Genomic DNA, 50,215 nt, shown 5'->3' with positions numbered 1-50,215 from the left:
TTTCAAGCTGTCCGGATCAACTGGAAATTCTTCTAAATGTGAGCTCTAAAGATATTATACGAGGAGGTTTATGATGAAAAAGTATATGTCTTTCCGTTGGTTCACTAGTTTTATATTAGTCTTAGGGTTGAGTTTAGTGATTGTAGGATGTGGATCAAATGGCAGTGAAAATGCGGAAAAAAAATCTGGGAATAATGGTAAAGTTGCAAATGGCGATCCCATTGATCTTAAGTTAGCAACAAATAATACACAAACTTCTTGGTATCAGTTTTCCAGTGCACTCGCGGAAGTTTTGAAAAAGACTTCGCCACCAATTAATCTAGAGGTATTACCTATCGCAGGTGGTACAGGGAATGTAGAACTGATTGATCAAGGTGAAGCAGATTTTGCATTAGTGCATAATGTTGCAAGTAAATGGGCTTATGAAGGTACTGTTGCTTTTGACAAAAAGTATGAGAATCTTCGGGGTCTAGTAGGTGGGATAAATGACTACTATGTCGGCATTATAGCGAGAACCGATTTTTTGAAAAAAAATAATATTGATTCTCTTGCAGATATTAAAGAAAAGAAAATTCCTGTTCGTGTAATTACGAATCCTGTAGGAACATTAGCAGAATACAGCACTAGGCTTACACTAGAAGCTTATGGATTAGATTACGATATGATAAAAGACTTTGGTGGTTCTGTTGAACTTACTTCAAATGATGTCATTAAGTCTTCTTTTCAAAATGGACAAGCAGATATTCACATTTTAGTCATGACTAAAGCACATCCCGTAATTACTGAATTGGCTTTGTCAACAGATATCACTGTTATGGCAATGGAAGACGATATTATGACATCGCTGCAAGAATATGGCTTTGAAAATGATACTTATCCATCAGGTCAATTTAAAGGACAAGATTATGACGTTAATACTGTCGGATTTGTTGCTTCTTATATAACAGATAAAGATATGGATGAAGAAGTAGCTTACACGATTACGAAAGCAATTAATGAAAATAAAGAAGCTTTGGTTCAGGGCCACAGCTCTGTAAAAGATTTTGACCCAAGCAAGGCTGCCGATGAGAATTTAACAGGTGTTCCGCTTCATCCAGGTGCACAACGTTATTATGAGGAAGTTGGTGTTCTTAAAAAATAACCAAGAAATATGGCATTAGGTCCTAGGAAAGTTTTAATATCGTTTAATCTAGGTACCTATTTTGGCTTAATGGCTCTGGAAGGCTGATATGAAGAAGGAGGCCCTGTATGAAAAAATATTTGAAATTAGTTTCTGTCATTGCAATTGTTTGGTCACTGTTTCAGTTATATCAAGCTGGCGTAGCTCCTATGGCAGCCCAGATTCAAAGAGCGCTTCATGTAGCTTTTGCTCTTGGGTTAACCTTTGCACTTGTTAGAGTTGGTAAAAACTCAAAAAATCTATTTTTAAGAAACTTTGACTATCTTTTAGTCATCCTATCTTTGGCTACTGGGGCTTATGTTTATTTTCAAGCAGAACGGTTAGTCTCTAGAATTCAATTTGTCAGTGAACTTACTGTTTTAGATTATACGGTATGTATTTTAGTCGTTCTTTTGCTTTTGGAAGCTTCTCGTCGAACAATCGGTAAAACGATGACAATCTTAGCAGTTTTTTTCATGATTTATGCATTTGCGGGTCCATATTTTCCAGGACTTCTAGGTCATGATGGGTTAAGTGTAAAACGAATGGTAGAAGCAATGTACTTTTCATTAGACGGTATACTAGGAGTTCCTATTGGTGTATCAACGGATTATGTGTTTTATTTTGTTTTATTTTCTGCATTCTTAGAACTTTCCGGAGGTGGACAACTCTTTATTGATCTTGCTTTAAAAGCAACTAAGAGATCAAAAGGAGGGCCTGCAAAAGCAGCTATTCTTGCTAGTGGTGGAATGGGAACAATTAGTGGCAGCGCTGTAGCAAATGTTGCTAGTACTGGTATCTTTACTATTCCATTAATGAAAAAAGCAGGGTTCACCCCCAAATTCGCCGCTTCTGTTGAAGCATTAGCATCGACTGGAGGACAAATTCTTCCACCTATTATGGGGGCTGCTGCCTTTTTGATGGCAGATACATTAGGTATCCCATATACGGAAGTTGCATTAGCGGCCCTGATTCCAGCTGTTATTTATTACATTATGTTATATGTAACAGTTCATCTTAGAGCAGGAAAAATTGGTATGAAGGCAGCAAGTAAGAACTCTTCTTCAAACGATGAGAAGGTTTCTAACGAGAAAGAGAAAATCTTAGATAAAATACATCTGCTTTTGCCGCTGCTACTTTTAATTACACTTATTTTTATGGGTAAAACATTGAGTTTAGCAGCATTCTGGTCGATTGTTGCTGTCGTTGTAATTAGCTATTTTCGAAAATCCACAAGAATGGGGATTACTAAAGTTTTAGACGCCTTAATTAGTGGAGCAAAGCAAGCAATTCAAGTTGCTATTCCATGTGCGGTAGCAGGTATTATAGTAGGTGTGATTACTCATTCAAGTTTAGGTCTTAAGTTTAGTAGCTTAATTATTCAGTGGTCTTTCGGTGTAACGATTTTATCGGTGGCATTAGTAAGTATTGGATGTATTATACTAGGCATGGGAATGCCGACAACTTCTGCTTATATTATGGCAGCGGTATTATTAGCACCATCATTACAACAATTAGGCTTTGAACCTCTTGCTAGTCATATGTTTATTCTTTATTTTGCATGTTTTTCAATGATTACACCTCCTGTTGCATTGGCATCTTATAGTGCTGCAAGTATTGCTCAAAGTGATACGAATCAAACAGGGTATTACGCTTTCTATTTATCAATACCAGCATTTTTGGTCGCATTTTCATTTGTTTTTAATCCGCCTCTTCTACTAGTTGGCAATACGCTTCAAATTGTAATCTCATCGGTTACTACTTTATTAGGAGTTATTGCATTATCTAGTGCCCTTATTGGCTATTTATTGTATTCCGTTAATTGGCTTCTTCGAGTTGCGTTAGGAATAGCAGCTATATGTTTAATTGTACCGAATGTTTTTGTTAGCCTTATCGGTTTAGTAATCTTTGTAACAATTCTTGTCATCCAAGCTGCCCGAAAGAAAAACGAATCAAAAAATATTCCGGATAAAGAATCATTAGAGTACTCTAGTTAAGAGGTGTTTATTTTTGAAAATTACAGGTGCACAAGCTGTAATAAAATGTTTAGAAATTGAAGGAGTTAATCAAATATTTGGTGTGCCAGGTGAACAAATTTTAGATTTAGTAGATGCAATCTACGATTCTTCAAAGTTAAACTTTATTTCGGCAAGGCATGAAGGGGGAGCCTCTTTTATGGCTGAAGCTTACGGTAAGACAGTCGGTAAACCGGCTGTCTGCATTGGCACTGCAGGAGTTGGCGCTTCTCAATTAACGATTGGTGTTCATACAGCTCAGCAAGATTCTACTCCCATGCTTGTCATTATCGGACAAGTAAATAGTAAATTCAAAGGGAGAGAGGCTTGGCAAGAAGTAGACATAGCTGCTTTCTTTTCCCACATTGCAAAATATTCTGTGGAAGTTAATGAAGTTTCTCGCATCCCAGAAATCATTCATTTGGCAGTAACCATAGCAAAAACAGGAAGACCAGGTCCGGTAGTAGTATCGATACCTGAGAATTTATTAGGTGAAAAAGCAAAATTTCATTATTCCACACCAGTGAGTGTACGGAGACCAGGATTGGTTGAAAACGATGCTTCTAACATCATTCAAAATTTAAATCTGTGTAAAAAACCTGTCATTTTAGCCGGGGGAGGAATAACCTTATCAGATAGTAAGGAGGAGCTTATAAAGTTTTCTGAGTTAACTGGCATTCCGGTTATGTCGGCGTTTAGGAGACACGACGTTTTTCCCAATGACCATCCGAATTATTTAGGAAATACTGGCTTAGGGACTTTCCCTGAAATTCTTGAAACCCTTAGAGAGTCAGATCTCATTTTGGCAATCGGGACAAGGCTCTCTGATATAACGACACAGAAATACTCTTTCCCTACGAAAGAGCAAAAAGTAATTCATATTGATATTGATAATAATAGTTTAATGAACCAGCCGTTTTCCGCAAATCTATCCATTCAAGCGGATGCAAAGAAAGCATTGCAACTTTTAACGAGCGTGTTGACTGATTTGAATCATCAAACGGAAATTTCTGAATGGGTAAATCATTGTAAACGAAGGTATAAAACCGCGTTATTAGAAAGAAAAAAACAACGTAGTAAACAGATAAGTGGTATTTTTTCAATGGAAGAATTAATTGATGATATGCATACTATTTTACCGGATAATGCGATATTAACATCTGATGCAGGAACCTTTTATACATGGTTTTCAAATTACTTTATATTTAAAGAAAACCAAAAGTATTTGGGTCCTACATCGGGAACGATGGGATATGGGTTGCCATCTGGAATCGCTGCTAAAATGATTTATCCTGATCGCCCCGTGGTTACGTTATCAGGGGACGGTGGCTTTATGATGACCCTTCAGGAATTTGAAACAGCTGTGCGCTATAATATTCCTGTTATATCGTTTATTTTCAATAATAACTCTTATGGTGCAATTCGTTTGCATCAGGAGAAAAAATTCCCGAAACGGGTAATTGGATCTGATTTGGGTAATCCAGATTTTGATAAATTAGGAATAATATTTGGTGGGCACGGTTATAAAGTCAAAGATAACCAAGATTTCAGAGACATTCTAAAAAAGTCATTAGCGAATAAAAAACCTACCATTATAGAAATTCCATTAGATCTTCAAACCATTTCAGCATCTAAAACATTGCAAGAATTCGAATAAAAAATGGAGGCCTGAGGGAGAAATGAGTATAAAATCATTACGATCCTGGTTACGACTGTTAAATGAGAATAAGGAATTGGCAGTGGTTGATAAAGAGGTATCAACTAAATTCGAAATGGCAGGATATACTAAATTATACGATGGAGAAAAGCCTGTTTTCTTTCCAAAAATTGAAGGTTATGACGGCTGTGCAGTTGCTGGAATTGCAAGCACTCGGGAACAATTTGCGAAAGCCATTGGATGTGATAAACACGAAATGACGGATCGATTTCTTGACGCAATGGATCATCCATTACCACCTAAACAACTGTCTAGTGAAGAGGCGCCAGTACATCAAAACGTCATTAAGAATGACATTGATCTGTTGAAAATGTTCCCAATTCCTATCCATCAGGAGAAAGATTCAGGTCACTATATTTCGGCAGGTTTGGCAATCGTACGCGATCCGGAAACTGGAAGTCAAAATGTTTCTATTCATCGATTGCAAGTGTCAGGTAAAAACAAGTTAGGCGCATTAATTTTACCAAGACACACCTATAATTTTTTTAAAAAAATGGAAGAGATAGGAAAACCGTTAGAAATCGCGATCGTTATCGGTGTCGATCCGATTCTAATGTTGTCTTCTCAAGCGATTGCTCCACTTGGGCAAGATGAAATAGAAATTGCTGGTGCACTAAAAAAATCTCCAATTCCAGTAGTCCCTTGTAAAACGGTAGACATTGATGTGCCCGCTTTTGCAGAAATTGTGTTGGAAGGTCGTATCCTACCGAAGGTTAGGGAACCAGAGGGACCATTTGGTGAGTTTCCAGCTTACTATGGACCAAAAAGCGATAAGGAAGTCATTGAAATCCATTGTGTTACCCACCGTGACAATCCGATCTATCAAACATGCTTAGCTGGATCAGATGAAAATTTACTTTTGGGTGCGATTCCGCGAGAAGCTAGCCTATTGCGATCATTGAAAAACACAAGCCCAGGTGTAAGCAAAGTTTATTTAACAAATGGTGGGAAAGGACGCTTTCACTTGGTTGTCTCGATGAAAAAGAGAAATGAAGGCGAAGCAAAAAATGTAATATTGGCTGCATTTGCTGGTCATTATGATATAAAACAAGTGATTGTCGTTGATGAAGAAATTGATATTTTTGATATGGATCAAGTAGAATGGTGTGTTGCTACGCGTTTTCAAGCTGAACGTGATTTAGTTGTTATAAATCATGCATTAGGTTCCAAACTTGATCCATCAACCGATAATGGTGTAAGTTCTAAACTTGGATTTGATTGTACTATACCTCTAAAAGCTGATCCATTCGAATATGAAGTAACACGCATTCCTGGAATAGAAAATTATTCAAAAGATAGGATAGAAAATACACTTCCAAAAAAATTAAGTGAAGCTTATTTAAATAATGATTAGATCAAACATAAGTTCTTGGAGGGATTAGTTTGAAAATTGTAGTAGGGATATCAGGGGCAACGGGATCAATTTATGGGATTCGTTTATTGGAAGCACTTAAGGAATGTGGGGTTGAGACCCATTTAATTATAAGTTCATGGGCCGAAAAAACAATCAAGATCGAGACTTCTTATACTGTTGACTCTGTGAAGTCCCTTGCTACACATGTTTACTCATCGAATAACCAAGCTGCAATTATTTCAAGTGGCTCGTTTCGTACAGATGGGATGATTATTGCCCCATGCAGTATGAAATCCTTAGCTTCAATTAGTTATGGCTTGGCAGATAACTTGTTGTCTAGAGCAGCCGACGTCATTATAAAAGAAAAGCGAAAATTGGTTCTAGTCCCTCGGGAAGCCCCTTTAAGTGAAATACATCTTGAAAATATGCTTCGCTTAGCTAGAATGGGGTGTACTATACTACCCCCAATGCCAGCATTCTATAATAACCCAAAAACAATTAGGGATATCGTAGATCATACAATTGCACGGGTGATGGACCAATTTTCTATCGAAAATAATTTAACGAATCGATGGTTGCAAAAACCAAAATCATTAAAAAATTAAAGGGAAAAATGGCAGTTGATACAAAATTCTTAACTTAGTATAATGTATACAGAGCTCATTATTTTTTATTGTTAATTAATATAGTAATGATTTTATATGGAGGTTCTAAATGGAAAAGCCAGAATTGGAATTTATAGATTTTTTAAAGTTTGAGAAGGAAGAATTAAGTCCAAAAGGATTATCACAAAGAGTAATCGCTCAAATACCTGGATCAAGTGTTGCGACTAGAATTCTTGAATTTGAACCTGGAACAGATACATCACCGAATGGGGTGCAAATTCATGATTTTTGGGAAGAGCTTTTTATCATTGAGGGTTCAATTATTGATTTGGAATTAAATGAGGAGTTTACAGCTGGAATGGTTGCGTGCCGTCCACCGGGAATGAAGCATGGTCCTTGGAAATCTCCTAATGGATGCAAAATTTTTGAAGTCCGCTATTATTCCAAATAACATTTTATGCTTTATTACAAAAATATAGCAAAAGCCGAAAGGAGTTTTAAATATGAATTTTGATTCAAGAGAATTTAGAAATGCGATGGGACGTTTTTCGACGGGGGTTACTGTTATTACAGTAAAAGGAGAAGAAGATGTTCATGCAATGACAGCTAATGCATTTTCCTCAGTATCTCTAGAACCGCCAATTATTTTAATATGTATCGATCATCGAGCAAAGTGCTTGGATTTGATCACAAAAACTGGATATTTTGGTGTAAATTTCTTAAAAGCTGAGCAAATTAATATATCGAAACTTTTTGCTAATCAAAAAGTTAACGAAAAACCGGAATTTTCTTTTGAAATAACGGAAGAAGGGGTTCCTCTTCTAGATGACGCACTTGCCAATTTAAAGTGTAAAGTTGTAAAAGAACTTGAAATGGGGGACCATACAGTATTTTTCGGTGAAGTATTGGGTCTAAAGAATAATGAAGGTTCTCCACTTTGCTTTTTTCAAGGAAAGTATCGACAACTAGCTGAGAATGAAGCAATCGTTTGATCGTAACAACAAAAATCTCAGGAAGGTTTTAAAAAAGTAATATTTAAGAATTTATGCACAACTTAGTTTATGATATAATGAAACTAGTGAATTCTTTTAACACAGATGCATTTCCTTTGTGGTGGTGTTAGATCATCATTTAACACCATTGCAAAGTTTTTTTGTGACAAACATTTACTTGGCAGTATGAAGCCTATTTTACTATATCATTGATGGAATTAGGGTGAAAATCATGGCGAATCTTGATCTTAAACCAATTGAAAAAGAACAGACAACACAGGAAAAAGTTTATGAGCAAATTAAAGAATCAATTTTAAATGGGAAAATTGCTGACGATACGATTTTTACTGAAGTCCAGTTAGCTAAGTCGCTTCAAACATCTAGAACGCCAATCCGAGCTGCTCTTCAAGATTTGTTAAATGAAGGGTTGATTATTTCCGTTCCTAGAAAAGGATTAACGGTTAGGAAAATTACACCCGAGGAACAGGACGAAATTTTTTTATTAAGAATTTCAATCGAGACGAAAGTAATTAAAAAAGTTGCTGATATTATTTCAGAAACACAATTGAAAGCATTAAGAGAGATCTATAATGAACAAGAGAAAGCAATGTTGAGTGAAGACGTGATTAAATTTATTGATCTTGATCAAGAATTCCATATAAGCTTGGTGAAAATTGCTGGTTATAAATTGATTGAACAGATTTTGCTTAATTTGCATAATCTTACAAAACTTATCGGATTAAAAGCATTAAGCCACCAAGGTAGAATGAAAAACGTATTGTTAGAACATGGAGAAATTATTGCTTCGTTAGAAAGCAAAGATTCGGAGCTTGCTGCACAGCGGATGAAGCAACATTTAATGACAACAAATGATACACTTAATATTATTGATCAACCAAAAGAGTAAAAGAGTTCAAATATTTTAGTGTAAAGCCGTTTGGCAAACTTACGAATTGAATCAACAAAATGATTGCTGTTTTATTTGAATTTTTTCCTACGCGAAATTAAACAAGGGGAAACAATAATGGAGAGCAAAGCTGTTAAAGATTTTATGACTTTATATAATGTTAAAGAGGAAGATTTAATAACTCCTACACGATTTTCCGGAGAAAAAGAATTTATTGATTCTGTAGAGAAGGATTATAACACTGATAAACATTGGGCGTTTGAAATAAAAAAAGAAGAATGTGCTTTACTTGTAATTGATATGGAAGAAGACTTTGTGAATCCAGAAGGTAAGTTATTTATACCGCAGGCTAAACGCATGGTACCTCGATTGAAAAAAGTGATAGAAGCTTGTCGTGAACTGGGTGTTCCGGTTATATACCCTACGCATACTATAGCTGAAGACGTTAGTGCCGATTTTTATGAATATTGGGAACCGATTAAGGATGGAGCAATTAAGGAAGGAACACCGGGCACAAAAGTATATAGTGAATTAGCTCCATTAGCTAATGAACGAATTATAGATGCTAAGCATGCCTATTGTTCTTTTGCTGGTACTGATTTAGACTATGTTTTACGGAATTTAGGTGTTAAAACAATCATTATCAGTGGAACACTAACAAATTTCTGTTGCGAATCTACTGCGAGGTCTGGTTATTTTCTTAATTATCATGTTGTATTTGGAAGTGATATTAATGCAACAGATAGTGCACTTGCTCATGAAGCAACATTAAGGACAATGAGAAGAGGATTTGCAAGAGTCATGTCTGGAGAGGAAATCATTGATTCATTAAAGAACGGCGATACATTATACAATGAAGCTATTGAAACGAGAAATCGTCTAACAGTATAGAATCCAACTGAAAGAAGGGTGCCTCAAATGTGATTTTGGGGTATCCTTCTTTCGTCTTCTCTTTATGTTAGATCGTTTGAGCTGCTTTTCAATCATAAGAGAGTATTAAGGTTGGAAATCATTATGGTTTATGTGGGATAAATCTGTAATGAAAATGGAAAATAGATCCGAAATCTCTGAGGTATGAATTGTTTGCTTGACAATGAAGAATAGTATTCGTAATATAATATCAAATTCATAATTCGAATCAACGAGGGAGAAAAGTAATTTAGCAAGCTATGCCAAGAGAGGAAATGCCTTAGGCTGGAAGCATTTCTGCATAAAGCGCTGAATGAAAGACACTCCTTAGATTTCTTGCCGAACATTTGGCAGTGAGTGTGTCAAAAGGGAGTTAAATTGGCAATTCGCCAATTTAATCAAGTCCCACCTCTCACCTCTAATTAGTAGGCGAAGAACGTGACAGGCGTTAACTGTATAGTGGAAGCTTACAACTTCAATTAGGGTGGCACCGCGGGTATAACTCTCGTCCCTGGGAACTTTTCTCAGGCGGGGGTTTTTTTTAGTTGCAATCTTTGTAACAGCACAATATCTGCGGGGTCGATTTGCCTTTTCGAGAAGCGGGTTTTTCTTACGAAAAAAAGGTTCTCTTCAGGAAAATCGCCCCGCCAGTATGTTTTCCTATTTAAATGAAAATGGAGGATAGAAACATGCGAATTCAAATTCCAAGAGGGACGCAAGATATATTACCTGGCGAAGTTGAAAAATGGCAGTATATCGAACAAAAGGCACGAGATTTATGCAAACGGTATGGCTATGAAGAAATTCGCACGCCAATGTTCGAATCAACGGAACTTTTTATTCGAGGAGTCGGCGATACGACCGATATTGTCCAAAAAGAAATGTACACATTCGAGGACAGGGGGGAGAGAAGCCTAACGCTAAGACCGGAAGGAACTGCACCAACCGTCAGGGCATTTGTTGAAAAGAAGCTTTTCGGAAATCCAGACCAGCCGACAAAGCTATATTACATAGGCCCAATGTTCCGTTATGAGCGCCCGCAGGCCGGCCGGATGCGGCAATTTTACCAATTTGGCATTGAAGCGTTGGGAAGCAATGATCCTTCGCTTGATGCTGAAGTGATTGCGCTTGCGATGGAACTTTACCGTTCGCTTGGATTGAAAAAATTAAGGCTCGTTATGAACAGCTTGGGAGATACTGAGAGCAGAAAAAAACATAAGGAAGCTTTAATCAATCATTTCAAGCCGCATATTCATGAGTTTTGTGGGGATTGCCAGGCAAGGCTTGAAACAAATCCGCTTCGCATCCTAGATTGCAAAAAAGACCGCGACCATGAATTAATGAAGACCGCTCCGGCCGTTCTTGATTATTTGAATGATGATTCGCGTCACTATTTTGAGCAAGTGCAATCTTACTTAAGAATGATGGGAATTGATTTTGTTGTCGATGCAACGTTAGTAAGAGGGCTTGATTATTACAACCACACCGCTTTTGAAATTATGAGTGAAGCGGAAGGATTTGGCGCGATTACAACTTTATCCGGCGGCGGGCGATACAATGGGCTCGTGCAGGAAATTGGAGGCCCAGAAACGCCCGGGATTGGGTTTGCTCTTAGTATCGAGAGATTGCTGCTCGCTCTTGAGGCGGAAGGAATTACACTCCCAATTGATAAGCATGTCGACTGTTATTTTGTCGCACACGGCGAGAAGGCACAGGCTGAGGCGACTGTGTTGCTTTATAAGCTGCGCCAAGCAGGATTTTCAGCCGAAAAAGACTATCTTCATAAAAAAATGAAAGCCCAGTTTAAAGCAGCTGACCGAAAACATGCGAAATTCACTGCCATTCTCGGAGAAGATGAAATCGAGCAAGGAAAAATTTCGGTGAAAGAGATGGAAACTGGGGTTCAAGAAACGGTTCCTCTCGACGAATTCATTTCTTATTTAACAAAAAGACTATCTTAAGACGAAGGAGTAGAGAAATTGATGATTGGACGTACGCATCATTGTGGAAAATTAGGTGAAAGCAATCGTGGAGAACAAGTCGTATTAAAAGGGTGGGTGCAAAGACGCCGCGATCTCGGTGGATTAATTTTCATTGATCTTAGAGATCGTTCCGGCATCGTACAAGTCGTCGTAAACCCTGAAGTATCAAAGGAAGCGCTTGAAACAGCAGAACAAATTCGAAACGAATTTGTTGTTGGTGTAACAGGGAACGTTGTCAAAAGGGATCCAGCAACTGTCAACGAAAACATTGAAACGGGAACAATCGAAGTCATCGCTGAAGAAGTGACAATCCTTAACGCTGCTAAAAATCCCCCGTTTCAAATTGAAGACAAGACAGATGTCGGTGAAGATATTCGTTTGAAGTATCGCTACTTGGATCTGCGCCGCCCTATTATGCAGAAAACATTTAAGCTGCGCCATCAAATTACGAAACAGATTCGAAACTTTCTAGACGAGAACGAATTTTTAGAGATTGAAACGCCAATTTTAACGAAAAGCACGCCAGAAGGGGCGCGGGATTATTTAGTTCCGAGCCGTGTGCATCACGGTGAATTTTATGCGTTGCCGCAATCTCCGCAGCTTTTTAAACAGCTGCTTATGGTATCGGGATTTGAGCGCTATTACCAAATTGCCCGCTGTTTTCGGGACGAAGATTTAAGAGCTGACAGGCAGCCTGAATTTACACAAGTGGATATTGAAACATCCTTCCTTGAAAAAGAAGACTTGTTGGCCATGATGGAAAAAATGATGGTTTCCATCGTGAAAGAAACAAAAGGCATTGAGATTACATCACCATTCCCGCGCTTAACGTATAAAGACGCGATGGATCGATACGGTTCGGACAAGCCTGACACACGCTTTGGCATGGAGCTAAAGGATGTTTCCGATGTCGTGAAACAAGCTGGTTTCAAAGTGTTTTCGGAGGCTGTCCGAAACGGGGGAAGCGTGAGAGCAATTAATGTAAAAGGACAAGCAGATGCTTATTCGCGAAAAGATATTGATGTACTAACGGAATTTGTTAAAGTATACGGTGCGAAAGGCCTTGCATGGTTAAAAGTCGAATCTGAAGGTGTAGCTGGCCCCATTGCCAAATTTTTTACGGAAGAAGAAGTTAATGGAATGTTGCAGCAACTTGATGCCGGCGAAGGCGATCTTCTCCTCTTTGTAGCTGATAAAAACAAAGTCGTATTTGATAGCCTTGGAGCCCTTCGTTTAAAACTTGGAAAAGATCTTCATTTAATTGATGAGAGCAAGTTGCATTTCTTATGGGTAATCGAGTTTCCCCTGCTCACATATGATGAAGATGAAAAAAGGTATGTTGCCGAACACCACCCGTTTACAAGCCCGGTAGCTGAAGATCTGGAATTGTTGGCGAAAGATCCTGCAAAGGTCCGTGCAGATGCTTATGACCTCGTTTTAAATGGCTATGAACTCGGAGGAGGTTCCCAAAGAATTTACAAACGCGACATCCAGGAAAAGATGTTCGAGGCGCTTGGTTTCTCAGAGGAAGAAGGGAAAGCCCAATTTGGCTTTTTGCTTGATGCCTTTGAATACGGTACACCGCCGCATGGCGGCATCGCACTCGGGCTTGACCGCCTAGTCATGATTCTGGCTGGAAGAAATAATCTTCGTGATACGATTGCTTTTCCAAAAACAACAAGTGCAAGCGATCTCATGACAGAGGCACCGAGCGAAGTGAGCCCGTCACAGCTTGAAGAATTAAACCTAAAAATTCGGTACGAAAAAAAGATGTAACCGTTTTCAGAAAAAGAGTTGCATTTTAAAAAAAAATTTGTTACTATGAACTTACAACAAGAGAGTCCTAGGGTGTTCGTTAGAACCCTATATGTTTTGAGCCAACACTAATAAGTAAGGGAGCCTGATTCAAAGTTTTCATTTGGCGTGCAAGCCTCCATCGTGAAGAGGACGTACAAAGAATGAAACAGGGCACCCACCTGCGAGAGCAGGTTCAAAACAAAGGAGAAACGACGGCACAGTTGGGACTCTTCTAATTCAAAAGCAAAAAAACAGCAGATAATATCTGCTGTTTTATTTTGCCACTTTTTCTAAATTACCGTTCTTATCCATTTTAAATGCAGTGCCAGGATCGACGTCCTCTTGCAAAACAACCATTTTGCGGGCGCGTTCCATAATTTGAATAAGCGATTGATAATCATCTTGCACAACGGAATATTTTTGTTCGAGAGTCCGCAGTTCTTTTTCCAATCGATCATTTTCTTTCTTTAATTGCTCATTTTCCGTCTGAAGTGTTTCTGTTAAATCTTTAAATTTATGCGAACTAGAGTAGTCTTGTTTTAATTCTTTTAAATAATTGATCACATCTTGCAAATCAAGTGGCTTGTCTGCTTTAGCCTGGCTAAACGTATTGGAGACCGTTCGAACAGGTTTTATCGCTTGTGCCCGCTTTCGCTCTTTCCGCTGTTTTTTCGCCAGTTGAATGGCTTGTTCGTATTTGTTGCGGACGATGGCGTTCCAACGGAAACCGACAGCTGCTGACGTACGATTCAGCTTATCTCCCACTTCATCGAAAGCTACAAGTTGTGTGCTCCCTTCTCTAATATGCCTAAGTACAGTTTCTGCCAATAACAAATCGTCTTCATGTGACCAAGCATCTTGTCTAACTTTCAATTTATAATCCTCCTTAAAACTCTTTAACTTTTTAATATTCTTTCCAGGAGTAAGAGAATTATACCTTGAATACTAGATTTATTTTAAACAAAAATAGATTTAGGGAAGCAGCTTATTTATGCTCCCCGTTTCTGTTTCTATTTAGGTTTTTATGGATTTGTGCAAGTGCTTGCTCGAATTTTCCTGTTTGTTTTGGTTGATAATACGTGCTTGTCCGAAGGGCATCAGGTAAATATTGTTGGTTTACCCAGCCTTTCTCATAGTTGTGTGGGTATAAGTAATCGTTTCCGCGGCCAAGCTGTTTCGCGCCTTTATAATGGGAATCTTTCAGATGAAGCGGCACTTCACCGATGGGCCGGTTTTGGATGTCATGTAATGCGGCGTCAATTGCCTTATAGGCGGTGTTGGATTTTGGAGATAAGCAAAGTTCAATCACAGCGTTCGCAAGAGGGATGCGAGCCTCTGGAAAGCCGACGCGCTCCGCGGCTTCAATAGCATGAAGTGTCCTGACGCCAGCTTGCGGGCTGGCTAAGCCAATATCTTCGTAAGCGGTAACGAGCAGCCTTCTTGCGATACTCGGTAAGTCACCTGCCTCGATCAGCCGGGCCAAATAATGGAGAGCGGCATCTACGTCACTTCCCCGGATTGATTTTTGAAAAGCGGAAAGCACGTCATAATGGGCATCGCCGTTTTTATCATGGGAAAAATTTTTCTTTTGGATGGATTGTTCGGCAGTTTCAAGATCGATATACACGATGCCGTCGCTGTCTGGTTCGCTTGATAAAACAGCAAGCTCTAATGCATTTAGTGCAGACCGAGCATCACCGCCTGACATTTCCGCTAAATGCCATATCGCTTCATCGGCAATCACAACGTTAGATTGGCCGAGTCCGTTTTCTTTGTCTATAAGCGAGCGTTCCAATGCAACTTTTATATCTTCTGGCATTAAAGGCTGTAATTCGAAAATTTGGCAACGGCTTCGAATCGCTGGGTTAATCGCATGAAAAGGATTGCTTGTCGTAGCACCTATTAATATAATGAGCCCATTTTCAAGGAAGGGAAGCAGAAAGTCTTGTTTTCCTTTGTCAAGCCTATGAACTTCATCAAGAATAAGAATGAGCTGGCCTGACATTTTTGCTTCTTCCACGGCAATTTCCATGTCCTTTTTATTGTTGACGACGGCATTAAGCATGCGATAAGGCATGTTCATGCTGCCAGCTATGGCCATTGCAATCGAAGTTTTGCCAGTGCCGGGCGGGCCGTACATAATCATAGAAGACAGTTGCTTCGCTTTCACCATCCGCCAGATGATCATTCCTTCGCTAACGAGGTGTTGTTGGCCAATTACTTCGCTAAGGTTTTTTGGGCGCATGCGAAAGGCCAATGGTTTTTTTGGCATTTGTTCTCTCTCCTGTATAATGGTAAGTCTTCACTTTACTATTACTATACCATCCCAGTGAATGGGGTGGTCAATTCAATGGCTTTTAAGTCCATAAATCAGATAGAAATGCAAGCCATTATAATTCATGCTATAATTACATAGATTTAAGTACTTTTTCCCGTTTTTATTCAGTTGCGATTGGCCCAATTGCCGGTGCAGCACTTCCATTTTGATAAAGTTAAACGAATGATTGCAAGAGGTGAAAAAGGTGAAAATTTCAACAAAAGGTCGGTACGGCCTCACAATTATGATGGCCTTGGCTAAAAATTATGGAGAAGGGCCGACATCTTTAAAATTGATTGCGAAAGAAAATAATTTGTCGGAACATTATTTGGAACAGCTCGTGTCTCCTTTACGAAACGCTGGTTTGGTTAAAAGCATACGTGGCGCTTACGGGGGGTATATTCTTGCACGTAAACCAAGTGAAATCACGGCGGGGGATGTCATTCGGGTATTGGAAGGCCCGATAAGCCCAGTTGAAGTGATTGAAGATGAAGAGCCAGCGAAAAGAGATCTATGGATAAAAATTCGCGACGCCGTTAAAGAGGTTCTGGATAATACAACGATTGAGGATTTGGCAAACTATGAAGATGAAGGTGATCAGGAGCCATATATGTTTTATATTTAAGAAAAACACATTGGTATCAGCTATTCAAATGTAAAAAACCGCTCCTTAACATTCTTTTGTTCCTTTCGTATAAATACATTTTAAGTTGGAATTATGGATGTTATCAATTCTTAGAAGAAAGAAGGGATTGAATGGAGGCGATATACGTCGATCATGCAGCGACTTCGCCTATGTATCCTGAAGTGATCGATACAATGTTGCAAGTTTTTCAACAAAATATTGGGAATCCATCAAGCATTCACCGTTTTGGCCGAGAAGCACGCCGTATCATCGATGAAGCAAGAAACGAATTTGCCAAAAGCATTAACGCAAAAGAAAATGAAATCATTTTAACAAGCGGAGGCACTGAATCGGATAATTTGGCGATCTTGGGTACAGCTTTAAGTGAAAAAGGAAATGGCCGCCATATTATTACCTCGGCCATTGAACATCACGCGGTTCTTCACCCTTGTGAATATCTAGGGAAACAAGGCTTTGAAGTGACGTATCTTCCCGTTGATGAACATGGAAAAGTAAGGGCAGAAGATGTTAAGAGCGCTGTTCGGGATGACACTGTTCTTGTGACGATTATGTATGGAAATAATGAAGTAGGAACTGTGCAGCCAATTAAAGAAATTGGGGCATTTTTAAAAAACACAAGTGCTTATTTTCACACTGATGCGGTACAAGCCTACGGTTTGTATGATCTTGATGTACAATCGCTCGGTGTTGACTTGCTTTCTGTTTCTGCCCACAAAATGAATGGGCCAAAAGGAGCTGGCTTTCTTTATGCAAGAGAGGGTGTACAGCTAGCGCCATTAATTCTCGGTGGGGAGCAGGAGCGAAAAAGAAGAGCAGGAACTGAAAATGTCGCTGCCATCGCAGGGTTTCATACTGCAGTCCAGTTAATGAATGAAACAATGGAAGAAAAACAACATCGTTACCGAAGTTTTCAAAACAGAATGCTCGCTATTTTTGAAGAGAGCGGCATTGAGTATGTGATGAATGGCTCGAAAGATGAACGGCTGCCACATATTTTGAATGTAAGTTTTCCTGGAACAACTGCCGAAGCATTGCTTGTAAATCTAGATTTGTCTGGCGTTGCAGCATCAAGCGGTTCTGCCTGTACAGCCGGTTCGCTTGAACCGTCTCACGTTCTTGGCGCCATGTTCAATGACCAGGAAAGAATTAACTCAGCGATTCGCTTCAGCTTCGGTTTAGGAAATAAAATGGAACATATTGAAAAAGCGGCTTTGGAAACAGTTCGGGCCGTGAAGCAAATCTCGGGGAGGTGAATGATTTGACGGACAAAGCAAGAGTCGTTGTAGGAATGTCAGGTGGCGTTGATTCCTCTGTAGCGGCTCTGCGTCTAAAAGAAATGGGCTATGATGTTGTTGGCATCTTTATGAAAAATTGGGATGATACGGACGAAAATGGCGTTTGTACAGCGACAGAAGATTATAATGATGTCATCCGGGTGTGCAATCAGATCGGCATCCCGTATTTTGCGGTCAATTTTGAGAAGCTTTATTGGGATAAAGTGTTCACTTATTTTTTAGAAGAGTATAAGGCAGGGAGAACACCGAATCCTGATGTGATGTGCAATAAAGAAATTAAATTTAAAGCATTTTTGGAGCATGCGCTAAATGTAGGCGCGGATTATGTCGCCACAGGACACTATGCCCGGCTCGAACGAGTAAACAATCAAGTGAAGCTTCTACGCGGTGTCGATGAAAATAAAGATCAAACGTATTTTTTAAATCAACTCACAAGCGAGCAATTGCAAAAGGTAATGTTTCCGATTGGTGACTTGCCAAAACCGGAAGTCCGCAAGTTAGCTGCTGAAGCAGGGCTTGCAACTGCAACGAAAAAAGACAGCACAGGAATTTGCTTTATTGGGGAAAGAGATTTCAAGGAATTTTTAAGCAACTATTTGCCTGCCCAACCAGGTGAAATGCAAACACTCGATGGTGAAGTAAAAGGGAAGCATGACGGGTTAATGTATTATACGATTGGCCAGCGTCATGGCCTTGGTGTTGGCGGCGCCGGGGAACCGTGGTTTGTTTGCGGAAAAAATCTTAAGGACAATGTTTTATACATTTGCCAAGGGTTCCATAATGAAGCACTGTATACGGATTCTTTGAAAGCTGTAAATGTTAACTTTATAAATCAGCCGGAACAAAAATCTTTCACATGCACAGCAAAATTTCGCTACCGCCAGCCTGATCGTGAAGTGACCGTCGAAATAATAAATGACAATGTATGCAACGTTGTATTTAAGGAAAGTGAGCGTGCGGTTACACCTGGCCAGTCTGTTGTATTTTACGATGGAGAAGTATGCCTTGGTGGCGGTACGATTGATAAGGTGTATAAAAACGGCGAACAGGTTTCTTATCTATAGGTAGTTTCTATGGAGGACAGAATGGACAAAAATCAACAAGGTGTTCAATTTCTTCAAGAAGGAAAATATGAAGAAGCAGCGAAATTGTTTCAAGAAGCGATTGACGAAAATCCGAAAGAGCCAATCTCATATATTCATTTTGGTAATTTATTAGCTGCAATTGGAGACGCTGAAAAAGCAATCAATTTCTATCATCGCGCGCTTGAATTGGATGCGTCGCTAGCGACTGCCTATTACGGCGCTGCAAATGCCTTTTATATGTTAGGAAAGCATGAAGAAGCAAAAAAAATGTTCCTGGACGCTTTGAAAAACGGGATTGAACATGCGGATGCTTACTTTATGCTAGGGATGGCTCATTATCAGCTTGGCGAAGTATTGTATGCCCTCCCTTATTTTCAGCGTGCGGTCGAGTTAAAAGAAGACGACGCGGAAGCCGCGTTTCAATATGGGCTATGTCTTGCTCACCTCGAACAAGTTGACGCGGCGATCGCTCAATTTGAAAAAGCGCTTAAATTAGACAAAGGAAAAAATACAGCTGATATTTACTATAATCTAGGTGTCTCCCATGTCTACAAGGAAAAATTGGAAGACGGGCTAGCGGCGTTCGAAAGAGCGCTCGAGTTACGGCCTGATCACCTTTTGGCTGCGAATGGGAAGAAACAAATAGAAGAGAGGCTTTCTAAACATTGAATCGTTTGGGAGCGGGTGCTAGTGGAAAATAATAGGGCTGAACCAACGTATATTAAAGGCTCATTGATTCATTATCTTTTTCATAACGAAGAAAATTTGTATACAGTAGCAAGAATTCGGGTACGGGAAACGACGGAAGATCTTAGTGAGAAAGACATCGTCGTAACTGGGTATATGCCGCAAATGTATGAGCAAGAGACGTATTTTTTTTATGGCCATTTCGTTCAGCATCCAAAATACGGAAAACAGTATCAGGTTACAATGCATAAGCGTGAGCTTCCCGAAACCAAGTCTGGCGTTATTCAATATTTGTCCGGCGATTTGTTTGAAGGGATAGGAAAGAGAACCGCCGAAGCTATTGTCGATGCATTGGGAGAACGAGCCATTTCGAAAATATTGAATGGCCGAAGTGTCCTTGAGCAGGTACCTAACCTAAACAAGGAAAAAGCACAAAAACTATATGATACGTTAAAGGAAAATGAGGGGCTTGAGCGAATCATGATTGCCTTATCGGATTTCGGTTTTGGCCCGCAGCTTTCCATGAAAATTTACCAAGCGTATAAAGATGAAACGCTTGATATCATCCGTGAAAACCCGTATCAACTTGTATACGATGTGGAAGGAATTGGATTTAAGCGTGCCGATGAATTAGGGAAAACGTTTGGCATAAAAGGCAGCCATCCTGAAAGAATTCGTGCTGGCGCTCTTTATATGTTAAATGAACTTTCCCTTCAGGAAGGGCACGTTTTTTTGGATTATGAGACATTTGTACAAAAAGTAAAAAACTTGCTCGATGGAGACGTTAAGATTGAAGAACGTGCGATCTCCCTTGAAATGATTCACTTGGACGAGGAAGAAAAGCTTGTTTTGGATAAAGAAAGGGTGTATCTTCCCACCCTTTATTATGCAGAAAAAGGCCTTGTAACAAGCATTAAACGGCTGATGGATAGTAGAGACGCGATTAGCGAATTTGCGGAATCAGATTTTATGGCTGCCCTTGGAAAACAGGAGCAAAAGCATTCGATCCAATATGCCGATTTGCAATGCGAAGCAATTAGAACTGCATTGTCTTCACCGTTAATGATTTTAACAGGAGGCCCGGGCACTGGAAAAACGACGATCATTCAAGGAATTGTTGAAGTTTATTCAGAGCTGCACGATCTTTCGCTTAGGCCTGAAGATTATAAAAAAGACGAACCTTTTCCATTCATCCTCGCGGCTCCAACCGGAAGGGCTGCTAAGCGAATGAGTGAAGCGACAGGTCTTCCGGCTTGCACGATCCACCGCCTGCTTGGTTGGAAAGGTGAAACATTTGAACATGATGATGAAAACCCGATTCAAGGGAGTTTATTAATTATAGATGAAGTATCAATGGTTGATTTGTGGCTTGCGAATCAATTGTTTAAGTCACTTCCTGAAGGCATCCAAGTTGTTCTTGTCGGAGATGAAGATCAATTGCCTTCAGTACAGCCAGGACAAGTTTTGAAAGATTTACTTGAATCCGGGCTCATACCAACAGTCAAATTATCCAATATTTATAGACAGGCGGAAGGTTCTTCAATTATTGAACTGGCCCACCATATCAAAAAAGGCGAATTGCCTGAAAATCTTGAGAAAGCGACAGAAGATCGGCGTTTTTTTTCGTGCCGGACGGATGGAGTTGGCGAAGTGGTGGAGCAAATTTGCCAACTTTCGCTTCGCAAAGGCTTTTCCGTCCATGACATTCAAGTGTTGGCTCCGATGTATAAAGGGAAAGCGGGTGTCGATCAACTAAACATTCGTTTGCAGCATTTATTTAATCCAAAAAGCAAACAAAAGCGTGAACTTCATTACCGCGATACGATTTTTCGGACGGGCGATAAAGTGCTTCAACTCGTAAATGATTCTGAAAATCAAGTGTTTAATGGAGATACTGGCATCATTTCAGCAATTTTTTTTGCGAAAGAAAATACCGAAAAGGAAGATCAGCTCATTGTATCTTTTGATGGAAAAGAGGTTGTTTATACGAGAAATACACTTCATTCCTTAACGCTAGCCTATTGTTGTTCGATCCATAAAGCGCAAGGCAGTGAATTTCCTATCGTTATCCTTCCAGTTGTAAAAAGCTATTACCGTATGTTAAGGAGAAACTTAATCTATACAGCAATCACAAGAAGCAAACGCTTTTTACTTTTATGCGGCGAGATTGAAGCGTTCAACATTGCTGTCGAAAACCGCAACCAGGATAGTAGAAATTCATTACTCCAGCAAAAATTGAAAGAAGCGATGCAAGGAATATCGTAACGTTCCCTTTGTGAATGGCAACATGTGAAATGAGAATAATATAAGCGAACTCCAATGAAAGGGGATGGGCGCTTTAAAACCTTTTAGCGAATTAAAAAACATGGCAGTCTATCACTTTGACGGAAGACTCATTGGAACGTTGGAAAATATTCTTATTGATGATGAAGGGAAAGTTATTGGTTTTCGCATCGATAAAAAGGGTTTATTCCTCCGGGACTGTTTTTTTCCAATTTCAACAACGTTTTTTATTAAAGGAAACAAGCTGTTCATTTCCAAGGATCATTTACAGCCCCTTGCTGGCTATAAAGAAAATTGCCGCGAAATTGACGGGCAGGAAGGCTTTATCGGAAGGCTGCTTGTCAACGCGGACGATGAATTAAAAGGGATTGTAGAGGATGTTTATTTTCAATTCGATTTGGAAAAAATAGTAACAATTGAGATATCGGAAGGCTGGTTCACCGATTTGAAGGAAGGCAGAAAACATATTTATTATGATGATGTTTCGCTTTATGGTGAAAATGCCCTCTTATTTAAAACGCCCGGAGGAGGAGCTAGCGATGAAGTGCCCAAACTGCTTCAGTAAAAACCTTGGGAAAATCGCCAATAACCATTATTATTGCTGGAATTGTTTTATTGAATTAACGATTGCAGACAATCACTTTGTAATGAATCAAGTTGAAGAAGATGGAAGCCTCACATCCTTGGATGATCTTTTCGATGAAAATGATCGTGCCATTGAATTGTAGGAAGAGACCTTGTTGCGGTGACAAGGTCTTTTTGCGAGTAAATTGATTTCTAATGTCTACCAAAAAAATTAATGAAATCAGTCTTTTTAGCTGATGTTTACAAGTCTGGCTTCTGATCTCTAACTTCTGTTTTTATATTTCTTGTCGCTTTGTTACAAGCTATATGTAACGGAGGTTTAGACATGAAATATGACCGGAGCATAAAATGGATCATTCGATTGACATTAGTTTTATTATTTTTTTTGAGTGGTTACGTTTTATATAAATTAAAGCCCATTTGGCTTGTTTTAATACACTTGCTCGCATTCATTTCGTTGCCTTTACTCATTTCAGCATTCATCACCTATTTATTGCATCCAATCATTGTAAAAATGGAACAAAACAATGTGCCAAAGTGGCTAGCTATTTTATTTATTTACATCTTGTTTTTTGGCGGAACAGGTTTATTTTTATTGAAAGGCTTGCCAAATCTCCTTTTTCAGCTTCAGGAACTTGCGGCAAATGCCCCGGAAATATTTAAAACGTATCAAGAATGGGGAAACCAATTGGCCATGCAAATGTATTCCCTGCCAGAAGTCTTTCACGATCGGATTGAAGAGTTATTTATCGAGCTTGAATTGTATTTGGATAACTTCATCGAAAAAGCCATTAACACGATTAAAACGTTCGTTAATTCGATGTTTGTCCTTATTTTTGTTCCATTTCTCGTTTTTTACTTTTTAAAGGATTTCGATAAAATAAAAACGACTTGCTGGTATTTTACACCAAAAAAATGGCGGGAACACGGGCGGTTGCTTATTCAAGAGATTGATCGTTCCCTAGGGCAATATATTCGCGGCCAGCTTCTTGTCATTGCTATTTTATGCGTGCTTGCTTCAGTTAGCTTTTGGATGCTTGGGCTGCCCTATCCGATCTTGCTTGGGATCATTGTCGGGGTAACCGAAATCATTCCGTATTTCGGGCCTATATTAGGAGCGATTCCAGCGATCTTTATTGCGATGACAATCTCGATTAAAATGGTCTTTTGGGTGATTGGCATAATGATTGTTCTTCAACTTCTGGAAGGCAGTATTTTGTCGCCGATTATTGTTGGCAGAAGTTTGAAAATGCATCCGGTCATGATTATTCTTGCTTTGTTGCTTGGAGGAGAGGTTGCCGGTGTCATAGGAATGATTTTAGCAGTCCCATTTTTTGCGGTCTTAAAAGTGATCATTACACACTTTCACCGTGCTAAAGCCAAATATTGACAAGCTGAATTTATATTTTCTATAATGGCGATAGGAAAACGATGAAGGAACGAGTAAGCTTTCTATCTTTTTAAGTGCGAGTTCAAAAAGGAGGACAACGAGAGGGTATTTCAACTAAAGGCAGGCCACGTCCTTGTGGCCAACGTTGAAATGTCGCCATCCTGGCTCCGTCAAGGAAGCGTAGCTCTGAGAAACGCAGCGTATGTTTGTAGGATACGTGAGTAGCGAAAGAGCAAGCTGACGAAGAGATTCGCAGCCTGAATCGAAGTTCGACTAAATACATCACGTCCTGTGATAACGTCGAACTGACTCACATCCTGTGAGCCTCCGGACTTTTTGAACAACCTCTTTAAGAGAGGGGTTTTCATGGCTGAAAAAAACCCTATTAGATAATTGCTGAACGCTATTCCTGAGTGTGGGGTAAAAACCCGCCGTCTTAAGCCATGTTACGGCTTTACGAAGCGATGGCAATTTTTGCCGTAACAAGGGTGGTACCGCGTGAGTATTCTCTCGTCCCTCGGTGAGGGGCGGGACTTTTTTAATTTCATGGCTATGAAAATATTGTCTATATACATTGGGGGCAAGAGTAATGAAAAAGTTAACGTCTAGTGAAGTAAGGCAAATGTTTCTTGATTTCTTCAAGGAAAAAGGCCATTCGGTGGAGCCGAGTGCATCACTTATTCCACATGATGATCCGACGCTTTTATGGATCAACAGTGGCGTCGCAACATTAAAGAAGTATTTCGACGGACGGGTTATTCCGGAAAATCCCCGCATTGTCAACGCCCAAAAATCAATCCGGACGAACGATATTGAAAATGTTGGAAAAACAGCCCGGCATCATACTTTCTTTGAAATGCTCGGCAACTTTTCAATCGGAGACTATTTTAAAAATGAAGCGATCGTTTGGGCTTGGGAATTTTTAACGGATGAAAAATGGCTCGGCTTTGAACCGGAAAAGCTTTCTGTGACAATCCATCCTGAAGACGAGGAAGCTTTTCAAATATGGAATAAAACGATTGGCATTCCCGAAGAACGAATCGTTCGGCTTGAAGGCAACTTCTGGGATATCGGCGAAGGCCCAAGTGGGCCAAATACTGAAATCTTCTACGATCGCGGCCCAGAATTTGGCGATGATCGGAATGACCCGGAATTGTACCCAGGTGGCGAAAACGAACGTTATTTAGAGATTTGGAATCTTGTTTTTTCACAGTTTAATCATAATCCTGACGGAACGTATACACCGCTTCCTAAAAAAAATATCGACACAGGCATGGGCCTTGAACGTATCGTTTCAGTGATTCAGGACGTTCCAACGAATTTTGATACTGATTTATTTATCCCAATCATTCAAGAAACAGAGAGGCTTTCAAAACAAACGTATAATGAAGATGCGAAAAAAGATGAAGCATTCAAAGTTATTGCGGATCATATCCGTACAGTTACGTTTGCGATTGGTGATGGAGCCCTGCCTTCAAATGAAGGCCGCGGCTATGTGTTGAGACGGCTGCTTCGAAGGGCTGTACGCTATGCAAAGCTACTAAATCTTCAAGAACCATTTATGTATAAACTCGTTTCGGTTGTTGGAGAGATCATGCACGACTATTACCCAGAGGTAAAAGAAAAAAGCGATTTTATCCAATCCGTCATACGGACTGAGGAAGAGCGTTTCCATGAAACATTGCATGAAGGGCTGCAAATATTGTCTGATATCGTAGAAAAACTAAAACATAAAAACGAAAAAGTCATCTCTGGTGAAGATGCGTTTCGATTGTATGACACGTACGGTTTTCCTTTCGAATTGACGCAGGAATATGCGGAAGAATCAGGTCTTACGGTTGATACGGAAGGTTTTGAAAGGGAGATGGCCAACCAGCGTGAACGGGCACGTTCAGCCAGACTTGATGCAGACTCCATGCAAGTCCAAAGCAACGTTCTGAGTGAAATCGAAGTTGAAAGTGAATTTATTGGTTATGATCAAACCTCTGCCAAGGCAAAAATTGAGGCGATTGTCTTGGATGATCAATTGCTTGCCGAAGCGGGGGAAGGACAGGAAGTTAAAGTCATTCTAAGCGAAACGCCATTTTATGCTGAAAGTGGTGGGCAAATAGCGGATAAAGGGAAGCTAACCGCAGAAAACCTTAAAGCCTATGTCCAAGATGTACAAAAAGCACCGAACGGAAAGAACTTGCACACTGTCTTCATTGAAAAAGGAACATTAAAAAGCGGGCAGGCTGTTTTGGCTGAAATTAACAAAGAAGCTCGTGCGGAAATTGTTAAGAACCATACAGCAACCCATTTGCTGCATCAAGCTCTAAAAGATGTACTTGGTGAACATGTTAATCAAGCAGGCTCGCTCGTTGCTCCAGATCGTCTTCGTTTCGATTTTTCACATTTTGGCCAAATCAGCCAGAATGACTTGAAAAAAATCGAAGAAATTGTAAACGAAAAAGTATGGGCACATATTCCTGTCAGCATTTCGTACAAGCCAATCGATGAAGCAAAAAAATGGGGGCAATGGCTCTCTTCGGTGAAAAATACGGTGATATTGTCCGGGTCGTTCAAGTTGATCATTATAGTATTGAATTGTGCGGGGGATGCCATGTTAACAATACAGCGGAAATTGGGCTTTTTAAAATCGTATCCGAATCTGGAATCGGAGCAGGAACGAGAAGAATTGAAGCTGTAACAGGTAAAAAAGCTTTCGAAATTTTAAATGAAAATTTGCAGCGCCTTGAAAAAGCAGCCGCTCTTTTAAACACCCGGCCAAACGAAGTTCCCGCTAAAATAGAAGGGCTTCTGCAGCAAATCCGCGGGCTGCAAAGGGAGAACGAATCGTTAACTCAAAAATTAGGCAATATTGAAGCGAAAAGCCTTTCTTCTGAAAAAGTTACAATTAATGGAGTACAAGTCATTGCAAAAAAAGTAAATGCCAATAACATGAACGCTCTAAGAAACATACTGGACGATCTGAAGCAATCCATTGATTCAGGAATTATCCTTTTAGGATCAACTTCAGATGGAAAAGTTCATCTTGTCGCGGGAATTACGGAAGATTTGGTAAAAAGAGGCTTCCATGCTGGCAAATTAATAAAAGAAATTGCTGCAGAGGTCGAGGGAAGCGGAGGAGGACGGCCTGATATGGCGCAAGCAGGCGGGAAAAATCCCGAAAAATTGGATAAAGCCCTCAAAAATGTAGAAAAATGGGTGAAATCAATATCTTAATTGTTAAACGTGTTGTACAATAATCGTAACACGTGACGGAAAACGCTCAAGCTTTTGAGGGAGGTATTGTAATGAGTTCATTAGACAAAACGATGAAATTTAATTTTCCGGAGGATTCATTTGACAAAAATGTGAATGAAGTGCTGTTTCACGTTTATGACGCGCTTCAAGAAAAAGGCTACAATCCAATCAATCAAATTGTCGGTTACTTGCTCTCAGGTGATCCAGCTTATATCCCAAGGCACAAGGATGCAAGAAATTTAATAAGAAAATTGGAACGTGATGAATTAATCGAGGAATTGGTGAAATCCTATTTAAAGAATCATTCTTCTAATTGACAGGTTATCGCATGAGAAAAATGGGTATTGATTTAGGTACGAAAACAATTGGGATTGCAATTAGTGATGAAATGGGCTGGACCGCACAAGGAATTGAAACCATTAAGCGTGCGGATAGCTTAAAGAAAGATTTTCACAGGCTGGAACAACTTATCAAAGAATATGGCGTTTCTGAAATTATTGTTGGCTTGCCCAAAAACATGAATGGAACAATCGGTGAAAGAGGGCAAGCCTCACAAGAATTTGCAGAGAAGTTAAAGAAACGATTCGGGCTAACAGTACACTTATGGGACGAACGTTTAACAACAGTTGCCGCTGAGAGAATGCTTATCTCTGCAGATGTAAGCCGAAAAAAAAGGAAAAATGTGATTGATAAGCTTGCGGCTGTTATGATTTTGCAAAGTTTTTTGGACAGTAATAATAAATAAGAAGGGTGAGTTTAAGGTGGCTTTGGATATCAGTGATCGTATCGTAATCCCGGTGGAAGACGGGGAAGAACATTTATTTGAAGTGCGTTATATTTTTGAACCTGATCATTTTGAACATTCCTATGTTGTCGTAACGCCAGTAGGGGAAGATGAAGAATCGTTTGATGAAGAGGAGGAAGTAGAAGCATTTGCCTTTCGTTTTATCGAGCATGGTGATGGCGAAGATGATTTAGAGCTGTTTGCGTTGGAAACAGATGAAGAATGGGACATGATTGAAGAAATGCTGGCTACTGTAGAAGAATTGGAAGAGGAGTAGCCTCAATTAGCTGCCCCCTCGTATTTTAAGCACCCGCAACCGTCCGTAAGCCCCCACTTTAAGGTTTAAAGTGGGGGATAACAGTCGCTAATTCCGTGATAAGTTTCGTTTACCGGGACTCCGAGCGAAGTGAGGTAGCAAGTGTTATACTTTGTGAGTGCTTTTTAAACTGCAGGTTTGCTCGTTGGCAAACGTTTGGATTTCCAGCCTCCAAGAAAAACACGATAGCGTTTTTCTTCTCGCATCGGTATAATAGGACGGGGGAAAGGGGGAGACAAGGTGCCTCAACAGAGCGATCTTGAGAGAAGAAAATTGGAACAAGCAAATGAAAATAGAACAGTAAGGCGCATTGTCACTGTCATTTTACTTATTTTCATCATATTATTTGCCGGATTTTCTGTTGGAAGCTTTTTTTATGTCAGTAGTGCATTAAAACCGATTGATGAAAAAGACAAGAAAAAAATAGACGTGACAATTCCTATCGGTTCATCCGTTTCTGAAATTGCAAAGCTGCTTGAGAAACAAGGCGCGATAAAAAATGCGCTTATTTTTCGTTATTATGTAAAATATAAAAATGAATCAGGATTTCAAGCTGGGGACTATGAATTAAATACAGCGATGGACGTAAAAGATATCATCTCGGAATTAAAAGAAGGCAAAGTAAAAAAAGAAGTGGCTCTGAAATTGACAGTCCCGGAGGGATTAGGTGTTACCGGAATTTCAAAACTTATTGCGAAAAACACCTCTTACAGTGAAGAAGAAATTATGAATAAAATGCAAGATAAAGATTTTATTGAAATGTTAGCCTCGACCTATAGCATCCTTGATGAAAAAGCAATTTCAAAGGACGGAATTAAATATTCATTGGAAGGCTACTTGTTCCCGGCCACTTATGAATTTGAGGACAAAAATCCAAAATTGGAAACAATCATCTCCTCGATGGTTGAGAAAATGCAGGAAATCGTCGAAAAATACGAAGGAGAAATTAGGGAGAGCGGCTTTTCGATTCATGAAACGTTAACACTTGCTTCACTGATCGAAAAGGAAACACAAAAATCTGAAGATCGTTTTAAAGTTTCAGGTGTTTTTCATAATCGAATGGAAAAAGATATGCGGCTTGATTCTGATCCGACCGTTAAATACGCCTTGGATAAAAACGAAATCCAAGTCACATATAAAGATACGGACGTGTCTTCACCATATAACACGTATCGTATGAAAGGACTTCCGATTGGACCGATTGCAAGCCCGCGAGAAGAATCGATAAAAGCAGCAATCGAACCGAAGCAGGTTGACGAATATTACTTTTTTGCAAGGCCGAACGGTGAAGTGATTTATACGAAAACGTTAAGTGAGCATGAAAAAGTCGTAGCAAAATACCGACACGAATGGAATGAGCTTATAAAGGCAAAAAAAGCCGAAAAAAAGAAATAAATAAGGATGTTCAAAAAGTCCGGAGGCTTACAGGAGGTAAGTCAGTTCGACGTTATCACAGGACGTGATTCATTTAGTCGAACTTCCTTAATAGGCTGCGAATCTCTACGTCAGCTTGCTCTTCCGCTCCTCACTTAATTGAAGGAGTTATGCACCTGCGTCTACAAGCATTGCTCCGAAACATGCTTCCTCGGTGCAACTCGCGGGCGGATCATAGACGTACCGCTCGTCGCTGCGGTGCTCAGAGCTACGCTTCCTTGACGGAGCCAGGATGGCGACATTTCAACGTTGGCCACAAGGACGTGGCCTGCCTTTAGTTGAAATACCCTCCCGTTTTCCTCCTTTTTGAACACGCACTAACTGAAGTTAAAAAAGGGAGTTTGTAATGTCAAATGAACTTGAAAAATACCTCTCAACATTGCATCGATGTTCTGATCCAACGATAAAAAAAATAAAATCATATGCTAAAGAACATCGTATTCCTATTCTGCAAGATACAAGCATGGAAATTTTACTTAGCTTATTAAGAATAAAAAGACCGGAAGCAATTCTTGAAATCGGCACAGCAATCGGCTACTCGGCGATTCGAATGGCAAAAACATTGCCGAATAGCACCATTGTATCTGTTGATATTGATGAAGAGCGTTTATCGGTTGCAAAAGACAACCTGTTGGAAGCCTCCGTGGCTGACCGGGTTGTCCTTATTCATGGGGAAGCAGTAGAACAAGCGGAACAGCTCCGGGTTCATGCTCCATACGATTTCATTTTTATTGATGCGGCAAAAGGCCAATATCAAAGATATTTTGAAACGTTCCAGGCAATGCTGGCAAGCGATGGGATAATCCTATCGGATAATGTGTTGTACCGGGGAATGGTGGCAGGAGAAGAGCCATTACTCAAACGATATGAGACAGCTGTTAAGAAACTGCGCCTATACAACGAATTCCTTGCAAACCATTCGGATTTCGACACAACCTTTTATCCCGTCGGTGACGGGCTCGCGGTGAGCATTAAAAAAATTGATTGATTTGTTAGGCTATACAGTTTTCGTAACAAGTGGTAGAATAGTTGGAAAAATGGTTTTTGGATAATTTTCTGAAAAATATAGCATAAAATGAAGCTATTAAGATGAGAAAGTAAGGAGTGTCCATCATGGCAGAAGAAAAAGAATATTACATGACCCAAGAGGGGAAAGAAAAGCTAGAACAAGAGCTTGAATATTTAAAAACGGAAAAAAGAAAAGAAGTGGTGGAACGGATAAAAGTAGCCCGCAGCTTTGGTGACCTATCCGAAAACTCGGAATATGATGCAGCGAAAGATGAACAGGCATTTGTCGAATCAAGAATTGCTCAAATCGAAAAGATGATTCGAAATGCTGTCATTATAGAAGATTCAAATGACGATCCCAACGTTGTAGCCATCGGAAAGAAAGTTAAATTTATTGAACTTCCCGATGGGGATGAAGAGACATATATGATTGTCGGAAGCGCGGAATCTGATCCGCTGGAAGGGAAAATTTCAAATGACTCCCCGATGGCAAAAGGCCTTCTAGGCAAAAGGATAGGTGAAGAAGTTGTCGTTCAAACACCTGGTGGAGAATTAAACGTAAAAATTATTGAAGTAAGCTAAGAGGAACAGGCTCATTCCTTTCAAAACAGGATTGAGCCATTTTTATTGTCCTTTTTGAAAAGAGAATTTAATGTTAAAATAGATGGACATAAGTAGGGGAGGGAGTTCGATTGCAATCTCGTTATGGGGAAAGAAATAAAAAGCGACGCCAAAATTTATTTTTAAATGGTTCAATTGCGGTTGTTTTTATACTTATATTAGTTGTAGGCGCCAATTTGCTTTTAGGGCCGACACCGGACAAAGCTAACTCAGACGCAGCAACATCCAATCACAAGAATGATCATACGAACAGTAATGAAAATGATTCAATAGAAGTTGCCGTTGAAGAAAACGACGAAGAGGGTTCCAAAGCAGATGATGAAAGTCTCGAACAAGATGAAAACAAAGATGAAGAAGAAAAAAGTGAAGACGGTTATCAATTTAAAGGCGGAGGCCCTGAAGGACCTTGGGAACCAATCGGCACGAAACAAACAGGAGAACATGTCTCGGTGTATGAAAAAGGAACACTAGACTGGGAAGAGAAGGAAAAGGCTATTGCTTACGGTGCCGGTTTGCTTGAACAATTAAATGAGGACAACCTGATCTTTTGGAGGATTGGAAACGGGGGCAGCCCGCAAAAGTCGATCGGAAGAGTTTCTACGAAAACGGAAAGAGATAAAGTTTATGTTGTAGCAATTGAATGGATAGACGGCAAAGGCTGGCAGCCAACGAGTGTTGAAATCGAAGGGCAAAATTAATTTTAAATAAAAAGGATGAACAAAGTGAGAATTGGTCTAATCGGTGCAATGGACGAGGAAGTCAAACTATTAAAGGAAAGCATGGTAAATCTGACAACAAAAGAAATTGCGTCATACGAATTCACTTCTGGAAAGATAGAGGACCTGGAAGTCGTTTTATTGCAATCAGGCATCGGAAAGGTGAATGCAGCCATTGGCACAACATTGTTAAACCATGTGTATAAACCTTCGTATGTTATTAATACGGGCAGCGCCGGGGGGTTCCACCCGAATTTAAATGTGGGGGATGTCGTCATATCCCAAGCTGTAACATACCATGACGTTGACGTTACAGCATTTGGCTATGAATATGGTCAAGTGCCACAAATGCCTGCATTTTTTGAACCGGATGAAAAGCTTGTCGCGATTGCCGAGGCGTGCGCAAAGCAAATAGAAAACATTCAAGTCGTAAAAGGCGTGATTGCCTCAGGCGATTCATTTATGAATGATGTTGAACGTATTCGGGAGATAAAGGAAAAACTCTCAGGTTTACATGCGGTTGAAATGGAAGCAGGGGCAATTGCACAAGTTTGCTTTCGTTTTCAAGTGCCATTTGTTATTATACGTTCGCTTTCAGACATTGCTGGTAAAGATGCTCCAATTTCTTTTGACCAATATTTGCAAGTTGCGGCAGAAAATTCAGCACAGCATATATTACTTATGATTGAGGAGTTGAAAAAACATGGTTAAAAAAATGAACGTAGAAAGTTTTAATTTGGATCATACGAAAGTTGCAGCCCCTTATATTAGGCTTGCAGGTGTTGTGAACGGAGACCACGGTGACAACATTTATAAATATGATTTGCGTTTCAAGCAGCCAAATCGGGAACATATGGATATGCCAGCGCTGCATTCAATTGAACATTTAATGGCGGAAAATATTCGAAACCATATCCAAAACGTAATCGATATCAGTCCAATGGGATGCCAAACGGGTTTTTATCTATCCATCTTAAACAACAATTCATTGGAAGACGTTAGCGAAGCGTTGGAAAAAACGTTGCATGACGTATTGGAAGCGGAGGAAGTCCCCGCATGCAATGAAGTCCAATGCGGGTGGGCAGCCAGCCACAGCCTGGAAGGTGCGAAAGAAATTGCAAAGGAAATGTTGGCTGGGAAAGATGAGTGGCACATCGTGTTTGCTGAAGAAAAACGTTAACGCGTGAAGTGGAGAGATAGGAATTTGGAATTGATATAAGAACGCAGACGAAGCACGCCGCGGACGCGCCAGCAACGTCTGCATGACCCTTAACATGTTAAAAAGGAGTCCGGATTCCGGACTCCTTTTTTTTATAGGCATCATTTTTTGTTTACGTTAGCAGCTTGTGGTCCGCGGTTACCATCAACAATGTCAAAAGTAACTTCTTGACCCTCTTCAAGTGTTTTGAAACCGTCAGATTGGATTGCTGAATAGTGAACGAAAACGTCGTCTCCACCGTCAACTTCGATAAATCCAAAACCTTTTTCTGCGTTGAACCATTTTACCTTACCGTTTTGCATTATATAATTGCCTCCTAAAAAAATTGCACACATGGTGCGTTTTACCAAATCATTGTCTTCTTTATAAATAGGTTGCTCTAAAGGTTCGGATTTATCCTCCTTTTGAACACTCCTAAATAAAGATAAAAACGCAACTTCATAAATAAGGATTGTTAACCTCGCTACCCCTTATTTTTTGAAGCTGCGTGAATTTTAATCCTTAAATTGTATAAAGAAGCAAACTGATTTGAATTAACTATACACCACCCATATAAGAAAGTCAACCAAGGAGGCAATATATATTTTTTATTAAGCACTGATTGTATGATAAAGTGGGACTATCAACATTCGAAATATAGAAAGGTTAAAGGATTCGTGTAAAACTTCATAAATTCTGCAAAAATAATTGGTATACTGTAAAGAGAGATTTAATCAGTGGGGTTCTTACTGCCAGTAATGCGGGATAACTGTGGAAAATTGCAACGGGGTGAGAGAATTGAAGGAAATCATATGTGAATGCGGGCATAAAAATCCTCCGGGGACGATGCTTTGCGAATCTTGCGGAAAACCGCTGGGAAGTGAAGAACATTCAAACGAAATTCTAAATATGAGATACGAAGGATCCGCAAGAAGATCCCAAACCTATCAAAGGACGCTGATTGATAAGGTTTGGAACTTTTTTTCATCCGTTAAAGTCGGCGTATGGATTATCGTTATTCTTGTTATCGCTTCAGCAATCGGAACTTTATTTCCGCAGGAAATGTATATACCGCCTGGTGTATCTGCGTCGACATATTACGAAGAACAATACGGTTTTTTAGGAAAACTCTATTATACACTTGGATTCCATAACTTATATAGCCAATGGTGGTACATTCTTCTATTGTCAGCTCTCGGTACATCAATTATCATTGCAAGCTTGGATCGTTTCGTTCCATTGTACCGCTCTCTTAAAAACCAGCGTGTCACTCGACATGACAGCTTTATGAAGAGGCAGCGCATATTTGGAGTGACAAAAACGAATGATCCTGATCCCATTATTTCATTAGCGAAAGATGAACTTAAGAAAAAACGTTATAAAGTGAGAGAAGAAAATGGAAATTTACTGGCGGAAAAAAACCGTTTTTCACGCTGGGGAGCCTATGTTAATCATACAGGGTTAATCATTTTTCTAATCGGTGCGATGCTGCGGTTTTTCCCCGGCATGTATGTGGATGAAATGTTCCAGCTTCGCGACGGCGAAACGAAAGCGATTCCGGGAACAAATGGAGAATATTATTTGAAGAATAACCAATTTATTTTTGAAGTTTATGATGAAAAAGATGAAAAATTTAAGAATGCCATTCAAAGTACAGAACAAGGGATGGTTGCAAAAAATTTCCAAACAAATGCTACATTATTTAAACGTGAAGACGATGCGATTCCAGGTTCAGAGCCTAAGTTAATGAAAGTGAAAGACTACCCGATTCGTGTGAATGAACCTTTGAAAGTGGAGGGCTATGCGATTTACCAAACGAGCTATAAGCTGAACGAATTACAATCGATGAGCTTTTCCCTTGAAAAAAAGAACCCCGAAGACAAAATTGGAAACTTCAATGTCGATCTTCTAAAGCCGAAAGAAAAGTACGATTTAGGAAATGGCTACACTGTTGAATTGATGGATTATTTTCCAGACTTCGAGTTTAATGAGAAAGGTGAACCGACGACAAAATCAAAAGCACCCAATAATCCTGCTTTTATCTTTAAAATGATCACACCTGAAAAGCCGGAAGGTGAAGTTAGTTTTGTGGCCATCCGGCAAAATTTGGAACCGCTTGGAGAAAATATGTACAAGCTTAGTTTCAGTGGGGTTGAAACGACAAATACGACAGCACTTACTGTGAGAAAAGACAATACGCTATGGATTTTAGCGATTGGCGGTGCAATCTTCATGATTGGCGTTGTCCAAGGGATGTACTGGCACCATCGCAGAATTTGGATTGGGCGAAAAGAGAACGAAGTTTGGATGGCCGGCCATACGAACAAAGGCTGGTTTGGCTTGAAAAATGAAATGGAATGGATTGCCGAAAAAATTGGCCTCGAAAAACCAATTGATCAAGTAGAAGAAAAAAATAAGGCTGAAGAATAAGGAGGAAGCTTTATGGAGCAGGTAAGCAGCAATTTATTGTTAATTGCTTTTATTCTTTACCTCGTCGCCACATTTGTTTTTGCAGGGGCGGTTTCGAGAAAAAAGTTTAGCACAGATAAACAAATGGCAAGAAATAAAAAATGGGGGAAAGCCGGCCTCATCATTTCAATTGTCGGTTTTTTATGCCATCTCGGCTATTTTATAATACGTTGGATCGTTAGTGGACATATTCCAAATAGCAATTTATTTGAATACGCCACATATTTCAGCATGGCGATTGTTCTCGCTTTTTTAGTCATTTATTTTATTTACAAAGTGAATGTGATTGGTGTTATCGCATTGCCAGTTGCAGCATTGCTTATTGCCTATGCGAGTGTATTCCCGCGTGATATCCAGCCGCTTATTCCAGCTTTGCAATCGAACTGGCTTGTCGTTCATGTTTCGACTGTCGCACTTGCACAAGGGGTACTGGCAATCAGTTTTGTAGCAGGTCTCGTTTATTTGCTTCGGAGCACCGATCAAACGAAACCAACAAAACAAACCTTTTGGCTTGAAGTGGTCATGTATTCCGTACTTAGTGTCATCGCATTCGTTGTTTTAACATTTTCTTTTCGAATGGCAGGTTATGAAACAACATTCACTTGGGTAGAAAAATCAGGTGAAGAAGCAAAAGTTGTTTATGAGTTGCCTGCACTTGTTGGGCCGCATGAAGGCGAAATTGTGAAAGGTAATACGTTTGGCCCATTGTTCAATGTTTCAGCGATTATCGATGCCGGCCAACTAAATACAGTGATCTGGTCATTGCTTGGAGGACTTGTGCTCTATATCTTGTTAAGACTCATTTTTAGAAGACGGGTTGCAGCTTTGATCCAACCGCTGTTTAAAAATGTCAACCTTGATTTAGTTGATGAAATTAGTTTCCGCGCGGTCGCGATTGGGTTTCCGTTATTTGCGCTTGGCGGGCTCATTTTCGCGATGATTTGGGCGCAAATTGCTTGGACGCGATTCTGGGGATGGGATCCGAAAGAAGTCTGGGCTTTAATTACATTTTTATTTTATGCGGCCTATTTACATTTGCGCCTTTCACGGGGATGGCACGGGACAAAATCCTCTTGGTTGGCTGTTATCGGATTTGTAATTATCGTATTTAACTTTGTGGCTGTAAATTTAGTGCTCGTAGGGTTGCATTCATACGCATAAAGAGGTGAACTGTGTGAAGCCTTACAAGCTGTTAATCGTTGATGACGAATGGAACATGCGAAATTTAATTAAAATTTATTTAAAAAAAGAAAACGTGCAATTAACAGAGGCCCGTAACGGAAAAGAAGCATTGTCTTTTATCGAAAAAAACGGATTTGATCTCATCCTTCTCGATATTATGATGCCGGACATGAGTGGATGGGAAGTTTGTAAAGAGGTTCGGAAAGCAAGGGATATCCCAATTTTAATGTTAACAGCTAGAACTGATGTGAAAGATATTGTGCGTGGATTGAATGGCGGGGCGGATGATTATTTAACAAAACCATTCGCCCCTGAAGAGTTGATTGCAAGGGTGAACGCATTATTAAGGCGAACGAAAAAAATGGACAAAGCGAATGCGAATCGTTCGTTGTCTTTTAAAGATCTAACGATTGATTTTGAATCAAGAACCGTACTCGTAAACGGCGAGCCGGCCGGGCTTACGCCAAAAGAATTTGAGTTGCTATATTTACTTGCAACTCACCCAAAACGCGTCTATACACGGGATATGCTCATTGAACGTATATGGGGCCCTGAACATTTTCGTGACGATCGAACCGTCGATACGCATGTGAAAAATATTCGGGAAAAAATCCGCAACAAGAACCTTTCATACGACCCAATCCAAACGGTATGGGGGGTCGGATATCAATTTGAAAGGATTGAAACTGAAGAATGAACTTAAATCGTATTGTTCTTAAATGGGGGGGGAGTATACTCCTCCTCTTTCTTATTGTATTGATTCCGACAGGGTTTATTCTCCATACGATTTACTCGGGGTTGTACTATAACGACAAAGAAGAAGAAATTAACGACCTTTCTTCGCGCTATGCAAATGCAATGAAATCTGTCCAGGATCGAGACATTTTGCAAATGTTTGTTACACTTTCCGGCTTTACCAATAATGAAGTTTATATTGTTGATAAAGATGGAATGATTGTAGCTGATTCCGGCATAGCTGGTATCGTAGCAGGGGAAAAAATTAAAGCAAATGAATTGGCCACTCTAAAAAAAGGAGAGGCTGTTGACAAAGAATATCATTTTTTGCCTTCAACAGAACGTTTTCTTGTGTCAGGGAAGCCAATTTTTAATGAGGACTCGTTTGAAGGCGGCATGTTTGTCATGTCTTCGTTAGATGCAATTGACCAATCGCTGACACAAGTAAAGCTTCTTGTTATTCTGTCGGGGATTGTGGCTTTCATGATCGCATCAGGCTTTATATTTGTACTTTCGAGAAAATTATCAGCACCTTTATTGGAAATGGAAAAAGCAACCCGAAAAATTTCAAGAGGCCATTTACAAACAAGAGTAAATATATCTTCCGACGATGAGATTGGACATCTCGCCGCTGCGATTAATGATTTGGCAGTCGAACTGGAAAGGTATCGCAGCAACCGCCAAGAGTTTTTTGCCACTATATCCCACGAACTTCGAACACCTATTACGTATTTGGAGGGGTATGCGAATGTGCTTAAAAATGAATTGTACGAAACAGAAGAGGAAAAAAAGAAGTATCTTTCCATTATTTCAGATGAAACGAAACGGTTGGTCCGTTTAATTAACGATTTATTTGAACTTGCAAAGGCGGAAGAAGAGCAGCTTACGCTAGAAAAAGAACTGGTTGATGTAAGAAAAATTATTGATGGCGTCATTGTTAAAGTTAGCTTAAAGGCCGAGGAAAAAGGGTTGAACATTGAGAAGAACTTAACGAAACATACACAACTTGTCCAAGGCGACCAGCAAAGGATGGAGCAAATTTTTATCAATTTGCTTGAAAATGCCATTCAATATACGGAATCCGGTAAAATTAAAGTCGATTTACATGAAATTTCAAGCAATCAAGTAAAGGTCACCATCTCGGATACTGGGATGGGCATCCCTGACGAAGAAATTCCATTCATATTTGAAAGATTTCACCGTGTGGAAAAGTCCCGTTCAAGAGATTTTGGCGGAACAGGATTAGGCCTTTCCATCGTTAAAAAGCTTGTAGAGATGCAGAATGGAACAATACATGTGAAAAGTACATTAGGAAAAGGTACAACATTTGAAGTTATTTTTCCAACAGCAGACAAGACATCGCTCTCTTAAATTCAAAAGAAATCGGTCTTTTTCGCCGATTCCTGCAATTCCGGCCTCTGACCTCTGACTTCCTAAGAAAGAACGCGATGGCGTTTTTCTTAATTGTACAGACACAGCCAAGCCTAATTTTTCATAGGAATGTAATGTATGTGAATTTCTATGGGGGGGTGGGCGCTTTGTCAATATTGGCTGCATTGGCTTATTTTTTTAAGCAAGTAATGTTTTTCGTTTCATTTGTGAAAAACAATGCTTTTCCGCAGCCGTTATCAAGAGAAGAAGAGAAGAAAATGCTTGTTCTTTTGGAACAAGGTGACCAAGAGGCAAGAAATCGCCTAATCGAACATAACTTACGCCTTGTTGCCCATATTGTTAAAAAGTTCGAAAATACAGGAGAGGATAATGAGGATCTCATTTCAATCGGGACCATCGGTTTAATCAAAGCAATTGAGAGCTACTCTACTGGAAAGGGGACAAAATTAGCAACATATGCGGCAAGATGTATAGAAAATGAGATTTTAATGTATTTGCGTTCGCTCAAGAAGACAAAAAAAGATGTTTCTTTACAAGATCCGATTGGCCAAGATCGGGAAGGCAATGAAATTTCATTAATGGATGTTTTGAAAGCCGAAAATGTTGACATTATTGAGAAGATCCAACTAAATATGGAAAAGAAGCAGATTTATAAACATATCCATATTTTAGACGAAAGAGAAAAGGAAGTGATTATCGGAAGGTTCGGCCTAGAGCAAAATGAAGAACTGACACAGCGGGAGATTGCAAAAAACTTAGGCATTTCAAGAAGTTACGTTTCACGGATTGAAAAAAGGGCACTGATGAAACTTTTTCATGAGTTTTATAAACATCAAAAATATACAAAATAGAAAAGCAAGAGCTGGCTAATGATAGTTGCCGGCTCTTGCTTTTCTATTATAAGAGGTTGTTCAAAAAGTCCAGAGGCACTTTTTGTGCTCCTTTTTGAACACGCACTATAAGACTGATTCTTTAAGAAGAAGTAGAGAATCATTTTTTTTTAAAAGATTCCGTCTTTCAAGCTCTTCTTTAATAAGGGCAATAAAATCATGATTTAATTGTAATTCGATTGACTTGAAATACGACTCAACAAGAAGCTCGTCCGATAGAAGCACTAATGAATTGAACATTTTATTTCCTCCCCGGAAGTTCAAGTCTTTTCTAAAAAAGATAGCAATTTATAAATTTGCTCACTCGCCAATTTAAACCAATCCAACCTCTAAACTCCAAGAAAGACGTGTGAGCGTTTTTCTTATCAATAGATTATCATGAAATTGAAATAAGAACAATCGTTCTGTTATCCACATTAGGCTGTATATAACCTGTGAGTAAATGTGTATAACAAGTAAAAACGCAATTGGAATGGTATATAATAATGTGAGTAAGTTATCCACAGAAAAAAATGAGGGAATTTGTCGAACGATTTTATTCATAAACTCGAAAGTTATGAAGCTTAAATTTCCTGGGGAATACTGGTATAATGGTTTTCTGTAGGAACTGCAAAGGTGTGAATCATTTGTTGAAATTTTTTTTGCCTGATGAATATGTGAAAAGCATATATGAGATTGATGTAGATAAACTAATAAAGCGCGGAATCAAAGGGATTGTCACGGATCTTGACAACACGCTTATTGAATGGGACCGGGCTGATGCAACTCCTGAGCTAAGCGAATGGCTAAAAAGGCTTGAAGACAAGGGATTGCTCGTAACGATTATTTCAAATAATAATCAGAAACGTGTCGAACATTTCGCACAGCCGTTAAAGCTTCCCTTTATTTTTAATGCAAGGAAGCCAATGACAAGAGCGTTTAAGCGGGCAATCAAGGAAATGGGGATAAAAAGGGAACAGACCGTTGTGATCGGCGATCAAATCTTCACAGACGTATTTGGCGGAAACAGGTTGGGGCTGCATACCATTATGGTCGTTCCCGTTGCGAGCACAGACGGTTTTTGGACAAGGTTTAATCGGAAAATGGAGCAAATCATTCTTTCAAAAATGCGAAAAAAAGGGATGATTTATTGGGAGGAAAAAAATGAATGAACACATAAGCTGTATGGGATGCGGCGTAAAGATTCAAACCACAGACAAAAGTAAAATTGGATATGCCCCTCCCCAAGCTTTAAACCGAGAAACGGTTATTTGCCAACGCTGTTATCGCCTGACACATTACAATGAAATTCAAGACGTTTCACTCACTGATGACGATTTTTTGAAAATCTTACATGATATTGGCAAACAAAAGGCGCTCATCGTGAAAATTGTCGACATTTTTGATTTTAACGGGAGTTGGATTTCAGGTATACAACGCTTTGTTGGTTCGAATGATGTATTGCTTGTTGGGAATAAAGTTGATCTGCTGCCTAAGTCCGTCAAGCACCATAAACTCATTCATTGGATGAGGATGGCTTCAAATGAACTTGGTTTAAAACCGCTCGATGTTCACCTTATTAGTGCTGAAAAGGGCATCGGTATTGAAGAATTGGCAAAAGCAATCGAACATTATAGACAAGGCCAAGATGTCTACGTCGTTGGATGTACAAATGTCGGAAAATCGACCTTCATCAATCGGATCATACAATCGTTTGGAGAGGAAAGCGGACATTTCATCACGACTTCACGATTTCCAGGAACGACGCTCGACTTAATTGACATCCCGCTTGAAGATGGCAGATCGCTTTATGATACGCCAGGGATTATCAATCATCACCAAATGGCCCATTTCGTTAATCAATCTGAATTAAAAATCATTACACCGAACAAAGAAATAAAACCTAAAGTGTATCAATTAAATGAAAGGCAAACATTGTTTTTCGGAGGACTTGCACGGCTAGATTTTTTAAGAGGAGAAAGCCGCCCATTTGTATGCTATTTCTCAAATAATCTTTATATTCATCGAACAAAGCTTGAAAAAGCTGACGAACTTTATGAAAAACAAAAAGGAAAATTGCTTATTCCGCCGAAAAACGAAAAGAAGGAAGATTTCCCTTCATTAAGAAAAAATTTATTTCATATGAAAGGTGAAAAGACTGATGTTGTTTTTTCTGGCTTAGGTTGGGTAACATTTGAAGGAAATCTAGCCGAGATTGCAGCCTATGTCCCGGAAGGAGTCGCCGTTTCACTTAGAAAGTCGCTAATATAAAAGGTTGTTCAAAAAATCCGGAAAAGGGGTGAACAAATGGGGATTTTCGGTGTTATTGGCCATCCGATTTCCCATTCGATGTCTCCTATCATGCACAACTGCGAATTTAAACAGCTTGGTTTCCCTCATCATTATACAGCGTTTGATGTCCATCCAAATGACTTAAAAAAAGCGATTGACGGGATGCGTGCACTTCACATACTAGGATTAAACGTCACGATCCCCCATAAAGTTGCTGTGATGGAGTGGTTGGATGAGATCGATGAAGAAGCAAGATTAATTGGAGCCGTCAATACAATTAAAAATGAAAACGGGCGTTTAATAGGCTCGAATACGGATGGGGAAGGATATCTTCGTTCTTTGCAAAAGCTAATTGACCATCCGTTTCACGATAAAAATGTTTTAATCATCGGAGCAGGCGGCGCGTCGAGAGCAATTGTTACCGCTCTCGCACGTTATGGCATCTCAAGAATTGATATTGCGAACAGGACATTACAGAAAGCCGAACAACTTGCAATGCATGCACGGCAATTTGTCAAATCAAACGCCATACCATTGCAAGAAGCGGAAGAAAAACTTTCAACTTACGGAATTATCGTGAATACGACATCAGTTGGCATGTCCCCTAACCTGTCTGACATGCCAATTAACATCCACCATCTAAAAAAGGGAACAATCGTATCTGATTTAATTTATAACCCTCTTTCGACAATGTTTTTAAAAAAAGCGAAAGAAAAAGGGGCAATAACCGCTAATGGGATTGGAATGTTCGTTCATCAAGGTGCATTATCGTTTGAAAAATGGCTAGGGGTTGCGCCAAATATAGAACGGATGACAGAAACGGTGCTAAAAAAGCTAGGAGGTTAAACATGCTGACAGGGAAGCAGAAACGTTTTTTGCGTGCGAAAGCCCACCATCTCGATTCCATCTTTCAAGTTGGAAAGGGAGGAGTAAATGAAAATTTAATAAAGCAAGTAGGCGATGCGCTCGAGGCGAGAGAATTAATAAAAGTTAGTATTTTGCAAAACTGTGATGAAGATAAACAAACTGTTGCTGATAAGCTTCAAGAGGGCGCACAGGCAAACATTGTTCAAGTGATCGGAAAAACAATTGTTTTATATAAAGAGTCAAAAAGAAACAAACAGATCGAGCTTCCATAAGATGCCATTTCAAAAAATAGGCCTGTTAGGCGGAACGTTCGATCCTCCTCATTACGGACATTTGCTTATTGCAAATGAAGTGCTTGAACAATGTGACCTAGATGAAATTTGGTTTGTGCCTGCATCTATACCTCCACATAAACAAAATGAAAAAATATCGGCATCAAAACATCGTTTAGCCATGCTGAAAATGGCAATTAAAAATCATCCGCGATTTCGATTATGTGCGATTGAAATTGAACGTGAAGGACCGTCATATACATATGAAACATTGGAAAGACTTGTGCATCAATACGAAGAAACGCAATTTTTTTTCATTATCGGTGCAGATATGGTGCAAGATTTGCCAAACTGGAAAAACATCGATCATTTATTAAAATTAACTACGTTTATCGGTGTCAATCGAAAAGGGCACCCGATGGAATCGCCATATAAAGAACAGATCCAGTTTGTGGAAGTGCCATTATTTGAGGTTTCATCAACGTTTTTACGCAAACGATTTCGGGAAAAAGACACTACGTGTTATTATTTACCTAAAAATGTGCGACACTATATTGAGGAGAACAAGTTGTATGAATAAAAATGATGCGCTGGAAATTGTGAAAAGGCAGCTGACAGAACGCCGCTATATCCATACAATTGGTGTAACTGACACTGCAATGATGCTTGCAGAGCGGTTTGGAGCCGACATAAAAAAAGCGGAATTGGCAGGAATCTTTCACGACTATGCAAAATTTCGGCCGAACGAGGAAATGGCTGAAATTATTAAAAAAGAAGCCATGCCTCAAGATTTACTTGATTACAGCAGTGAACTATGGCATGCCCCTGTTGGAGCTTACCTTGTAAAAAAAGAAGTCGGCATCAATGATGGAGAAGTGCTGGATGCGATTCGTTTTCATACGACTGGAAGAGCAGGAATGAGTACGTTGGAGAAAGTTGTTTTTTTAGCAGATTATATTGAACCGAACCGCTCGTTTCCGGGAGTTGAATACGTCAGGGAATTATCAAAAGACAATGTAAATCTTGCTGTTTTACAAGCGGTAAGCAACACTGTCCAATTTTTGCTAAAAAAGAATCAGCTCATTTACCCGCAAACGATCGAAACATATAATGATCTACAACGTGAAGTGAATCAAACGTAATATTTCAGGAGGTTATGTAATGGAAGGAAAGGCACTCGCTTATCGAATTGCGAATGTGGCGGATGATAAACGCGCCGAAGATATTGTGATTTTAGAAATGAAGGGGATTTCACTGATTGCTGATTATTTTTTAATTTGCCACGGAAATTCGGAAAAACAAGTGCAGGCGATTGCTGATGAAGTGAAAGAAGCGGCTGCTGAACAGAATATTTTTGTGAAACGGATTGAAGGCTACGCTGAAGCGCGTTGGGTGCTTCTCGATCTCGGTGAAATTGTTGTTCATATTTTTCATAAGGATGAAAGAAGCTACTACAATTTGGAAAAATTGTGGGGAGATGCTCCGCGTCTTAAGCTGGAGGAAAATCATTTATAATGTCGACGTATGCAAAGTTTGCTTCCGTTTATGATAAGCTTATGTCAGATATTCCGTACGAACGCTGGATCGACTATTTGAAAATTGTAACCGAAAAACATCAGCTTAAAGGCAGGCGCGTATTAGATCTCGGCTGCGGGACAGGGACAATTTCCCTTCTTTTAGCAAAAGAAGGATTTGAAATGACAGGTGTAGATTTGTCGGAAGATATGCTGGCAGTAGCAAGGGCAAAAACAGAGGCGTACGCCATTCCATTTTATCTCCAAAATATGACAGAACTTGAACTTCACAAGAAATTTGATTTGATTCTTGCCTTTTGTGATGTACTTAATTATTTGCAAACGAAAGAAGAGATTCTGCAAACCTTAAAAAGGATCTACGAACATCTCCAAGAAGGTGGCTTATTATTATTCGATGTTCACTCCATCTATAAAATGACAGAAGTGTTTGGAAATCGGACATATGCTGTGAATGATGATGAAGTATCTTATATTTGGAACTGCTTCAATGAAGGAGATTTGGGCGTTGAACATGAGTTAAGTTTCTTCATTCAAAATGAACGAGGGCTGTATGAACGTTTTGATGAAGTTCATGTCCAAAAAACATTTCCACCAGAAGAATATCGTACTTTACTTAAAAAAGCCGGATTTACTATTTTGGATTTGTCGGCTGACTTTGGCCTTTCGCTTCCAAATGAAAAAAGCGAACGTATTTTTTTTGCGGTAAAGAAGGATTTTATAGAGTGAATAGAGAAAAAGTGAAAGAGGGGTTCGAACTAGCCCCCTCTATCATAATCTGCTTATGATCTGCTGAAAAATTGTTCAGTAATTTCTTTTCGATCTTCCTCATATTTTTTGTGGGTCTCTTTAAAGAGTAAATCAAACATATCACCAACTTCGTCTTCGAGCACTTGAAGACCCATTCCAGTAATTCCCCCTTTAACATTTACTTTTTCCTGTAAGGTTTCCAAAGAGTAAACGTTTTTTTCAATTAGTTTTCCGAGCCCAATCAGCATTTCACTCGTCAATTCTGTTGCCTGTTCTTTCGTAATCAACGTTTGTCTTACAGCTGCATTGATAAAACATTGAAGTAGATAACTTAAAAAAGCTGGTCCGCAACTGACAATATCAGATGCAACTCTCGTATTTTCCTCTTCAATATAAATCGGCTGCGAAAATCCTTCCAGAAGTTCAACAAGCATTTTCTCATTTTCCTTTGATATACGTTTTCCAACTGTGATTAAGGAACAGCCACTTAACGCTCGATTTGTAATACTAGGGATTACTCTCGCAACTTGACAGGAAACCGCACCTTCTAATTCTTCCGTTGAAATGGGACTTGTTATGGAAATCAAAACTTTTTCTTTATTAAGAGATTCATTTATCTCTTTCAATAGGGGATAAAATTGGATTGGTTTTACACAAATAAAAATGAATTCGCAATTTTTTGCGATATCATTTGCGCTGGAAGCTACATGTAAATTTGGATATTGAGCTTTCAGCCGATTGGCCTTCTCTAACGTCCGATTTGTAATTGTGATGTCAGAAGCCTTTACAGAGTTGGATTCGATCAGTGCTTGGATGAGTATCGTCCCCATATTTCCTGTCCCGATGATGCCTATTTTCACTAAAGCACCTCCTGCACTCGACATTTTACATTTCATTGTATGTTTTAGAATTCTTTGATATGTATTTTTTTGGAAAATTGCGTTGATAAAAGAAGCGGCTTCCTTTTTACGACAGTGAACCTTCCGTAGGCCCTAACTGATTTAAGTCTTACTTAATAAAAGAAAAAGTTTTTTTGGAAAGGAGGAGGTTGGAGTGATGTTTTCAAAACGAGAAAAAATCATGGCAATCGTTGTTGTTTCATCTTTGCTTCTGGCAGGATGGGCTTTTTTGAATAAAGAGAAGGATGAAGATGCGGCAATCTTTTTCCAAGAAGAAATGTTACAGAATGAAAATGGCGAAAAAAATAATGAGGAACCAGTAGAGGAAGCGGCGGTACAAGAAATTATGATTGATGTGAAAGGTGCTGTAAAAAATCCAGGTGTCTATACAATGGAACAAGGTGACAGGGTTATTGACGCGATTGAAAAATCAGGCGGCTTATTAAAAAATGCAGACGAAAAACAAATTAACCTTGCAGGAATGATAAAGGATGAAATGGTTATTTATGTGCCAAAGCACGGTGAAGAAGCAGAAACACCGATCGTTACACAAAATAATCCAAACGTGGCAGAAGGTGGCGATAAGGTAAAGATTAATTCTGCTAGCTCTGAAGAACTTCAAAAGTTACCAGGCATTGGGCCGGCAAAAGCGGAAGCAATCATTTCTTATAGAGAAGAAAATGGCGCATTTAAGTCAGTTGATGACCTTTTGAATGTATCAGGCATCGGGGTAAAATCATTGGAAAAGTTGAAAGATATCATTACAATTGATTAGTGGAGATCGATTAAAACGATTCATTCGATTCATGAAGGGGGAAAACCAATTGGAAAGATTATCATGGCATCAATATTTTATGGCACAGAGCCACCTTCTCGCCTTGAGAAGCACATGTGATCGCCTAACTGTAGGGGCGACCATTACACGTGACAACCGAATTATTGCGGGGGGATATAACGGTTCCATTTCAGGCGGCGTCCATTGTTCGGATGAAGGCTGCTATGTGATTGATGGACATTGTGTAAGAACGATACACGCAGAAATGAATGCAATTCTTCAATGTGCAAAATTCGGTGTGCCAACTGAAGGTGCAACAATCTACGTGACCCATTTTCCATGCTTGCAATGTTGCAAAGCGATCATTCAAAGCGGAATAAAGAAAGTCTACTATGCAAAAGATTATCGAAACCACCCTTACGCTGTCCAACTGTTTCAAGAGGCAAACGTTCACACGGAACAAATTGAACTTGATGAAATGATTTTAGAGGCAAAGGGAAAGGAAAAGCTAGAATTTATTGCCGAACTGCTTAACCGTTTAACAGAAGCTGGAGTAAACGAAGAAGAAGTAAAAACATTCTATGAGAAAGCAAGCGCTCTATTTAGCGACTAGAGAAAAAACGTGAAAGCAAACGGATTTGTATTTGTTCTCAGCGGGATGATTGGCGTCTTGATACCCAGTCATCCACTATTCGCTTTTGTTTTTATGTTGTTGCTCATTTTTCTTCTAATGAAAATAAAAAGCAAGCGTCTCATCGTTCTTTGCATCGCTGTGCTTCTACTTTTTACGTTTCGCTCTTATCTCGCTTTTACGATGAATGTTTCAAAATTAAGCGGTGATGAAGATTCGTTCTACGGAAAGATCATTACTTTACCGAATGTGGATGGGAATCATCTCACTTTCCAATTACGGCTTCCATCGAACGAAAAGCTGCAAGTTCGCTATTATATACAGTCCCGTGAAGAAAAGGAGGCGCTTGCGCATCTTAAGCCTGGCATGGTATGCCATTTCTCCGGTAATCTTCAGTCACCTGATGGAAAACGCAACCCAGGCGGATTTGATTATAAGAAATTCCTCAACCAGCAAGCGATCTATTGGATTGCATCACCGAATCGCTTACCATTTTGTAAAATCTCCTCACTTACTTTTTTCGATCGGTTAAAACAATATAGGCAATCAGGCATTAATAAAATTGAAAAGCATTTTTCCCCGGAATCTTCAGGGATTGCGCAGGCATTAATTTTTGGGGAAAGAAAAGGGATGGACAACCAAATATTAGAAGCCTATCAATCGCTCGGTTTAGTTCATGTGTTAGCTGTATCGGGCCTTCATGTTGGCGTCATTGTCATTTTTCTTTTTTGGTTTTTTATCCGTTTTGGACTGACAAGAGAAAAAGCGGCCATCTGCCTGTTGGTTTTTTTACCCATTTATGTCGTTTTAACAGGTGCTGCCCCCTCCGTTTTAAGAGCGGCTCTGATGGCTGGTGCTATATTGGCAGCATATCATTTGAAAGAGAAATTCCATCCTCTTGATACCATTTCATTTGCATTTTTGGCAATCCTTTTATTTCATCCATATTTCCTTTTCCATGTTGGTTTTCAATTGTCATTTATCATTAGCTTTTCTTTAATTGTTTCGGCAAAAACCATTAGTAAATATTTTTACAGCAATGTTTCCCGGCTCATCGCGATTTCGGTTGTTGCACAACTGTCAGCGACCCCAATTTTAATTTATTATTTTTACCAGTTTTCATTATGGAGCCTTCTTGTCAATGTGTTGTTTGTTCCTCTGTTTTCTTCCGTTTTATTGCCTCTCTCATTTCTTAGTTTTATCGTTAGCTTATTCTCGCCATTTCTTGCTGCTCCGTTTATTTTTATATTTGAAATGTTAATAAATTTTGTTCATTGGTCACTTCATCTCGTGCAACGTTTGCCTTTTGCATCTTTTACGATCGGACAGCCTCTTCCGATTTATATCGTATTGTATTATGCGTCGATCTTTTATGGATTTATACAAATGGAAAGGCAAAATAGACTAACGCGCTCTGCGTATCGTTGCTTCATTCCTTTATTTGTATTCGCAAGTATTCAACTTATCTTTCCTTATGCGAATCCTTATGGCAAGGTAACAATGCTTGATGTTGGACAAGGGGACAGCATTTTAATTGAATTGCCATTTCGAAAAGGGGTTTATTTAATTGATACGGGCGGTTCGGTGTTTTTCGGCGAGGAAGAGGATTGGCAAATAAGAAAGAATCGATTCGATGTTGGCAAAGCGATCGTATTGCCTGCTCTTCAAGCGAAAGGCATTCGAAGCATTGACAAGCTTATTTTAACTCATGGCGATGCTGATCATATCGGAGGGGCTTGGGCGCTTTTTGATGAAGTGAAAATAAAGCAAATCGTCTATGGAAAAAGTGAAAAATATGAAGAGGAAGAAAAGCGTTTGATTCAAAAAGCAGCGGCGATTGGGATAGATATTGCTTTCGTTGAAGAAGGCATGCAATGGAAGGAAGCGGGAACAAACTTTTATATTCTTGGCCCAAAAGAGAATGAGCCAAGCAAAAACAATCGATCGATCCTTATTTATACAAAGCTAGGCGGTCTATCTTGGCTTTTTATGGGTGATGCCGAGGAAGAAAGTGAATTGCGAGTTCTTCATCGATATCCAAATCTCAACACGGATGTGCTGAAAGTAGGGCACCACGGGAGTAAAACATCCTCACAGGAACCATTTATAAACAGCATCAATCCTAAAATTGCCCTCATTTCCGTAGGGAAATCCAATTTATACGGCCATCCGAGCGAAGAAGTGATTGAACGTTTGGCGCAAAAAAACATTACAATTTTTCGAACAGATAAAAATGGCGCGATATCTTACGTTTTTTCAAATGATAAAAGGTATTTTCGTCCCACTTTGGAAAATGAAAAGTGAAAAGGCTGCTCAAATCATGAGCAGCCTTTCATTCCGGCCTGAATCCCGGCCTCAGTTTTTAGCCGACAGCTTTCATAATCACGCCGATAAAGAATATAAGGCTAAAAAATACAAATGAAAAAATAAAGCCAAACCCAGAATCAATGACATCGTTCGTTTTACTTTGAACATCTTTTTCAAATTCATTCATTTTCCGTA

50 protein-coding genes, 1 other RNA gene, 1 pseudogene and 1 other annotated feature are annotated in these 50,215 nt (G+C 39.5%); of the genes and pseudogenes, 46 read left to right on the top strand and 6 right to left on the bottom strand.

Features of this window, described 5'->3' with window-relative positions; all coding sequences use genetic code 11:
* Positions 1-73: 73 nt before the first annotated feature.
* From DCC39_RS05910 to ssrS, 12 genes are all read left to right on the top strand, one after another.
* Positions 74-1,141, top strand: a complete 1,068-nt coding sequence (locus DCC39_RS05910; protein ID WP_165820787.1) for a TAXI family TRAP transporter solute-binding subunit — start codon at positions 74-76, stop codon at positions 1,139-1,141.
* A gap of 107 nt (positions 1,142-1,248) precedes the next feature.
* On the top strand, positions 1,249-3,156 hold the full coding sequence (locus DCC39_RS05905; protein ID WP_116553959.1) for a TRAP transporter permease: 1,908 nt from the start codon (positions 1,249-1,251) through the stop codon (positions 3,154-3,156).
* A gap of 13 nt (positions 3,157-3,169) precedes the next feature.
* On the top strand, positions 3,170-4,831 hold the full coding sequence (locus DCC39_RS05900) for a thiamine pyrophosphate-binding protein (protein WP_116553958.1): 1,662 nt from the start codon (positions 3,170-3,172) through the stop codon (positions 4,829-4,831).
* Positions 4,832-4,853: 22 nt separating this feature from the next.
* A complete protein-coding gene (locus DCC39_RS05895; protein WP_116553957.1) occupies positions 4,854-6,245 on the top strand; it encodes a UbiD family decarboxylase in 1,392 nt (463 codons plus the stop codon).
* A 29-nt stretch (positions 6,246-6,274) separates the two neighbouring features.
* Positions 6,275-6,850 (top strand): UbiX family flavin prenyltransferase, encoded by a 576-nt coding sequence (locus tag DCC39_RS05890; RefSeq protein ID WP_116553956.1) that lies wholly within the window; start codon positions 6,275-6,277, stop codon positions 6,848-6,850.
* A gap of 109 nt (positions 6,851-6,959) precedes the next feature.
* Positions 6,960-7,301 carry a cupin domain-containing protein gene (locus DCC39_RS05885; protein ID WP_116553955.1) on the top strand — a complete coding sequence of 114 codons (342 nt, stop codon included), beginning with the start codon at positions 6,960-6,962 and terminating at the stop codon, positions 7,299-7,301.
* A 52-nt stretch (positions 7,302-7,353) separates the two neighbouring features.
* Positions 7,354-7,842 (top strand): flavin reductase family protein, encoded by a 489-nt coding sequence (locus DCC39_RS05880; protein WP_116553954.1) that lies wholly within the window; start codon positions 7,354-7,356, stop codon positions 7,840-7,842.
* Between the two features lie 232 nt (positions 7,843-8,074).
* Positions 8,075-8,749, top strand: coding sequence for a GntR family transcriptional regulator (locus DCC39_RS05875; protein ID WP_116553953.1), 675 nt, complete (start codon positions 8,075-8,077; stop codon positions 8,747-8,749).
* A gap of 117 nt (positions 8,750-8,866) precedes the next feature.
* On the top strand, positions 8,867-9,640 hold the full coding sequence (locus tag DCC39_RS05870; protein WP_116553952.1) for a cysteine hydrolase family protein: 774 nt from the start codon (positions 8,867-8,869) through the stop codon (positions 9,638-9,640).
* Between the two features lie 241 nt (positions 9,641-9,881).
* Positions 9,882-10,174 (top strand) — a binding site (T-box leader).
* Between the two features lie 173 nt (positions 10,175-10,347).
* Positions 10,348-11,619 carry a histidine--tRNA ligase gene (hisS, locus tag DCC39_RS05865; protein WP_116553951.1) on the top strand — a complete coding sequence of 424 codons (1,272 nt, stop codon included), beginning with the start codon at positions 10,348-10,350 and terminating at the stop codon, positions 11,617-11,619.
* 21 nt (positions 11,620-11,640) lie between these two features.
* On the top strand, positions 11,641-13,416 hold the full coding sequence (gene aspS, locus DCC39_RS05860; RefSeq protein ID WP_116553950.1) for an aspartate--tRNA ligase: 1,776 nt from the start codon (positions 11,641-11,643) through the stop codon (positions 13,414-13,416).
* Between the two features lie 61 nt (positions 13,417-13,477).
* Positions 13,478-13,669, top strand: a non-coding RNA gene (gene ssrS / locus DCC39_RS05855) — 6S RNA.
* Positions 13,670-13,710: 41 nt separating this feature from the next.
* On the opposite strand, the gene DCC39_RS05850 is transcribed toward ssrS, so the two are convergent.
* Positions 13,711-14,310 carry an RsfA family transcriptional regulator gene (locus DCC39_RS05850; protein ID WP_116553949.1) on the bottom strand — a complete coding sequence of 200 codons (600 nt, stop codon included), beginning with the start codon at positions 14,308-14,310 and terminating at the stop codon, positions 13,711-13,713.
* A 112-nt stretch (positions 14,311-14,422) separates the two neighbouring features.
* Positions 14,423-15,709, bottom strand: coding sequence for a replication-associated recombination protein A (locus tag DCC39_RS05845; RefSeq protein ID WP_116553948.1), 1,287 nt, complete (start codon positions 15,707-15,709; stop codon positions 14,423-14,425).
* 250 nt (positions 15,710-15,959) lie between these two features.
* Here DCC39_RS05845 and cymR point away from each other — a divergent pair, with 250 nt between their 5' ends.
* The 18 genes and pseudogenes from cymR (at position 15,960) to DCC39_RS05755 (ending at position 33,030) form a co-directional block, all read left to right on the top strand.
* Positions 15,960-16,379, top strand: coding sequence for a cysteine metabolism transcriptional regulator CymR (cymR, locus tag DCC39_RS05840; RefSeq protein ID WP_116553947.1), 420 nt, complete (start codon positions 15,960-15,962; stop codon positions 16,377-16,379).
* 131 nt (positions 16,380-16,510) lie between these two features.
* Positions 16,511-17,653, top strand: coding sequence for a cysteine desulfurase family protein (locus DCC39_RS05835; RefSeq protein WP_116553946.1), 1,143 nt, complete (start codon positions 16,511-16,513; stop codon positions 17,651-17,653).
* Positions 17,650-18,759, top strand: a complete 1,110-nt coding sequence (gene mnmA / locus DCC39_RS05830; RefSeq protein ID WP_133243470.1) for a tRNA 2-thiouridine(34) synthase MnmA — start codon at positions 17,650-17,652, stop codon at positions 18,757-18,759. The genes DCC39_RS05835 and mnmA overlap by 4 nt, the downstream gene beginning before the upstream one ends.
* Before the next feature lie 21 nt (positions 18,760-18,780).
* Positions 18,781-19,449: a tetratricopeptide repeat protein gene (locus tag DCC39_RS05825; protein ID WP_116553945.1), complete on the top strand. Its 669-nt coding sequence runs from the start codon at positions 18,781-18,783 to the stop codon at positions 19,447-19,449.
* A 21-nt stretch (positions 19,450-19,470) separates the two neighbouring features.
* Positions 19,471-21,732, top strand: coding sequence for an SF1B family DNA helicase RecD2 (recD2, locus tag DCC39_RS05820; RefSeq protein ID WP_240613550.1), 2,262 nt, complete (start codon positions 19,471-19,473; stop codon positions 21,730-21,732).
* 64 nt (positions 21,733-21,796) lie between these two features.
* Positions 21,797-22,315 (top strand): PRC-barrel domain-containing protein, encoded by a 519-nt coding sequence (locus DCC39_RS05815; RefSeq protein WP_116553943.1) that lies wholly within the window; start codon positions 21,797-21,799, stop codon positions 22,313-22,315.
* On the top strand, positions 22,290-22,478 hold the full coding sequence (locus DCC39_RS05810) for a hypothetical protein (protein ID WP_116553942.1): 189 nt from the start codon (positions 22,290-22,292) through the stop codon (positions 22,476-22,478). Before DCC39_RS05815 ends, DCC39_RS05810 begins: the two co-directional genes overlap by 26 nt.
* Positions 22,479-22,660: 182 nt before the next feature.
* Complete coding sequence (locus DCC39_RS05805; protein WP_116553941.1) at positions 22,661-23,725, top strand: AI-2E family transporter; 1,065 nt, start codon at positions 22,661-22,663, stop codon at positions 23,723-23,725.
* Positions 23,726-24,314: 589 nt separating this feature from the next.
* Positions 24,315-26,950: pseudogene (gene alaS / locus DCC39_RS05800) on the top strand (alanine--tRNA ligase).
* A 71-nt stretch (positions 26,951-27,021) separates the two neighbouring features.
* The gene (locus DCC39_RS05795; protein ID WP_116553940.1) at positions 27,022-27,288 is read left to right on the top strand and encodes an IreB family regulatory phosphoprotein; all 267 of its coding nucleotides are present in this window, start codon (positions 27,022-27,024) and stop codon (positions 27,286-27,288) included.
* Between the two features lie 11 nt (positions 27,289-27,299).
* On the top strand, positions 27,300-27,716 hold the full coding sequence (ruvX, locus tag DCC39_RS05790) for a Holliday junction resolvase RuvX (RefSeq protein ID WP_116553969.1): 417 nt from the start codon (positions 27,300-27,302) through the stop codon (positions 27,714-27,716).
* Between the two features lie 16 nt (positions 27,717-27,732).
* The gene (locus DCC39_RS05785) at positions 27,733-28,032 is read left to right on the top strand and encodes a DUF1292 domain-containing protein (RefSeq protein ID WP_116553939.1); all 300 of its coding nucleotides are present in this window, start codon (positions 27,733-27,735) and stop codon (positions 28,030-28,032) included.
* Between the two features lie 279 nt (positions 28,033-28,311).
* A complete protein-coding gene (gene mltG / locus DCC39_RS05780) occupies positions 28,312-29,466 on the top strand; it encodes an endolytic transglycosylase MltG (protein ID WP_165820786.1) in 1,155 nt (384 codons plus the stop codon).
* Positions 29,467-29,851: 385 nt separating this feature from the next.
* Positions 29,852-30,493 (top strand): O-methyltransferase, encoded by a 642-nt coding sequence (locus DCC39_RS05775; RefSeq protein WP_116553937.1) that lies wholly within the window; start codon positions 29,852-29,854, stop codon positions 30,491-30,493.
* A gap of 125 nt (positions 30,494-30,618) precedes the next feature.
* Positions 30,619-31,095, top strand: coding sequence for a transcription elongation factor GreA (greA, locus tag DCC39_RS05770; protein WP_116553936.1), 477 nt, complete (start codon positions 30,619-30,621; stop codon positions 31,093-31,095).
* A gap of 110 nt (positions 31,096-31,205) precedes the next feature.
* The gene (locus DCC39_RS05765) at positions 31,206-31,832 is read left to right on the top strand and encodes a YrrS family protein (protein ID WP_116553935.1); all 627 of its coding nucleotides are present in this window, start codon (positions 31,206-31,208) and stop codon (positions 31,830-31,832) included.
* A 24-nt stretch (positions 31,833-31,856) separates the two neighbouring features.
* A complete protein-coding gene (gene mtnN, locus DCC39_RS05760) occupies positions 31,857-32,561 on the top strand; it encodes a 5'-methylthioadenosine/S-adenosylhomocysteine nucleosidase (protein WP_116553934.1) in 705 nt (234 codons plus the stop codon).
* Positions 32,554-33,030: an S-ribosylhomocysteine lyase gene (locus DCC39_RS05755; RefSeq protein WP_116553933.1), complete on the top strand. Its 477-nt coding sequence runs from the start codon at positions 32,554-32,556 to the stop codon at positions 33,028-33,030. Before mtnN ends, DCC39_RS05755 begins: the two co-directional genes overlap by 8 nt.
* Before the next feature lie 140 nt (positions 33,031-33,170).
* Here the strand turns inward: DCC39_RS05755 and cspD are convergent, their stop codons facing one another.
* The gene (cspD, locus tag DCC39_RS05750; RefSeq protein ID WP_116553932.1) at positions 33,171-33,371 is read right to left on the bottom strand and encodes a cold-shock protein CspD; all 201 of its coding nucleotides are present in this window, start codon (positions 33,369-33,371) and stop codon (positions 33,171-33,173) included.
* 475 nt (positions 33,372-33,846) lie between these two features.
* Here cspD and resB point away from each other — a divergent pair, with 475 nt between their 5' ends.
* From resB to sigK, 5 genes are all read left to right on the top strand, one after another.
* Positions 33,847-35,478 carry a cytochrome c biogenesis protein ResB gene (gene resB, locus DCC39_RS05745; RefSeq protein ID WP_116553931.1) on the top strand — a complete coding sequence of 544 codons (1,632 nt, stop codon included), beginning with the start codon at positions 33,847-33,849 and terminating at the stop codon, positions 35,476-35,478.
* A 12-nt stretch (positions 35,479-35,490) separates the two neighbouring features.
* Entirely contained in the window at positions 35,491-36,678 is a 1,188-nt protein-coding gene (ccsB, locus tag DCC39_RS05740) for a c-type cytochrome biogenesis protein CcsB (protein WP_116553930.1), read from the top strand.
* A gap of 13 nt (positions 36,679-36,691) precedes the next feature.
* Positions 36,692-37,396 (top strand): response regulator transcription factor, encoded by a 705-nt coding sequence (locus DCC39_RS05735; protein ID WP_116553929.1) that lies wholly within the window; start codon positions 36,692-36,694, stop codon positions 37,394-37,396.
* Positions 37,393-38,805, top strand: a complete 1,413-nt coding sequence (locus DCC39_RS05730) for a sensor histidine kinase (RefSeq protein ID WP_116553928.1) — start codon at positions 37,393-37,395, stop codon at positions 38,803-38,805. Before DCC39_RS05735 ends, DCC39_RS05730 begins: the two co-directional genes overlap by 4 nt.
* A gap of 134 nt (positions 38,806-38,939) precedes the next feature.
* Entirely contained in the window at positions 38,940-39,677 is a 738-nt protein-coding gene (gene sigK / locus DCC39_RS05725; protein WP_116553968.1) for an RNA polymerase sporulation sigma factor SigK, read from the top strand.
* Between the two features lie 105 nt (positions 39,678-39,782).
* Here sigK and sda read toward each other — a convergent pair whose 3' ends face one another.
* Positions 39,783-39,956 (bottom strand): sporulation histidine kinase inhibitor Sda, encoded by a 174-nt coding sequence (sda, locus tag DCC39_RS05720; RefSeq protein WP_116553927.1) that lies wholly within the window; start codon positions 39,954-39,956, stop codon positions 39,783-39,785.
* Positions 39,957-40,342: 386 nt separating this feature from the next.
* Here sda and DCC39_RS05715 point away from each other — a divergent pair, with 386 nt between their 5' ends.
* The 8 genes from DCC39_RS05715 to DCC39_RS05680 are packed head-to-tail and all read left to right on the top strand — an operon-like array spanning position 40,343 to position 45,387.
* Positions 40,343-40,867, top strand: coding sequence for a YqeG family HAD IIIA-type phosphatase (locus tag DCC39_RS05715; protein WP_116553926.1), 525 nt, complete (start codon positions 40,343-40,345; stop codon positions 40,865-40,867).
* Positions 40,860-41,966 (top strand): ribosome biogenesis GTPase YqeH, encoded by a 1,107-nt coding sequence (gene yqeH / locus DCC39_RS05710; RefSeq protein WP_116553925.1) that lies wholly within the window; start codon positions 40,860-40,862, stop codon positions 41,964-41,966. Before DCC39_RS05715 ends, yqeH begins: the two co-directional genes overlap by 8 nt.
* A gap of 36 nt (positions 41,967-42,002) precedes the next feature.
* Entirely contained in the window at positions 42,003-42,833 is an 831-nt protein-coding gene (gene aroE, locus DCC39_RS05705; protein WP_116553924.1) for a shikimate dehydrogenase, read from the top strand.
* 2 nt (positions 42,834-42,835) lie between these two features.
* Complete coding sequence (gene yhbY / locus DCC39_RS05700) at positions 42,836-43,126, top strand: ribosome assembly RNA-binding protein YhbY (RefSeq protein ID WP_116553923.1); 291 nt, start codon at positions 42,836-42,838, stop codon at positions 43,124-43,126.
* A gap of 1 nt (position 43,127) precedes the next feature.
* Entirely contained in the window at positions 43,128-43,706 is a 579-nt protein-coding gene (locus DCC39_RS05695; RefSeq protein ID WP_116553922.1) for a nicotinate-nucleotide adenylyltransferase, read from the top strand.
* On the top strand, positions 43,699-44,268 hold the full coding sequence (gene yqeK, locus DCC39_RS05690) for a bis(5'-nucleosyl)-tetraphosphatase (symmetrical) YqeK (RefSeq protein WP_116553921.1): 570 nt from the start codon (positions 43,699-43,701) through the stop codon (positions 44,266-44,268). Before DCC39_RS05695 ends, yqeK begins: the two co-directional genes overlap by 8 nt.
* A 19-nt stretch (positions 44,269-44,287) precedes the next feature.
* Positions 44,288-44,641, top strand: a complete 354-nt coding sequence (gene rsfS, locus DCC39_RS05685) for a ribosome silencing factor (protein ID WP_116553920.1) — start codon at positions 44,288-44,290, stop codon at positions 44,639-44,641.
* Positions 44,641-45,387: a class I SAM-dependent DNA methyltransferase gene (locus DCC39_RS05680; RefSeq protein WP_116553919.1), complete on the top strand. Its 747-nt coding sequence runs from the start codon at positions 44,641-44,643 to the stop codon at positions 45,385-45,387. Before rsfS ends, DCC39_RS05680 begins: the two co-directional genes overlap by 1 nt.
* 53 nt (positions 45,388-45,440) lie before the next feature.
* On the opposite strand, the gene comER is transcribed toward DCC39_RS05680, so the two are convergent.
* Positions 45,441-46,268 carry a late competence protein ComER gene (comER, locus tag DCC39_RS05675; protein WP_116553918.1) on the bottom strand — a complete coding sequence of 276 codons (828 nt, stop codon included), beginning with the start codon at positions 46,266-46,268 and terminating at the stop codon, positions 45,441-45,443.
* Between the two features lie 196 nt (positions 46,269-46,464).
* Here comER and DCC39_RS05670 point away from each other — a divergent pair, with 196 nt between their 5' ends.
* Genes DCC39_RS05670 through DCC39_RS05660 form a run of 3 tightly spaced genes read left to right on the top strand, consistent with a single transcriptional unit; the run spans position 46,465 to position 50,017 of the window.
* The gene (locus tag DCC39_RS05670; protein ID WP_116553917.1) at positions 46,465-47,082 is read left to right on the top strand and encodes a helix-hairpin-helix domain-containing protein; all 618 of its coding nucleotides are present in this window, start codon (positions 46,465-46,467) and stop codon (positions 47,080-47,082) included.
* Positions 47,083-47,131: 49 nt separating this feature from the next.
* Complete coding sequence (locus DCC39_RS05665) at positions 47,132-47,695, top strand: ComE operon protein 2 (protein WP_116553916.1); 564 nt, start codon at positions 47,132-47,134, stop codon at positions 47,693-47,695.
* Between the two features lie 9 nt (positions 47,696-47,704).
* Positions 47,705-50,017 (top strand): DNA internalization-related competence protein ComEC/Rec2, encoded by a 2,313-nt coding sequence (locus DCC39_RS05660; protein ID WP_116553915.1) that lies wholly within the window; start codon positions 47,705-47,707, stop codon positions 50,015-50,017.
* A gap of 58 nt (positions 50,018-50,075) precedes the next feature.
* Here DCC39_RS05660 and DCC39_RS05655 read toward each other — a convergent pair whose 3' ends face one another.
* Positions 50,076-50,207, bottom strand: a complete 132-nt coding sequence (locus tag DCC39_RS05655; RefSeq protein WP_116553914.1) for a YqzM family protein — start codon at positions 50,205-50,207, stop codon at positions 50,076-50,078.
* Positions 50,208-50,215 lie beyond the last annotated feature (8 nt).

It is taken from the genome of Pueribacillus theae, from assembly GCF_003097615.1.
Taxonomy (GTDB): domain Bacteria; phylum Bacillota; class Bacilli; order Bacillales; family UBA6769; genus Pueribacillus; species Pueribacillus theae.
Note: the sequence above shows the minus strand (reverse complement) of the source record. Positions and strands in the feature narration are given on the sequence as shown.

Excerpts from the sequence above, each read along its gene's own strand:
- DCC39_RS05910 (WP_165820787.1), top strand. The coding sequence starts at position 74 with ATGAAAAAGTATATGTCTTTCCGTTGGTTCACTAGTTTTATATTAGTC.
- DCC39_RS05905 (WP_116553959.1), top strand. The coding sequence starts at position 1,249 with ATGAAAAAATATTTGAAATTAGTTTCTGTCATTGCAATTGTTTGGTCA.
- DCC39_RS05895 (WP_116553957.1), top strand. The coding sequence starts at position 4,854 with ATGAGTATAAAATCATTACGATCCTGGTTACGACTGTTAAATGAGAAT.
- DCC39_RS05885 (WP_116553955.1), top strand. The coding sequence starts at position 6,960 with ATGGAAAAGCCAGAATTGGAATTTATAGATTTTTTAAAGTTTGAGAAG.
- DCC39_RS05880 (WP_116553954.1), top strand. The coding sequence starts at position 7,354 with ATGAATTTTGATTCAAGAGAATTTAGAAATGCGATGGGACGTTTTTCG.
- DCC39_RS05875 (WP_116553953.1), top strand. The coding sequence starts at position 8,075 with ATGGCGAATCTTGATCTTAAACCAATTGAAAAAGAACAGACAACACAG.
- DCC39_RS05870 (WP_116553952.1), top strand. The coding sequence starts at position 8,867 with ATGGAGAGCAAAGCTGTTAAAGATTTTATGACTTTATATAATGTTAAA.
- hisS (WP_116553951.1), top strand. The coding sequence starts at position 10,348 with ATGCGAATTCAAATTCCAAGAGGGACGCAAGATATATTACCTGGCGAA.
- aspS (WP_116553950.1), top strand. The coding sequence starts at position 11,641 with ATGATTGGACGTACGCATCATTGTGGAAAATTAGGTGAAAGCAATCGT.
- DCC39_RS05845 (WP_116553948.1), bottom strand. The coding sequence starts at position 15,709 with ATGCCAAAAAAACCATTGGCCTTTCGCATGCGCCCAAAAAACCTTAGC.
- DCC39_RS05835 (WP_116553946.1), top strand. The coding sequence starts at position 16,511 with ATGGAGGCGATATACGTCGATCATGCAGCGACTTCGCCTATGTATCCT.
- DCC39_RS05825 (WP_116553945.1), top strand. The coding sequence starts at position 18,781 with ATGGACAAAAATCAACAAGGTGTTCAATTTCTTCAAGAAGGAAAATAT.
- DCC39_RS05815 (WP_116553943.1), top strand. The coding sequence starts at position 21,797 with ATGGGCGCTTTAAAACCTTTTAGCGAATTAAAAAACATGGCAGTCTAT.
- DCC39_RS05810 (WP_116553942.1), top strand. The coding sequence starts at position 22,290 with ATGAAGTGCCCAAACTGCTTCAGTAAAAACCTTGGGAAAATCGCCAAT.
- DCC39_RS05805 (WP_116553941.1), top strand. The coding sequence starts at position 22,661 with ATGAAATATGACCGGAGCATAAAATGGATCATTCGATTGACATTAGTT.
- DCC39_RS05795 (WP_116553940.1), top strand. The coding sequence starts at position 27,022 with ATGAGTTCATTAGACAAAACGATGAAATTTAATTTTCCGGAGGATTCA.
- ruvX (WP_116553969.1), top strand. The coding sequence starts at position 27,300 with ATGAGAAAAATGGGTATTGATTTAGGTACGAAAACAATTGGGATTGCA.
- DCC39_RS05775 (WP_116553937.1), top strand. The coding sequence starts at position 29,852 with ATGTCAAATGAACTTGAAAAATACCTCTCAACATTGCATCGATGTTCT.
- greA (WP_116553936.1), top strand. The coding sequence starts at position 30,619 with ATGGCAGAAGAAAAAGAATATTACATGACCCAAGAGGGGAAAGAAAAG.
- DCC39_RS05755 (WP_116553933.1), top strand. The coding sequence starts at position 32,554 with ATGGTTAAAAAAATGAACGTAGAAAGTTTTAATTTGGATCATACGAAA.
- cspD (WP_116553932.1), bottom strand. The coding sequence starts at position 33,371 with ATGCAAAACGGTAAGGTAAAATGGTTCAACGCAGAAAAAGGTTTTGGA.
- ccsB (WP_116553930.1), top strand. The coding sequence starts at position 35,491 with ATGGAGCAGGTAAGCAGCAATTTATTGTTAATTGCTTTTATTCTTTAC.
- DCC39_RS05730 (WP_116553928.1), top strand. The coding sequence starts at position 37,393 with ATGAACTTAAATCGTATTGTTCTTAAATGGGGGGGGAGTATACTCCTC.
- sigK (WP_116553968.1), top strand. The coding sequence starts at position 38,940 with ATGTATGTGAATTTCTATGGGGGGGTGGGCGCTTTGTCAATATTGGCT.
- sda (WP_116553927.1), bottom strand. The coding sequence starts at position 39,956 with ATGTTCAATTCATTAGTGCTTCTATCGGACGAGCTTCTTGTTGAGTCG.
- yqeH (WP_116553925.1), top strand. The coding sequence starts at position 40,860 with ATGAATGAACACATAAGCTGTATGGGATGCGGCGTAAAGATTCAAACC.
- aroE (WP_116553924.1), top strand. The coding sequence starts at position 42,003 with ATGGGGATTTTCGGTGTTATTGGCCATCCGATTTCCCATTCGATGTCT.
- yhbY (WP_116553923.1), top strand. The coding sequence starts at position 42,836 with ATGCTGACAGGGAAGCAGAAACGTTTTTTGCGTGCGAAAGCCCACCAT.
- DCC39_RS05695 (WP_116553922.1), top strand. The coding sequence starts at position 43,128 with ATGCCATTTCAAAAAATAGGCCTGTTAGGCGGAACGTTCGATCCTCCT.
- yqeK (WP_116553921.1), top strand. The coding sequence starts at position 43,699 with ATGAATAAAAATGATGCGCTGGAAATTGTGAAAAGGCAGCTGACAGAA.
- rsfS (WP_116553920.1), top strand. The coding sequence starts at position 44,288 with ATGGAAGGAAAGGCACTCGCTTATCGAATTGCGAATGTGGCGGATGAT.
- DCC39_RS05680 (WP_116553919.1), top strand. The coding sequence starts at position 44,641 with ATGTCGACGTATGCAAAGTTTGCTTCCGTTTATGATAAGCTTATGTCA.
- DCC39_RS05670 (WP_116553917.1), top strand. The coding sequence starts at position 46,465 with ATGTTTTCAAAACGAGAAAAAATCATGGCAATCGTTGTTGTTTCATCT.
- DCC39_RS05655 (WP_116553914.1), bottom strand. The coding sequence starts at position 50,207 with ATGAATGAATTTGAAAAAGATGTTCAAAGTAAAACGAACGATGTCATT.